This window comes from Gemmatimonadota bacterium (assembly GCA_026705765.1).
Taxonomy (GTDB): domain Bacteria; phylum Latescibacterota; class UBA2968; order UBA2968; family UBA2968; genus VXRD01.
Genome location: JAPPAB010000091.1, coordinates 1 through 57,671, shown reverse-complemented (window position 1 = coordinate 57,671; position 57,671 = coordinate 1). Strand labels below are relative to the sequence as shown.

Annotated in this window: 54 protein-coding genes (1 of these 54 running past the window's edge); 30 read left to right on the top strand and 24 right to left on the bottom strand. The window is 51.8% G+C overall.

Going from position 1 to position 57,671, the window contains the following annotated elements; all coding sequences use genetic code 11:
• The 3 genes in view from bioD to OXH16_12225 are tightly spaced (at most 23 nt apart) and all read left to right on the top strand, a layout consistent with a single transcriptional unit that may run on beyond the window.
• Positions 1–554: the 3' portion of a dethiobiotin synthase gene (gene bioD, locus OXH16_12235; GenBank protein ID MCY3682161.1), read on the top strand. The gene continues 136 nt to the left of window position 1, outside the view; 554 of the gene's 690 nt are visible here — the last part of the coding sequence; its start codon lies off the left edge, out of view; its stop codon occupies positions 552–554.
• Positions 551–1,633, top strand: coding sequence for a methyltransferase domain-containing protein (locus tag OXH16_12230; protein ID MCY3682160.1), 1,083 nt, complete (start codon positions 551–553; stop codon positions 1,631–1,633). Before bioD ends, OXH16_12230 begins: the two co-directional genes overlap by 4 nt.
• 23 nt (positions 1,634–1,656) lie before the next feature.
• Complete coding sequence (locus OXH16_12225) at positions 1,657–1,959, top strand: hypothetical protein (GenBank protein ID MCY3682159.1); 303 nt, start codon at positions 1,657–1,659, stop codon at positions 1,957–1,959.
• A gap of 32 nt (positions 1,960–1,991) precedes the next feature.
• On the opposite strand, the gene acs is transcribed toward OXH16_12225, so the two are convergent.
• Positions 1,992–3,986, bottom strand: a complete 1,995-nt coding sequence (gene acs, locus OXH16_12220) for an acetate--CoA ligase (GenBank protein MCY3682158.1) — start codon at positions 3,984–3,986, stop codon at positions 1,992–1,994.
• A gap of 213 nt (positions 3,987–4,199) precedes the next feature.
• On the opposite strand from acs, the gene OXH16_12215 reads away from it, so the two are divergent.
• From OXH16_12215 to OXH16_12205, 3 genes are read left to right on the top strand one after another with little or no spacing between them, the layout of a single operon-like run.
• Positions 4,200–4,805 (top strand): sigma-70 family RNA polymerase sigma factor, encoded by a 606-nt coding sequence (locus tag OXH16_12215; GenBank protein ID MCY3682157.1) that lies wholly within the window; start codon positions 4,200–4,202, stop codon positions 4,803–4,805.
• A 38-nt stretch (positions 4,806–4,843) separates the two neighbouring features.
• Positions 4,844–5,440, top strand: a complete 597-nt coding sequence (locus OXH16_12210) for a zf-HC2 domain-containing protein (GenBank protein MCY3682156.1) — start codon at positions 4,844–4,846, stop codon at positions 5,438–5,440.
• 32 nt (positions 5,441–5,472) lie between these two features.
• On the top strand, positions 5,473–6,591 hold the full coding sequence (locus tag OXH16_12205; GenBank protein ID MCY3682155.1) for a PDZ domain-containing protein: 1,119 nt from the start codon (positions 5,473–5,475) through the stop codon (positions 6,589–6,591).
• A 54-nt stretch (positions 6,592–6,645) separates the two neighbouring features.
• On the opposite strand, the gene OXH16_12200 is transcribed toward OXH16_12205, so the two are convergent.
• The 17 genes from OXH16_12200 to OXH16_12120 form a co-directional block, all read right to left on the bottom strand.
• The gene (locus tag OXH16_12200; protein MCY3682154.1) at positions 6,646–7,770 is read right to left on the bottom strand and encodes a mandelate racemase/muconate lactonizing enzyme family protein; all 1,125 of its coding nucleotides are present in this window, start codon (positions 7,768–7,770) and stop codon (positions 6,646–6,648) included.
• A 28-nt stretch (positions 7,771–7,798) separates the two neighbouring features.
• Positions 7,799–8,764 (bottom strand): hypothetical protein, encoded by a 966-nt coding sequence (locus tag OXH16_12195; protein MCY3682153.1) that lies wholly within the window; start codon positions 8,762–8,764, stop codon positions 7,799–7,801.
• 11 nt (positions 8,765–8,775) lie between these two features.
• On the bottom strand, positions 8,776–10,704 hold the full coding sequence (locus tag OXH16_12190; protein MCY3682152.1) for a S9 family peptidase: 1,929 nt from the start codon (positions 10,702–10,704) through the stop codon (positions 8,776–8,778).
• Between the two features lie 24 nt (positions 10,705–10,728).
• Entirely contained in the window at positions 10,729–11,958 is a 1,230-nt protein-coding gene (locus OXH16_12185) for a hypothetical protein (protein MCY3682151.1), read from the bottom strand.
• 230 nt (positions 11,959–12,188) lie between these two features.
• A complete protein-coding gene (locus OXH16_12180) occupies positions 12,189–12,923 on the bottom strand; it encodes a hypothetical protein (protein ID MCY3682150.1) in 735 nt (244 codons plus the stop codon).
• 10 nt (positions 12,924–12,933) lie between these two features.
• Positions 12,934–14,070: a hypothetical protein gene (locus OXH16_12175; protein MCY3682149.1), complete on the bottom strand. Its 1,137-nt coding sequence runs from the start codon at positions 14,068–14,070 to the stop codon at positions 12,934–12,936.
• A gap of 8 nt (positions 14,071–14,078) precedes the next feature.
• Complete coding sequence (locus OXH16_12170; GenBank protein ID MCY3682148.1) at positions 14,079–16,397, bottom strand: sensor histidine kinase; 2,319 nt, start codon at positions 16,395–16,397, stop codon at positions 14,079–14,081.
• Complete coding sequence (locus OXH16_12165; protein MCY3682147.1) at positions 16,390–18,099, bottom strand: N-6 DNA methylase; 1,710 nt, start codon at positions 18,097–18,099, stop codon at positions 16,390–16,392. Before OXH16_12165 ends, OXH16_12170 begins: the two co-directional genes overlap by 8 nt.
• 125 nt (positions 18,100–18,224) lie before the next feature.
• Complete coding sequence (locus OXH16_12160) at positions 18,225–19,142, bottom strand: hypothetical protein (protein MCY3682146.1); 918 nt, start codon at positions 19,140–19,142, stop codon at positions 18,225–18,227.
• Between the two features lie 85 nt (positions 19,143–19,227).
• Positions 19,228–20,589, bottom strand: coding sequence for an AAA family ATPase (locus OXH16_12155; protein MCY3682145.1), 1,362 nt, complete (start codon positions 20,587–20,589; stop codon positions 19,228–19,230).
• Positions 20,590–20,611: 22 nt separating this feature from the next.
• Positions 20,612–21,340 carry an NAD(P)-dependent oxidoreductase gene (locus OXH16_12150; protein MCY3682144.1) on the bottom strand — a complete coding sequence of 243 codons (729 nt, stop codon included), beginning with the start codon at positions 21,338–21,340 and terminating at the stop codon, positions 20,612–20,614.
• Between the two features lie 13 nt (positions 21,341–21,353).
• Positions 21,354–21,998 carry an NAD(P)-dependent oxidoreductase gene (locus OXH16_12145; protein MCY3682143.1) on the bottom strand — a complete coding sequence of 215 codons (645 nt, stop codon included), beginning with the start codon at positions 21,996–21,998 and terminating at the stop codon, positions 21,354–21,356.
• Positions 21,999–22,016: 18 nt separating this feature from the next.
• A complete protein-coding gene (locus tag OXH16_12140) occupies positions 22,017–22,865 on the bottom strand; it encodes a hypothetical protein (protein ID MCY3682142.1) in 849 nt (282 codons plus the stop codon).
• Positions 22,866–22,932: 67 nt separating this feature from the next.
• On the bottom strand, positions 22,933–23,922 hold the full coding sequence (gene yiaK, locus OXH16_12135) for a 3-dehydro-L-gulonate 2-dehydrogenase (GenBank protein ID MCY3682141.1): 990 nt from the start codon (positions 23,920–23,922) through the stop codon (positions 22,933–22,935).
• Positions 23,922–24,866, bottom strand: coding sequence for an aldo/keto reductase (locus OXH16_12130; GenBank protein ID MCY3682140.1), 945 nt, complete (start codon positions 24,864–24,866; stop codon positions 23,922–23,924). The genes yiaK and OXH16_12130 overlap by 1 nt, the downstream gene beginning before the upstream one ends.
• Positions 24,856–26,001 carry a pectate lyase gene (gene pelA, locus OXH16_12125; protein MCY3682139.1) on the bottom strand — a complete coding sequence of 382 codons (1,146 nt, stop codon included), beginning with the start codon at positions 25,999–26,001 and terminating at the stop codon, positions 24,856–24,858. Before pelA ends, OXH16_12130 begins: the two co-directional genes overlap by 11 nt.
• 5 nt (positions 26,002–26,006) lie before the next feature.
• Positions 26,007–26,414: a CoA-binding protein gene (locus tag OXH16_12120; GenBank protein MCY3682138.1), complete on the bottom strand. Its 408-nt coding sequence runs from the start codon at positions 26,412–26,414 to the stop codon at positions 26,007–26,009.
• Between the two features lie 428 nt (positions 26,415–26,842).
• Here OXH16_12120 and OXH16_12115 point away from each other — a divergent pair, with 428 nt between their 5' ends.
• From OXH16_12115 to OXH16_12000, 24 genes are all read left to right on the top strand, one after another.
• A complete protein-coding gene (locus OXH16_12115; GenBank protein MCY3682137.1) occupies positions 26,843–29,620 on the top strand; it encodes a fibronectin type III domain-containing protein in 2,778 nt (925 codons plus the stop codon).
• Between the two features lie 62 nt (positions 29,621–29,682).
• Positions 29,683–30,276, top strand: a complete 594-nt coding sequence (locus tag OXH16_12110) for a hypothetical protein (protein ID MCY3682136.1) — start codon at positions 29,683–29,685, stop codon at positions 30,274–30,276.
• A 321-nt stretch (positions 30,277–30,597) separates the two neighbouring features.
• The gene (gene urtA / locus OXH16_12105) at positions 30,598–31,863 is read left to right on the top strand and encodes an urea ABC transporter substrate-binding protein (protein ID MCY3682135.1); all 1,266 of its coding nucleotides are present in this window, start codon (positions 30,598–30,600) and stop codon (positions 31,861–31,863) included.
• A 49-nt stretch (positions 31,864–31,912) separates the two neighbouring features.
• Positions 31,913–32,812 carry an outer membrane beta-barrel protein gene (locus OXH16_12100; protein MCY3682134.1) on the top strand — a complete coding sequence of 300 codons (900 nt, stop codon included), beginning with the start codon at positions 31,913–31,915 and terminating at the stop codon, positions 32,810–32,812.
• 92 nt (positions 32,813–32,904) lie between these two features.
• The gene (gene urtB, locus OXH16_12095) at positions 32,905–34,578 is read left to right on the top strand and encodes an urea ABC transporter permease subunit UrtB (protein MCY3682133.1); all 1,674 of its coding nucleotides are present in this window, start codon (positions 32,905–32,907) and stop codon (positions 34,576–34,578) included.
• Between the two features lie 12 nt (positions 34,579–34,590).
• The gene (gene urtC, locus OXH16_12090; GenBank protein MCY3682132.1) at positions 34,591–35,685 is read left to right on the top strand and encodes an urea ABC transporter permease subunit UrtC; all 1,095 of its coding nucleotides are present in this window, start codon (positions 34,591–34,593) and stop codon (positions 35,683–35,685) included.
• A 1-nt stretch (position 35,686) separates the two neighbouring features.
• Positions 35,687–36,460 carry an urea ABC transporter ATP-binding protein UrtD gene (gene urtD / locus OXH16_12085; protein ID MCY3682131.1) on the top strand — a complete coding sequence of 258 codons (774 nt, stop codon included), beginning with the start codon at positions 35,687–35,689 and terminating at the stop codon, positions 36,458–36,460.
• 20 nt (positions 36,461–36,480) lie between these two features.
• Complete coding sequence (gene urtE, locus OXH16_12080; protein MCY3682130.1) at positions 36,481–37,200, top strand: urea ABC transporter ATP-binding subunit UrtE; 720 nt, start codon at positions 36,481–36,483, stop codon at positions 37,198–37,200.
• Between the two features lie 13 nt (positions 37,201–37,213).
• Entirely contained in the window at positions 37,214–37,978 is a 765-nt protein-coding gene (locus OXH16_12075; GenBank protein MCY3682129.1) for an urease subunit beta, read from the top strand.
• Positions 37,965–39,668, top strand: a complete 1,704-nt coding sequence (ureC, locus tag OXH16_12070; GenBank protein MCY3682128.1) for an urease subunit alpha — start codon at positions 37,965–37,967, stop codon at positions 39,666–39,668. The genes OXH16_12075 and ureC overlap by 14 nt, the downstream gene beginning before the upstream one ends.
• A gap of 2 nt (positions 39,669–39,670) precedes the next feature.
• Positions 39,671–40,339 (top strand): hypothetical protein, encoded by a 669-nt coding sequence (locus tag OXH16_12065; GenBank protein ID MCY3682127.1) that lies wholly within the window; start codon positions 39,671–39,673, stop codon positions 40,337–40,339.
• 10 nt (positions 40,340–40,349) lie between these two features.
• Positions 40,350–41,072 (top strand): urease accessory protein UreG, encoded by a 723-nt coding sequence (ureG, locus tag OXH16_12060; protein MCY3682126.1) that lies wholly within the window; start codon positions 40,350–40,352, stop codon positions 41,070–41,072.
• Positions 41,072–41,902, top strand: coding sequence for an urease accessory protein UreD (locus OXH16_12055; protein ID MCY3682125.1), 831 nt, complete (start codon positions 41,072–41,074; stop codon positions 41,900–41,902). Before ureG ends, OXH16_12055 begins: the two co-directional genes overlap by 1 nt.
• Positions 41,903–42,035: 133 nt before the next feature.
• Positions 42,036–43,130 carry a muconate cycloisomerase gene (locus OXH16_12050; GenBank protein MCY3682124.1) on the top strand — a complete coding sequence of 365 codons (1,095 nt, stop codon included), beginning with the start codon at positions 42,036–42,038 and terminating at the stop codon, positions 43,128–43,130.
• 13 nt (positions 43,131–43,143) lie between these two features.
• Positions 43,144–43,923 (top strand): phytanoyl-CoA dioxygenase family protein, encoded by a 780-nt coding sequence (locus OXH16_12045; protein ID MCY3682123.1) that lies wholly within the window; start codon positions 43,144–43,146, stop codon positions 43,921–43,923.
• Positions 43,924–43,934: 11 nt separating this feature from the next.
• Positions 43,935–44,768, top strand: coding sequence for a hypothetical protein (locus OXH16_12040; GenBank protein MCY3682122.1), 834 nt, complete (start codon positions 43,935–43,937; stop codon positions 44,766–44,768).
• 36 nt (positions 44,769–44,804) lie between these two features.
• A complete protein-coding gene (locus OXH16_12035) occupies positions 44,805–45,806 on the top strand; it encodes an Ldh family oxidoreductase (GenBank protein MCY3682121.1) in 1,002 nt (333 codons plus the stop codon).
• Positions 45,807–45,989: 183 nt separating this feature from the next.
• On the top strand, positions 45,990–46,250 hold the full coding sequence (locus tag OXH16_12030) for a DUF4258 domain-containing protein (protein MCY3682120.1): 261 nt from the start codon (positions 45,990–45,992) through the stop codon (positions 46,248–46,250).
• The gene (locus OXH16_12025; GenBank protein MCY3682119.1) at positions 46,247–46,516 is read left to right on the top strand and encodes a DUF2283 domain-containing protein; all 270 of its coding nucleotides are present in this window, start codon (positions 46,247–46,249) and stop codon (positions 46,514–46,516) included. The genes OXH16_12030 and OXH16_12025 overlap by 4 nt, the downstream gene beginning before the upstream one ends.
• 185 nt (positions 46,517–46,701) lie before the next feature.
• The gene (locus OXH16_12020) at positions 46,702–47,685 is read left to right on the top strand and encodes a mannonate dehydratase (GenBank protein MCY3682118.1); all 984 of its coding nucleotides are present in this window, start codon (positions 46,702–46,704) and stop codon (positions 47,683–47,685) included.
• Positions 47,686–47,703: 18 nt separating this feature from the next.
• Entirely contained in the window at positions 47,704–49,761 is a 2,058-nt protein-coding gene (locus tag OXH16_12015; GenBank protein ID MCY3682117.1) for a hypothetical protein, read from the top strand.
• Positions 49,762–49,776: 15 nt separating this feature from the next.
• Positions 49,777–50,895 carry a mandelate racemase/muconate lactonizing enzyme family protein gene (locus OXH16_12010; protein MCY3682116.1) on the top strand — a complete coding sequence of 373 codons (1,119 nt, stop codon included), beginning with the start codon at positions 49,777–49,779 and terminating at the stop codon, positions 50,893–50,895.
• 144 nt (positions 50,896–51,039) lie between these two features.
• Positions 51,040–51,291: a hypothetical protein gene (locus OXH16_12005; protein MCY3682115.1), complete on the top strand. Its 252-nt coding sequence runs from the start codon at positions 51,040–51,042 to the stop codon at positions 51,289–51,291.
• Positions 51,288–51,545, top strand: coding sequence for a Txe/YoeB family addiction module toxin (locus OXH16_12000; GenBank protein MCY3682114.1), 258 nt, complete (start codon positions 51,288–51,290; stop codon positions 51,543–51,545). Before OXH16_12005 ends, OXH16_12000 begins: the two co-directional genes overlap by 4 nt.
• 42 nt (positions 51,546–51,587) lie before the next feature.
• On the opposite strand, the gene OXH16_11995 is transcribed toward OXH16_12000, so the two are convergent.
• From OXH16_11995 to OXH16_11970, 6 genes are all read right to left on the bottom strand, one after another.
• Complete coding sequence (locus OXH16_11995; protein ID MCY3682113.1) at positions 51,588–52,757, bottom strand: hypothetical protein; 1,170 nt, start codon at positions 52,755–52,757, stop codon at positions 51,588–51,590.
• A 12-nt stretch (positions 52,758–52,769) separates the two neighbouring features.
• Positions 52,770–53,510, bottom strand: a complete 741-nt coding sequence (locus OXH16_11990; GenBank protein ID MCY3682112.1) for a SagB/ThcOx family dehydrogenase — start codon at positions 53,508–53,510, stop codon at positions 52,770–52,772.
• A complete protein-coding gene (locus OXH16_11985) occupies positions 53,511–55,100 on the bottom strand; it encodes a hypothetical protein (protein ID MCY3682111.1) in 1,590 nt (529 codons plus the stop codon).
• Positions 55,101–55,112: 12 nt separating this feature from the next.
• Complete coding sequence (locus OXH16_11980; protein ID MCY3682110.1) at positions 55,113–55,568, bottom strand: type I restriction enzyme HsdR N-terminal domain-containing protein; 456 nt, start codon at positions 55,566–55,568, stop codon at positions 55,113–55,115.
• 2 nt (positions 55,569–55,570) lie between these two features.
• Positions 55,571–56,842, bottom strand: a complete 1,272-nt coding sequence (locus OXH16_11975; GenBank protein ID MCY3682109.1) for an ABC transporter permease — start codon at positions 56,840–56,842, stop codon at positions 55,571–55,573.
• The coding region (locus tag OXH16_11970; protein ID MCY3682108.1) for an ABC transporter permease at positions 56,835–57,671 on the bottom strand (837 nt) is incomplete at its 5' end. The genes OXH16_11975 and OXH16_11970, both read right to left, overlap by 8 nt.

The window sequence follows — 57,671 nt, the reverse complement described above, 5'->3', positions numbered from 1 at the left end:
CGGATGCAAAATTATTGAGACGGGCTGCGCGGTCGAACGAGTCTCTGGATACGATTAATCCGATTTATCTGCGCGATCCGCTTTCGCCCAATATTGCGGCTGCGCGGGAAGAGCGGGTGCTCGATCTGGCACCTGTTTTTGGCGCTTTTGATCGTCTTTCAAAAATTCACGATTGTGTTCTGGTCGAGGGCGTGGGCGGTCTTCTGGTGCCGATTGTGGATGATTTTCTGGTGGCAGATCTCGCTGCGCGTTTCGATTTGTCTCTTCTTATTGTGGCTCGCGCAGCTCTGGGTACGATTAATCATACGTTGCTTACCATTGAGGCGGCACAGGCACGCGGTCTTCAGGTTAATAGTGTGATATACAATACGCTGTCGCCGGGGGGACCAGATGTGTCGGCGCAGATGAGTCCAGGGGTTGTGACGCGCATTTCCGGGGTTCTGTCGGCGGGTATTGTCCCTTATGATCCGGATGTGGATGTGGATGCTGTTTGCCTGGGCGGGATGGAGGCGTTGGTTGAGGGGCATGTTGATCTGGGTTTGATTTTGGGGTGAATAAAGATATTGTGACGACTTTATATACTACGTCATTCAAGGGTATTGGGCAGGTTACTGTGCGGGAGTTGCGGTTTTGTTTTGGAAGTCGCCTTTCCAATGTGCGGACAGACCGCGTGCGAGATTACGATCTGGTGCAGTTTAATTATCAGGGCGATCCGCTCGCGTTGCGCCGACTGGGGACTGTGGAGGATATTTTTTTTCATCTTGCGGATGTGCCGTTGAGCGGTGAACGGGGGGATCTCAATATCATAGGTGAGATACCCGATCTGATTCCGGCGCTCAATGTACACAGGCAGTTCAATGGGTTGCCCAGAGGGCGCACAAGATATCGCGTTATTGTTCAGGCGTCCATGCAGGGCTGGCAATCTTACCGTCGCAATCAGATGCAGGGGGCTGTTGAACGGGCTATACATCGCCGTTTTCCCAGATGGCGTCTTGTGCCCGATGATGCCCATGTGGAATTGTGGTTGCAACAGACCGGCAGGCAGGTGCGCCTGGGTTTGCGGCTTACGGATCGCACGATGCGCCATCGCACGTATAAGACTGCGAATCGCCCCGCGTCGCTGCGTCCCACGATTGCGCGGGCACTCGTTCAGCTCACCCGTCCAGAAGATGGCGATGTTTTTCTGGATCCGATGTGCGGTGCGGGTACGGTTATGATTGAGCGCGCGCTTGCGGGTCGCTATGCGCTGGTTCAGGGTGGGGATATCGACGAGCAAGCTGTTGCAGATACGCTGGAGAATTTTGGCAATCGCCACAAGCCGCGCGATGTTTTTCACTGGGATGCGCGTCGATTGCCTCTGCCCAATCAATCGGTTGACAAGGTTGCGACCAATCCGCCCTGGGGCCGTCAGGTGGGGTCTGTTTTTGAACTTCGCGCGCTTTATGCGTCTGCTTTTGCGGAGGTTGACCGGGTTTTGCGCCCCAATGGCGTTGTTGCGATTCTTTCGAGTGAGTGGAATGCGATTAAAGACGCGCTGGCGCAGACCAATTTGACGCTGATTGAACAGATCAAAGATATCGCGGTGCTGGGCCGGCGCGCCGATATTTTTGTCGCGCAGAAATTTAGTGCGTAATTTATTTACAGGAGATTGAAGCCATGAGTATATCTGAAGATATTGGGACCAAATTGCTTTTTGAGAATGATCGCGTGCGCGTTTGGGATCTCGCGCTTGCCCCGGGCGAGAGTACGGGTATGCATCGGCACGAGAATGACTATTTGTACGTGGTTATCGGCGGGGGAACACTCCAGGGTGTCTCGTCAGATGGCGTCAAACGCGAGGCCCGCGATATGGCGGATGGGCAGGTGCAATGGCGAGATGTCGATGGCGAAGATGTTCACGAGGCTATCAATGTGGGGGATGGTCCTTGGCGGAATATTATTGTTGAGTTGAAGGGATAAAAAAGCGGGCACGATTATGTGCCCGCTTTTTTTTATCGATTGGCGAGGAGGTCGTCAACGACGGTTGGGTCGGCGAGGGTGGAGGTGTCACCGAGGTCCGAGGTGTCGTTTTCGGCGATTTTGCGCAGGATTCGGCGCATGATTTTGCCCGAGCGCGTTTTGGGCAAGCCCGGTGCCCAGTGGATTACGTCTGGGGTGGCGATGGGGCCGATTTCGGTGCGGACTTGTTGGACGAGTTCGGCTTTGAGGTCATCGGTATAGGCTTCGCCCACGTTGAGGGTGACGTAGGCATAGATGCCCTGTCCTTTGATTTCGTGTGGGAAGCCGACTACTGCGGCTTCGGCCACTTTTCCGTGTGAGACCAGGGCGCTTTCGACTTCGGCAGTGCCCATGCGGTGGCCCGAGATGTTGATGACGTCATCTACGCGGCCGGTGATCCAGTAGTAGCCGTCTTCGTCGCGGCGGCAACCGTCACCGGTGAAGTAGAAGCCTTTGTATTGCTGAAAGTAGGTTTCTTCAAAGCGTTTGTGATCGCCATAGACGGTGCGCATTTGTCCCGGCCAGGGTTCTGAGATGGCGAGTACGCCATCGACGCCATTGCCTTCGACGATTTTGCCCGATTCGGGTTCGAGGACCACGGGTTTGATGCCGTATAGGGGAAAGGTCGCGGATCCGGGTTTGGTGGGGGTTGCGCCGGGCAGGGGACTGATGAGGATGCCTCCGGTTTCGGTTTGCCACCAGGTATCTACGATGGGACACCGCTCGCGCCCGACATTGCGGTGATACCATTGCCAGGCTTCGGGGTTGATGGGTTCGCCCACTGTGCCGAGTATTTTGAGAGATGATAGGTCGTATTTGGCGGGCCATTCGTCGCCTTCTCGGGTGAGGGCGCGTATGGCTGTGGGCGCGGTGTAGAATTGGTTGACTTTGTATTTGTCGATGACCTGCCAGTAACGGCCCGGGTCGGGATAGACGGGCGTGCTTTCGAACATGATGGTGGTGGCGGCATTTGACAGGGGTCCATAGATGATGTAGGAGTGGCCTGTGATCCAGCCGATGTCGGCGGCGCAAAAGTAGATGTCGTCGTCCTGATAGTCAAAGACGTTTTTGTGCGTGTAGCCCGTGTACACCATGTACCCACCTACATTGTGCTGTACGCCTTTGGGTTTGCCGGTGGAGCCAGATGTGTAGAGGATGAAGAGGGGGTCTTCGGCGTCCATTTCTTCGCATGGGCAGTCGGCGCTGGCTTCTGACATGGCTTCGTGCCACCATAAGTCGCGTCCTTCACGCATGGGACATGCGATGCCGCTGTCTTCGCCCACGCGCTGTACGACGATGCAGGTGTGAACGCTGGTGTTCCCCATGCGCGAGTTGGCCAATGCGATGGCTTCGTCGGCGGGTTGCTTGCGTTCCATGGGGCGGTCGCCCCGGAACATGCCATCTGTGGTGAGTACGATCTGACAGGCGGAATCGACGATGCGGTCTGCCAGTGCTTCGGCGGAGAAGCCGCCAAAGACGATTGAGTGGACAGCACCGATGCGCGCACAGGCCAGCATAGCGATGGCGAGTTCGGGAATCATGGGCATGTAGATGGAGACGCAGTCGCCTTTTTTTACGCCTCGGGATTTGAGTACGTTGGCGAATTTGCAGACTTGTTCGTGCAGTTCATTGTAGGTGAGTTTGGCGTCTTCACCAGGCTCATTGCCTTCCCAGATGATGGCGATTTGATCTCCTCGGGACGCGAGGTGACGGTCAATGCAGTTGTACGTGATGTTGGTTTTGGCGCCTTCAAACCACTTGATAGAGATCGGCCCGTTGTCTATATTGTAATTGTAGGATCGCACGGTGTCCCATTTTTTGTACCAGTGGAATGAATTGGCAATTTCTGCCCAGAATGCTTCGGGATCGGCAACTGATTTTTCGTATTGTTGCCCGTAAGCATCTATGCTGGGGACATGTGCATTGGTGCTGAGATTTTCCGGTGGGATGTATTGTCCGTTTTGTTCGACGACCTGATTTGCTGCCATCGGGGTTCCTCGCTTTCTGAACATGAGTCGGATTTATCGGATTTGGGGATGTTGAATATAAGACGGGATTGATAAAGGCGCAATGCGGAAAAATAGGCGGCGCGTATTTTTGGGAACCCTGAGGGCGTGTGAAGGGTTTAATAGCAGGAGTGAGGATGTAAAGCTTTGGGAAGGGAGGGGGATACATGCCCGAAGGGGAGGGATTCCATGCTTATGGCAAATTCAAAATATGGACTGAGCGAACAACCAGATACAGAGATTTTAGCTGAGGTCTCTGCCGGAGATATTGATGCTTATGGAAAAATTGTGCGGCGCTATCAAGGGCGGTTGTACAATTTTGTTTTTCGCTTTGTGAGCGATCGAGAAACAGCAGAAGATATCGTGCAAGAGGCGTTTTTGCGCGCGTTTGGAAAGCGCGAGGAATACCGCGCAATTGCCAATTTCTCTACATGGCTGTTTACGATTGCTGGAAATTTGGCCAAAAGTGAGTTGAGAAGGCGCAAGCGATGGCGGTTGTTTTCACTGGATCGAGACGAGGAGTCAGATACGGGCATGGATTTGCCCGATGAATCTATGCGTCCCGATCGCATGGCGGAATCTTCGCTGGCCGATGTGGAGATTCAGAGTGCTATTGCTTCATTGCCCGATAATTATCGCCAGGTGATTTTGTTGCGCGATGTAGAAGGTATGTCGTATTATGAGATTTCTGAAATTGTGAAGTGTCCGGTTGGGACGGTGAAGTCGCGGGTCAATCGCGGGCGCTTAAAATTACAACAAAAATTGAAAAATGAAGGCCGAGATGTGGGCCTGAATGTCTAAGATATCGTGAAAACACTGTCCGGAGGTAAAATATAGACATGACCGTTACTGATTTTGAAGCGCGAGTTTCGGATTATGTAGATGGCGAAATGAGTCCGATTGAGATGGCGGAAATGGAACGCAAAGCTGCCGAGTGCGAGCATTGTCGCACTTTGCTGGCCGATGTGCAAACTTTGAAGGAGCGCATGGCGCAATTGCCACAGGTGCGCCCATCGGCTGAGTTTGATTTTACCCTGCGCAGCCATTTGGCTATGGCTATGGCAAAAGAAAAACAGCCTTTGCACAGGGCGCGGCGCACTATGTTTTCTTCTGTTTCGCGGACGATTACAACGCTGGCTGCGGCTGTGGTGATCGGCCTGGGGTTGACGCAGGTGGTTTTCTATAGCGATACAACGCCTACCCCACAAATGGCAGTGGAGCGCCAGGAAATTCCGCTGGTGCCGGGCGAGAGATTGCCGAGTGTTGATGTCGGTGCTCTGGAATTGGAGCGTTTGTCCAAGGAGTCTTATAGTCTGGATTCTCGTCATTATCGGGATTCGGCGCGTGTGGATTCCGCATCGCGGTTGAAGCAACTGCCATCGGATATGCGCGATTTGCGCCGCGTGAAACAGGTTCCCGTTTCGTATTCATTTTGACGTTGACTCGACAAGTGGAGAGAGGCGGGATCATGAGATCTTTGTGTTGCGCAATGGCGTTGTGTCTGCTCGTCGTGGGCAGGGGATGGACGGAAGAACGCAGCCTGTTGTGCGCGCTTGAAGAGGAAATTGCTGCAATTTTGGAAGATAATCGGCAGAGTGTGGTGCGGATTCACACGCTCTATCCTCCCCGTGCGCGGGCAGATAGCGGGCCGTTTGGTTCGGTGTTTACCCATGGCACGGGGTTTATTTTTGATCCCCAGGGTTATATTTTAACGATTGAAGCCGCTATTGCAGATGCCGATGAGATTCGGGTGACGCTGGCTTCTGGTCTGCAGGTGCGGGCTACACTGGTGGGGGCAGATCCGATTTCGGGGATTGCTGTTATTCGCGTTGAGGCAGAAAATTTGCCCACGGTTTTGGTGGGAAATTCTCAGCATATTAAAATTGGGCATTACGCCCTTTTATTGGGCAATGATTTTGGCAATCTGGTGCCTTCTGTTGGGATGGTGTACGGAATCTATCGGGATAGGGATTTGTTTCAGGTGTCGGCCCGCGTGCAGAGCAGTTATGGCGGGGCTCCCGTGTTTTGTGGTAATGGACGGGTTGGGGGCATGGTGTGGCGCTATGAAGACCCGATTCGCACCGTTACTCAAGACGATGGTTCTCTATTTGGATGGACCTCCCTGCCGTCGTCGGTTTTTGTCATTCCGATCAATCGCGCGATGCGGGTGGCGCGCGCGCTGGTTGCACATGGGCAGATGGCGTATGGCAAACTGGGTGTGGAGGTTGCACCACGGGGCAACGAGGTGGTGGTGGTCAATGTGCAGCCCAATAGTCCTGCAACTGAGGGCGGGATTCAGCCGGGCGATGTGGTGCTTTCATATCGCGGGCGCGCCATTGGTGGTCCAGTGCATTTGAAGCGGATGGTGCTGGAAAGTACGCCGGGCGAGACCGCAACGATAGGTATTCGACGCGAGGGACAGGTGGTGGCGATACAAGTCGAGCTGGATCAGATGGATAGCACTGATCTGGTCGCTTTGCGTCCAGCACCTCTGGTAAAGCCAGAAGATGCAGCGGTTTATCAGCATATCAATTATCTGCAACGCGAAGTCGGGCGTTTGCGACAGATTTTGCATCGCGACAAGTAAGTGTTCGCGATAAACGCAAAAAAGCGGTGGTCTTCGGATCACCGCTTTTTTATTTTACGCACGGTGTTTGGCAACTACTGATTCGTCGAGTTCGATTCCCAGACCAGGTCCTGTTGGCGGGGTGATATAGCCGCTTTCAAATTGGATTGGCTCTACGAATATTTCGCTGTGGAGGTCGTTGGCGTTGAATTCCTGGATCAGAAAGTTCGGTGAGCATGTGTCGAGTTGTACTGCGGCGGCTGCGGCGATGGGACCGCAATACATGTGGGGCGCGATGAGGGCGTAGTGGGCTTCAGCCATGCTGGCGATTTTTTTGGATTCCAATATTCCACCACATTGTCCCACGTCTAATTGGAGGATCTGCGCGGCCTGTTTTTTCAGGAGTTCGGCAAATTCGTATTTGGTGACGAGCCGTTCGCCTGTGGCTATTGGGATGCTGGTGTGGGCGGCGACGCGGGCCATTTCGTCGATGTTTTCCGGGGGGACGGGTTCTTCGAACCAGAAGGGGCTGAATTCTTCCAGTTCTTTTGCCACGCGGATTGCGCCGGATGTGCTGAATTGTCCGTGAGTGCCGATGCCGATTTCCAATTCGTCGCCGACTGCGTCCCGGATGCTTTTGAATATTTTGGCGACGTGGCGGATGGTTTTGAGTGGGAAATCGCGCGGATGGGGAAAGAGGGGTTGGAAGGGGTCGAATTTGCAGGCGGTATTTCCATTCTCGACCAGACGGGTTGCGATTTCGCCAGCGCGTTCTGGATTTTCCCAGATGCCGTCGGTTGGCATATAGGCATAAGCCCTGAGTTTGTCGTGGACCCTGCCGCCGAGCAGGTTGTAGATGGGCTGGTTCAGGGCTTTGCCGACGATGTCCCAACACGCCATTTCAATGGCGCTCAAGGCGGGTGTTGCGTCGAGGCCAGGGTGGCGATAGTCGTGCCGGGACGCAAAGATGCGCTGCCACAGGCTTTCGATGTCAAAGGGGCTTGTGCCAATGGCGAATTGCTGGCACAGGTTTTTGATGAGGCTGATTTGGGCGTCCAGATTGGTGGCATTTCCCGAGGGTCGCTCGCCCAGTCCGACGATGCCTTCGTCGGTGATGAGCCGGACAAAGAGCCAGTATCGCCCCCCGCGATAGGGCTGGATGTTTTTGATTACTATGGTTTCTACATCGGTGATTTTCATGGGTGATGTGCTCCTGTTCTGGTGTGTGTCAGTAATGGGCGGTCAGTTTCTCTTTGATTACGCGGCATTGCCAGAATGCGCGATTGCGCCATCCGAATCGCCACGGGTGCGATGTTGAGAATCTCTGGGGCAAGGCTTCGTATAGCAGGGCGAATGTTTGTACGGTGGCTGCGAATTGATGGGTGTCCTGCTTGTCGCGTTCTGCATGCGCTTTGTAATAGGGGATGAGCGCATCTGCTGTGCGGTGTAGCGCGGCGTTTGCTTCTGTCTCGCGCCACCCGGTGGCTTTTGGCAGTCGCGATAGCAGATAGACCGCGTCCATGGTTGAAAAGTTGGGGCGTCCGTGCCAGAAGCCGTTTTTCTCCTGGAGATTTAGCATGGCATCTATGATTTTTTCAGGCTGTGGCGGGAGTTTGTCCATTCCGGTGTAGATCAGACTGTAGGCAAATGTGCGGCTGATGTTGGTGGGGCCTTCAGCGGGCCAGGTTCCGAGCGCAGGGTGCTGTTGTGCGGCGAGTTCGTCGAAGAACGCGTTGACCCAGGCGGGGTCTGGATGGCTGACGAGCATGGGGACGCGCGCGAGTACTTCGTGATGGGTGTTGCCGGATGCTTTCCACGTTTTGAACCATTGGCGGAGTCCGGCGACGGTTGTTGCGTTGCGCTGGTCGTCGGGGAATAGGAGGATCTGGGCGCCCAGCATGTTGAGTGCGCGAACTGCGTTCCAAAATGCGATCCCCCGTCTGCCCGAGGGTGGGAAGGCAAAGGATCCGTCCTGTTCGCTCTGTTGTGATTGGATCCAGGCGACCCATTTCGCGCGGTCAATCGCGACTGCGTCGAGCGCGTTTATGCTGTATAAAATATAGGTGATGAAGAGGGTGCTCGGGAGACTGGGCACGGATGTGTCGCCATTGCGGAAGGCTCCCGTGTGTGGGAGGTAGAGGGATTCTGTCCAGGTGATCAGATCGTCGCGGATAGGGTTGAGGGAGATTGGCATGTGGTTCTCATTTACGCCAGGGCCGTCTGGAGTCCGGGGACCTGGTCCGCGCCTTCTGGCACCTGAATTTTCGACCCTTGAAAGTCCTCTCCGACTGGTTCAAACCGTCCGTTCAGGTGCTCGGACAAGAACGCCTCAGCGACGGCGTAAAATGACAAGCGGTTTTCCGGCCGTGCGAATCCGTGTCCTTCGTCTGGATAAAGCACGTAGGTTACGGGGATGTTTTTTTCCTTCATTGCCTCGACGATTTGATCGGATTCGACTTGCTTGACGCGCGGGTCGTTGGCTCCCTGGCCGATCAGCAGAGGCCGCTGGATCTGATCTACGCGCGCAAGCGGCGATTTGGCCAGCAAGGATTGCTGGCCCTCCTCTGTGGTCCAGTCACCTACGCGGTCTTTCATCATCGGCAGGATCGGAACCCAATAAGGCGGCACGTTTTGTAGCAATGTGACGAGGTTGCTCGGGCCGACGATATCGACGCCGCAGACGAATGTCTCGGGCGTGAAGGTCAATCCGACGAGGGTCGCGTATCCGCCGTAGCTGCCGCCCATTATCGCCACCTGATCGCGCTGCGTGATCTTTTCGCTGATCGCCCAGTTGACAGCGTCAATCAGGTCGTCGTGCATTTTGCCAGCCCACTCGCCATTGCCGGCGTTGGTGAACTCTTTGCCGAAGCCGGTCGAGCCGCGGAAGTTGACGCTCAGTACGGCGTAACCGCGGTTCGACAGCCATTGATGCTGCGGATCGTAGCCCCAGATGTCGCGTCCCCAGGGACCCCCGTGAACCAGTAAAACCAGCGGGACCGGATTGCTCGGTCGCGCGTCGCCGTCGGGAGTGCTGTCGGGGGGGAGCGTCAGATAGCTGACCAGGTTCCACCCGTCGCGGGATTTGATGGTCAGCGAATGCATCCTGGCCAGTTGGTACTCGTCCAGGTCTGTGCGGTTGCTGAACAGGTAATTCGCCTGTTTTCTGGCGCGGTCGTACAGGTAGTATTTGACCGGCCCGTTGTCCAGGACGTAGGCCGCTGTCCACAAGCGGTCGTCGAGCGTGCGGCTGGTGATGGACAATTCGCCGTCTTCCACCGAGTGCAAGTAATCCATGTCCTCTTGTATCGCCGGGTCCAGCACGTGCCAGCGGTTGCGGTCGTAAATGAACGATACGGCTTGTACGTGTTTCTCTGTCGGATGAACCAATATCCCGCCCACATCCGCGTGGTCGTCCTCGGCTACCCGTTCTTGTTTGCCAGACGCCAGATCGAGGGTGAACAAGGCGGCGGTGTTTCGCTTGCGGCTGTCGATCATATAGAGGATCTGGTTTGATTTGTCGAAGCCGGTCAGATAGGTCGTCAGGGCGTCGGTGTTGGGGACCTCTATGAAGGGTTGCCACTGGTTGTTCTCGTCCCGTTGGAGGATCTCCTGTCCCCCGGTCGGTAAAAATGTCATGGCAAAACGCGTGCGGTCGTCGTTGTCGAACAGATAGGAGACAAAGCCCGGGTTCTCTTCGATCAGGGTCCGCTCGCCGGTGGAAAGCGCGATTCGATAGACGTCGTGTAGCTGCGGATTGCGGTTGTTGATGCCGATCAGGATTTCGTTGGGTATCTTTTCATTGATCGAGAGAATCTGCGCGTTGACTTTTTCAAAGGGCGTCAGGTCTCGGGTTTCGCCCGTGGCGATATTCGTCGCGTACACATGCCAGTCTTCGTCGCCTTTGGCATCTTGGTAGTACAGGATGTGCTGGCCGTCATAGGTCCAGTCGTAATAGCGGATGCCGCGTTCTTCGTCTTTGGTGATTGGTTTAGCTGAGTCAGGGTCTTCTACTGCGGCGACCCAGACGTTCAAGACGCCCGCCACTGGCGCGAGGTAGCTCAGGTACTCGCCGTCGGGACTGATCCGAGCCATGGATTTTTCTGGGTTGCCGAATAGCACTTGTCGGGGAATCAATTTGGTATCTCCTTTTAGTTTTGCTTAAGACCAACCGCGTACCATATACGCCTGTAGTATGCCGCTTTCATCGGAGTTGAAGAAGCCCGATTGTCCATCTGGGGAGAGGAAGGGATGGATGTGCGTGTGTTTTTGCCAGGACGATCCGGGGTCTGCGACTTTGCGCGCGTTTGCAAGGGCGCCTTCCTCTTCTTCGGGGAGGTCGAATAGCCAGACGGCTCCGCCCGCGTCTATGGGACCTGCGTCTGTGATCAATCGCTTTCCGTCGATGTCTGTTGCGAAGTGGCAGAAGTCGGGTACGTCGAAGGATCGGGAGAGGTCGTTTCGCCAGCCACCCGGGGTGTTGATGCCTTCGTCGCCGACGTGAGGCGCGGCGCGTCCGGAGATGAGTTGTCTTTCAGCGGGTTCGCGGGTGCTGGTGCTCGTGATGGCGATGTCGCTTTGTCCCTGCCAGCATTGATGCCCCTGGCAGAACTCGTTTCCGTCCCGTCCCCAGGGGAAGTCGCGCAGTGCGGTGCCGTCGTCCCGGATCAGGTGGATGTCTGCACCCTGTCCACTGACGAGTGTTTCTACACTGCCGTCGGGTGTTGCGGTGTTGCCGTGGTTTTCCTGGATCATGATGTCGTGGGAGGCGATAGGGTCTGTCTGGCGCGTGTATTGTGGGTGAATGTTGCACCAGGAGGGTCCGTGAAAGATCAGGCGTACGGATGGTTTTTCAATGTCGAAGACGAGGAGGCCCCAGGGCGCGCCTGCGGTTTTGCCGTCGCCGAGGAATCCCGAGATGGCAATGCGCTTGCCGTCGGATGAGATGGTCGAGAGAGGATACGGTCGGCTCAATCTGAAGTCGGTGTCGGGTATGGCGTGGTCCAGGACATAGATGGTGTCGCGTTCTGTTCCGTCCAGTTTGACGCGTTTGAGCGTCAGGCGTCCGCCCCCAGGTTCTGTTTCGTTGACGAAGTAGTAGAGCCATTCGCCATCGGGGGAGATGGATGGTCCCGTGGTTCCGAGTTCGGTGGTGATGGGCGTTAAGCTGCAATGGTCTTCGAGGTCGCAGATGAGGAACTGGTGCTCGGGGTCTTTCGGGTCAGAGCCGTGGGGATGTGCAGACCGGTGAATGATTAGCCGCTGGGAGTCGGGCGTGAAGATCTGCGCTTCCATGTAGATGTGGGATGAGGGGACCGCTTCATCCGTGAGCTGGATAACTTCGAGGTTGTTCCGCTCGGTCTCCGGAACGAGGTCGGGTCGGATTTTCATTTTGTGTCTCCTTATGGCAGGAGTTGTGGCTATATCATAACGGTACAAATATCTGCCAATTTAAGCGCGAAAACAGGGGTTTGCAATGGCATTTTTGAGTATAAAGTCAGTATGATAAAAAAATAGACCAATCAGCTAACGATATTGATTGGTCTACGCGCGACAGATTGCCCTATATATACGATTTTCACCGATAAGGTATCTAAGACTATGTTTATCGTTCGTCTCGATCACGATCCCCGTCTTCCGGATTTTGGGAGAAACATGCCTCCTTCTGGCTTCGCCTTCTTTAATGCCATCCACGAAGAGGAATCTGTTTTCTCCATTTCGTGTCTGTACCATGAAAACAGACTTTGAAGCCACTTTTTTTGGAGCGCACGCCAATTTTTCACTTCGGGATCACCGCTAGCGGTCACCTCAGGCCACTTGTCCTGAAAGAGTTCACCAAGTACGAACTCAACAGCACTCATCGGAGTGACGAAGAGACTGGGTAATCTGGGAATGGGAACGAATTCTGGGAATGGCGGCTTGTCGGAGTCCCCGAGAATCTGAGCGTGGACATAACAACCAGGACTTTTCTCATCACCCAGTTCCAGGCGCCACATTGCCAAACGTGTCTTAGGATTATCTGAATCGTACAGCTTAATCTTCGTCGAAGCGATTCCGCAGAATTCTATCTCGCGCTTCTCTAATGGTCGTAACTGCCACTTTCCTGAAATAACCGCGTGTATCTTTCGACTGCCTCGGCGGCTACCAGCCTCGTACTGATCGCTTGGTATGGTGTGAAGGCATTGAAGCACCAAAAAGCGATCTTTTCCTTTTTGCGCTCCACCAATACTGTTTAGGTCTCTCCGTAAATGTTTCAAAGTCCACAACGTTCGTGGCTCAAAGAACTCTTCACCCATAGTCTCCATTGCCCTGATTTCCCGTTCCAATTCAGCGATCTTAAAACGGAGCCCAGCCATTCTCGTCGTCCTATTCTTCGTCATTCTCAATGCGATGCTGATCAAGTGGATCCACCATTGATCTCAGGATAGGATTATCCCGAACGATTTCGATGTCCATATAGGCTGAATCGGCAAATGGGGGCCAATGGTCGGGATGGAGATTTATGGCAGTCATTGGCGATAGGAACTCATCGGCGGGCTGCCAATCCGTATCCACGCAAACCAATGCAGGATTGGCGTCAATTGATTTCAGTTTCATTCCGGCACGCTCGGCTAAAGCGTCTCGCAACTGCTGTACATCAGCCGTGTGTCCTTCTACTAAATTCCAGGCGTAGTCCTCGATAGCACCACGCCACCACCTGTCTCCCAAAAATCCCGCGAGAATTCCTGAATAGCGCATAGCTTTCAAATCTTTCGCCAGATCGCTATCTCCCTCCAGTACCTCATGCAGGGACTCAATGGAAATTCCCAAGCGTGCCGCCACCCAGTGCTTCGCCCACAGAAAGCAAGGATAAGGCAGTATTTGATGGAGCAACCATCGAATAAACAGGATGCTGCGTCCTCTCATGAACAACTCCTCAACTGGCACCCGGCAATCTTTAACATCGCGCCAGCAGCGTTCAAACGAGTTATTGTCCTCATCCATATCGAGAAATTGTTGCACCATTGAAGTCGAGCCATCCGAATCCTCCGGCCATTGGGCAGGAAGTTGTCGGACAGCTTTCGCAAGAAGGAGCATCTGGTCGTAGAGATGGGGATCTTCCTTCCTAAATACCCATTCCAGATTGTTCAGTTGTGCACGAACATGCTGTGCAGTCGCTAATGGAAGCCGTCCCTGAATATCTTCGATATGGCCCGTATGTAACGCAAATGCCGTTAATTTGTCTTTTTTATTTTGGTCCACTTGCTCCCTCAGGACGACTGCAAGAGACATGCCGTTTGCTGGCTGGAGTGAAATGGTTGAGAGAACATCCCGTTCCGACCAATCTTCCAGCCGATAGTCCACGAGAACCAGATCAGCATTATTCAGGTTCGGTTCTTCTACCTCCTGAGGATGAATTACACGGTTTGTTGCGCGGTCATTCAGTTCCAGAGCGACTTGGGGTTCCAGCTCGCCAGGTTCATCGTCGATGACAAGAATGTATGGCTTCTCGATATTTTTCATAAGCAAGACTAACTCCCACTTGGCAAAGCTATTTCGACTGCAGTTGCAAACGGGCTATCTGGTCGGACGAATTTCACAACTGCTCCATAGTTCTCCAACAGGTTCCGTGTAATGGTCAGTCCCAGTCCCATCCCTTGACCCAGCACGGGGTTTACTTCAAATGTCGTTGATTGGAAAGGTTTGAACCAATGCTCGGCTTCATCAAGTTGGACAGCGGTACCGGTGTTCTGGATGCGAATCTGAACCTGTTCATTTTCACTGGATGCTGAAGCGAGGATATGTCCATCCTCTCCAGCGGCTTTAACTGCATTTGTCAGGAGATTAGCGAATACTGCCGTAAGCTCGGCGGAAAACATCGGGGCAGATCTCAATTCGGGCGGAATCTGATTGTCAATTTTGATGCCTCGGCGTTCTGCTTGATGCTGTATGAGACGAACCGCGGCATCGAAACGTTCATATAAATACTGGCGCGAACGGCGTCGTCTCGCATCTGGAGTTTCAATGTCTAACAGATAAGCAGCTTGACGTTCCAATCCCCGCTTCAAATCCACGGTGACCGTTAATAATTGCCTAAGGATTCGCCGCTGTTTGCGAGACAATCCTCCCTCTTTGAGCAGGCGCTCCAGAGTACGCTCAATAGTTTGTGCCTTTCCCAGCAAGGCATTGATCTCATGCACAAAAGCCGCCATCTGAGTCCCCACGGACGCCAGGACATGTAAGAGCGAACGTTCGGCCCACAGGTCCGCGGTAAGCTCCGGCGTTCCTCCGTGCTTTTGCATGGCTGCGCTGACTGCGACCTTGGCTTTCTTAGTATCTCCTTCGTTGAGGCGCTCGCGAGCTTCTTTCAGGAGTTGAGTCACATCTTGAAGTCGATTGGGCAATTCATGCGTCTCAGGGGAATCGTCCGTAGTATCATCAGCCTCAATCCCATCTGTCTGATCCATTACAGCCCTTGATTCTTGACGACGGTCTTCCCTCCTTTTTTGGCGGCGTTCATAGGCTTCTGCCGCTCTCGCTCGCGTACAGAGATCGATTCCTGTCCGCACAAGCTGCACTAATGTGTCGAATCCGGCCTCTGGAATGAATCCCTCACGGTTCACGAGAACGCGCAGACTGGGACAGTGTTCTTGGGTAAGAAAAATCGCTCCAAAGTAGTTGTTGTTCGACAAGCGAGTGAGGCCCTCATCGGGATCAGTCGCCTCCACACTGAGACGGAGTTTTTCAAGCATCTCGAGCTGTCGTGGGCGTCTCGCATAATCAGCATTGAGCGCGAGCCAGTCGTCTTCTTGCTCACCATAGGGTAGAACGCGGAATCCTTCCATATAAACTCGAATTCCACTGACGCGCGTCGCCCATATCCGCTGGTCCTGGCGACCCCTATACCCTTCTCGGACCAGAATGCGAGCCTCAAAATATGGCCCTTTCCCAGGGATGGGATGAGGGAGCGACTGCTTGAACCCTCTCGCTTCCGGGTTATCTTCTCGAGTTTTTCTTGTTGGTGCGACAGCAAAAACCACTTCATCGCTACCGGGAACCGCCTGTATCTCCAGTACCCAGGTCGCGACTTCGGCAACAAGTGCCCAGTAGTCCTCGCCGGCAGCAAAGTCCCCTTCAAGGTTCACCTGGAATGGAGAGACAACAGCATCGGAACCCTGGTCTCGTACAACTGGTGTGTCGAACAGCAGTGGCTTTTCGATAATTGATCGCGGGAGCGGCTCACGCAGAAATAGGGGAGGACCGAACGATTGAACCTCGGCAAAAAACCTCGTACGCTCAGTCTCGGTCCAGGCTTTTCGCAGTTGCGATAGAAGAAGTGTCGTTCCTGAAAGAGTGTTCTCGCGCATTGGCTTCGTTTCCAGACGAATCGCGTCAGCGTCAAGGTCATCCAGAGTTTCGTACTGTTCGATTTTGTTCCAATCTATTGTGGCGTTCAGAGCTTCTCGAATCCCATCCGATCCAGGGAATTGGGGCACGCTATCGATTTCGAGTTTTCTCGCAAGCTTATGAGCGGCGAGTCGGCCGATTCCCTTGGCACCAGTGTAACGGCGTTGAAACAAGGGGGATCGTCGCTCTCCTTGCTCCTTCAGACGAGAAGCAACCCGCAGAAATCCCTTCTCGAACGCTTCCGAATTCATTCCCACGCCGTCGTCTATTACCAGGATGTGTCCCTCATCTGGATTGTCGAGTCGCTCACCATATACAGTGACCTCGGTCGCATCTGCGTCGTAGGCGTTCTTGATCAGTTCAATCAAGGCTGTGGAGTCGCGCCCGACCAGTAGTTCTCCGAGTTCTCGGAACAAGTGGGTGTCAACAGTGAACTTAGCCATGTCCGGTTCCATTCCTGGTGGGGCGGCGTTGGGTCATCAACAGGCCGTGTGCCTGCTGTAGCCGCTTAATGTCTTTCTTTGGCAAGCCCAATTGATCTCCAAGAACGAGATCGTCCGCCCGTTTTCTTGCTTCGGCTTCTTGCCCATCTCGAATGAGTTTATTCAATTCATCAAAGGCGTCTTCTGCGTCCTGAACTATCGGTACCGGCGTTCTATTCAGGGTGCCGGGTTCCATCTTCAAGACGCCTCCTCCGTACCGACGTCCGTGGAGTTCTGCCCAGACACTCACAGCACTCGTGAGGAACCCTACAGCGATGGCTGGCAGAGATGCATCGCTTCCGCAATGCAAATACATCGCATGGAGTGCATTGGTGCATCGGCAAATAGTCCGGTTGAGAACGATCAGGGGAGCACCCATACGGGCGCATGTAGCGAAGGCATCTGGTACAGGCTTTAGATCGACACGAAACCAGGGATCGCGTATGGTGCATTTATATCGTTCGTGAATACCAGCCTCAATTCCCTCGTCAATCCACTGCTGGATGCCGGGAGTATTTTCGCACGCTGGCGTGGGCTGAACCAGGATGGCCTGTTGGTTAGCATCGACGAGTTCCTGGAGATCTTCTTTGGTGAAATCCAGCCCTGATAGCCATCGCGTACGAGAAATTAGTCGTACACAAGACTCGTGAGGAATACCAAGTTGTTTCAAGTTTTCGGCATTACGGATGAAATGTTTGTTAGCGCCTGTGACCAAACCAATCCTTACGGTTGCGACATCGGAGACTTTCTGAACCGCAGAATGTTGCTCCAATTCACCGAGCAATTGGACAATCTGTGGGTCAATGCGGCGTCCTTTTTGGGTTATCAAATGGGGAGTATAACTTCCGCCTTTTGGGGTGTTCAGAACTGCTACCAGATCCTCAGATCGCTCGACAGCTTCAACTCGCAAGGTGCCTTTTTTCCCACCATATTGCGAAGCAGCGACTGCGACCACAGCCTCGTCTGTACCCTCAAACAGACGGTCGCGAATATGAACCAGGCAGACATGATCGAAACGGGATGTAAGCAAGTCCCTGACGACAGTGGCATAGTCAGCCTGAAGGATTGCTTCCGGAACGAGCATTGCAAGCCGGCCATTCTTTGCGATAAAGCTCAGTGTGTGGATTAGAAAATATGCCCAGGCACTCGCAGTTTCGGGAAGTGCTACTCCTGCGGCAGCCATGGCTACCCTGCCTGCCTTTCGAGTCGCTCCATTGAACCAGTGATGACGCACGTAGGGGGGATTGCCGATTATGGCGTGAAACGGTGCTCCGGATATATTCTTCGGAGACAAGCTGAGAAAGTCTCGAATAATGCAGTTCTTCTCGACGAGATTTTGATCCTTGCGTACGTACTCCATACAAATCGGATCCACATCAACACCGAATACTCGCTCGCCGGGTTTTGAAACACCCCTGGAGGCCAGGATTGTCGTTGCGGCATTAAGGAACGCACACCCGCCAAAGCTCGGATCTAAGACGTTTCCTTTTCCTGGCGCAAGTGCCCATGTTGCCAAAATGTTTGCGAGTGCATCGGGGGTGTAGTACGCCCCCAGGAGACGGCGAGGATTGATCCTCAAAATTTTGCGGTAAGTGGGATCTGCTACTTGAGTACTCAACCACTGTTTGTTCGCGACATTTTGCTCAGCACTATGAAGTGCCATGTATGTCTCCGATATAGATTAAATAACAAGATTATCAGATTTTCAATCTTGAACTGAGCCAAATCGCGCCGTTATCAATCAACACGAGTTCCATAACTATAGGCATTTGTGGTCTCTTTAACAAATTACGGCATCGGGGTATAATCGGCAAGAACCTGCATTGGGGACGGGGTACAACTGGTCACATTATACATTTGACGCCATCTTTGGCGTTGAAGATCTATTTCTTCCTCTGTTAAATCAGGCATGTTGTGAATCGCTTCAGATATTTCTTGTACGTACGAGTCATTGTTGCTGATTTCTTTAAGAAGGCGTACATCAGAAGATGGTAGCACACGGAGAACATCATCAGGTGATTGTAAAAAACCTCCGACCGGTATATCGAACCCGAATTTTTCCCATAGTGGGAGTTCCTGAACACCAATCGGATACTTGAGCAATACCAGTTTTATGCAACAATGTACGATTTGCTTCAGTAAACGAATGTTTCTCAAAAAAGCCTGTTCACCAAACGTATTGAAGTTTGATTTACTTTGGCCTGTGGAGCTATATTTATAGCCTTTTATATGCACAAAGTCACTAAGTTCTTCATAAAGTTGCCTCGCTTCTTTACGAATAGGCCGCTTAGTACTAAAGATAGTAAAATTGGGTAGTTGAAGCAGTTTGTCGAGTGTTTGTTTAAAATGTGGGGTGGAATTATTAGATATAAACCAGGATCGAATTTCTTTGCGAGCTTGATCCTCGCGATCAAAATAGAGACCTATCACTACTAACTCTAATGTGTTTCTTAAAGAAAAAAGAGCATGGCGATAGAAGCCTTGTTTGCTCAATTCAGTTGAGTTTTCAAGTTCTGCATAAGCCTCGGAAAAAGGGAAAAAGTTGCCAGATTCGTGACTGTCGTTGTAATGAGGAATCAGGTCAATGAGTTCGTAAAAAGAGAATACATGGATTCCAAGTTCCCCTAAAAGATTCGGATTATCTTGAAGATATAAAGATGTTTCCTCATATACTTTAATTATTTTTTTATGGTCATTAATTAACATCGTTGCAGTTACTTCGCTTTAGTGGATAGTGCAGAAGTTGCGACACATGCATCCTTTGTAATGGGCGACAAATGGCACTGGTATCTCAAGATTTGGCGTTGACTTCAGCAACAGCTTTCAAGGTCTGCGTCTCGACGTAATCGGGATTATTGTCCCTCATTTTGTCCCGGAGCTTGTCAACTGCAACGAAGTCCTTTTCGTCGTAGTCTTCAGTGAAATAAAGCGCGGTTTCCATCCATCCAGATTCATGTAACCGTCCCAGCCCTTGATCCTGCCGCAGTTCCCGCACATTGGGAAGATCGACAACCGGGCGGATAATAGCATCAGAAGAATCTTCCAGGCGGCACACTATAGATGTGTTCTCAAACGTCTGATCGTTCATGACAGTCAACAGGGTTGGCGCATGGGTCGTGGTGATTACCTGAATACCTTGCTTCGCGGTTTGCCGTTCAATCAAATCCATCAACAAATGCAGCCGTGCTGGGTGAATGTCGGTGTCGATTTCTTCAAAGAAATACAGGCTCTTGGGATTTTCGCCGAGCAACACGGCCAGCATGGCGAGAAAACGCAATGTACCATCCGATGCACTATAGGCGGATACTTTTCTGCCGTTTGCCTCGCAGAGCCTGAGATGGACTCGACCACTCGGATCTCGCGGAAACTCGAAATCTTTGACATCCATGGGCGTGAGTTCGTGTACCCAACTTGTCAGAATTTTCTTTCTCCTGGAATCGGTGCAGATTTCCTCCAGTACAGTCGGCAAATTCTCACCGAAATTACCCAGCATTTCCGCGCCAGGGAGAGAGGGTTCTCGCATTCGGTCCGGCGACAGTTCAGGGAAGTGTATGTCAGATAGGATGTAATTGATCCATCCCATCATTGATATAAGCTCGACAGGTACTTTATTGCGGACTGCTTCAACTCGGAAATACTCCATAAGCTGCCTCAAAGCTGCTTGATTTGATTCAAGCAAAATCTCTTTCTGTTCCCTATCCCACACGCCGCGAACCCTGAGATTCTCCCCGGCACTTTGAGCTGTGAAAGACGTCTCTGATTCGACTATGAGTTTTTCTTTTTTTATTTCAAATTCATCGGATTTTCTTTTAGCGAGACCGACCTCAATCATATACTGCGCCTTCTCAGAATGTGGACCTCCATCGCCCCATAATATCTCAACCTCAATAGAAAACGTTTCTTGTCCAAAGCGGATGATTTCATTGGCTGCGCCACGGATCGGTTCCCATTCGCGTTGACCACCAGGGCCGTATTTCCCGCCGATGATCTCCGCCAGGGTATAGTCGCGGCCTATGCCGTGTAGGAAGCGGAAGGCGTCGCGGATATTGCTTTTGCCGCTGGCATTTGCACCCACGATTACGGTGAATGGGCCTACGCGCAGGGTTTCGTCAGCGAAGTTTTTGAAATTTACGAGTCGAATCGATGTAATCATCGGAGTTGCTCCGGTTGACTATTTACACGTTGGATTTGAGATACGTATGCTCTAAGTCATCCTTAGGCTGCCATCCCAGAATGCGTTTGGCTTTTTCGTTTGAGAATTTCTGGTGCGGTCGGTTTGCAAAGATGTTGAAGACTTCGCATTGCGATGGGAGGGTTTTGAGGTCGATGGTCAGGCCCGGTAAGAATGCGGCTGATGCATCGCGCCAGGTTACGAGGAATGGGCGGTTTAGACCGGGTCTTGACAGGTCGTCGTGGTAGCAGAAGATGTAGAATAAGTAACACAGTACATAGACGTCGCTCTGCTCGGCAAAGATTCGGCAGATTTCTTGTCCCAGGCCCTTTGATAGGGCGTATAGATTTGTGCTGGGTTTGGGGGGGACATCGGGACCGATGTTGTAATCCAATGCCTCGTAGGGTGCGCCCTGTACGGTGAAGTGCGGTCCTGTGTTGATGACCCGCGGGATTCCGTGTGCGACTGCTGCGCGCATGATGTTGTAGCATCCCAGGGTGTTGACATCAAAGGCGATCTGGCGGTGGGGGCGCAAGACGGATAGGTTGATGATTGCGTCCATGCCCTCTGCGGCGCGCGCGACTGTATCGGGATCTGATACATCGACGATCATCATGTCGTGCGGGGTGTCAAATGGTTCCAGGTCCGTTAAGCGCAGATCTACATGTCCTTCCAGAGCTTTGACTACGTGCGGTCCCAGCTGGCCATTGCTTCCGTAGATTACGACTTTCATTTTTACCTCATTGTTAAAGGCCCAATGTTTGCTTTGCCTGGTTTGTGGGGAATCGGGCATTTCCAACGTCTGATTGTACGTGCAATACCTGCCACATGGGTCCGTTGGTTACGAGTGCTTTGCCAATGGCTTTTACTGCGTCTTCTGTTGTCAATGCTGTGTCGCCATCGCCGTCTATGTCTCCGAATCGCAAGCAGGTTACGCGGACGGAGTGCTCTCGCGCAAATTCTCGACAGGTGAATTCACCCAGGTAGCGCGCCATGGGTGCCGATTCTGTTGTGGGGCGCGGTGCCCAGACTTCTGTGACGTTCCAGTTGGGATCACATGACGCGAATAGGCTGAGGGAACTGATATAGATGACGTGGGGGACGTTTTTCTCTCGTGCTGCGTGCATGATGTTATAGGTACATCGGGTTTGGAAGTCTATTTCCCGTTCGTCATTTTTCAGTTCTTCGGGCAGTTCCGCGAGATGCACTATGGCGTCCATGCCGTGTACGAGGGATTCTGTTTCTCCTTCGTGCCCGAGTTCGCATTTAACAAAGTCGCAATCTGTTTCTACTTCTACGAGATCTGTCAGGACGACCTTGTGTTCTTTTGCCAGATCCGCTGATAGTGCCCGGGATAGTGCTGTTTTGCCCGAGGTGATCAATACGTTCATGGGTTACTCCTGTTTTTATTAGACGTAGCGTCCGATGTTTGCTTCGTCGTAGTACTTATTCACATTTGGTATTTCGCGCATGCCGTGCCAGACGCCGCGGAACAAGGTTTGGCGCTTTGGGGGCATGGCGGCAATGACTTCAGGCGGTGGGCATTTTTTGCCCCATTTTGCATTTACGGTGTTGTAACAGGTGAATAGGCTCAATCGGTCCCATTCTTCGTTGCCCCATGTTGTGCCCGTATGGCACAGGGCTTCGGTGAAGATTACTGCGGATCCCGCAGGGCATGAATACGTGTCCCACAGGTCGCTTTCGCGTCCACTGAGGGTTTCAGGGCGCGGGAATGCGGCTTTGTGACTGCCCGATAAGAACATGGTGCCGTCGCCTTTTCGCACTTCATTTAATTCCCAGACGACGCGGATCAATCCCGCGTGAATTTTTCCGGGTTGCATCTGATAGATGTGCGAGTTGCCGCAGAAGTTGAAGTATCCACCCCCGCCATGGGGGCGAAAGTTGTCGTGACCGGCTCGTCGATGGCTGGTGTATGTATGGTCGAACCGAAATCCGTAGCAGTCTTCGGTTGCCAGTGCCTGATGTGAGATGATTTCGTTTAATACGCCGACTACGACCGGGTGGTCGAGTAGGATTTGCGATGCGCCGCCGTGGTTGTCGCGTTCGTCAGGGGGCAGTGTTTCGCTTTCGTTCAGAAATTTCATCTGGTGTTCGCGTATGGGTATGAGTTCTTCTTCGGTGAGCAGGCCGGGCAAACAGATCCATCCCTTCAGGTCAAATGTGTATTTCTGCTCTTCACTCATGGGCACGACGGGCAAGCCGTCGGCATTGGTCGTGGGTAATAATGGGTTAGACATAAAAATGCTCCTAAAAAATGGTTATCAAAAAGCCCGTAAAACCCAACAGCTTTAGCGTTGGGAGTAGTCACGTCCTCAATAATTCCTTCCACTGATCCTCCTCTACCAGCACTCCTTTTTCCAGACTCTCGCGTCGCGTTCGCAACATGCCTTCGCCGGGATAGCGCGCGGATTCGTGAACGCCGTGCAGGTCGTCAATGATGCCGTTTACAATGCGTTCACACAGCTCTTGTCCGTTTAATGATGTGACGTCAATTGCAATATAGGTTTGCGATACGGCGTGTTCATCGCCCTGTGCGCCGATGTCGTGCGTTGTTTGACCGGCTGATAATAGCGCGGCGAGGGTGTCGAGTACGATCGCGAGTGCCGATCCTTTCCAGTAGCCGATTGGGAGTGCGCGTTTTGAATCGAGGATGGCGCCGGGGTCGCAGGTCAGATTGCCATCTGTATCAAATCCGCCAGCGATGGGCAGGGTCTCTCCTCGCGCTTGCAAGACTTCCAGTTTGCCATTGGAATACTGGCTCATCGCCATGTCCAGGAGGATGTGTCCCTCTTTTCTGGGGATGGCCATTGTCATGGGATTGTTTCCAATGCGTTTTTCCGTTGCGCCCCAGGGCGGCATGAGTGGGGTGGTGTTGGTCCAGCACATGCCGATGCATCCCGCATCGGCGGCTTGCAGTCCGTAGGCTCCGGCGCGCATCCAGTGATTGGTGTTACGCAAGCCGATGCATCCCATGCCGTTTGCTTTTGCGATTTCTATTGCGCGTCCCATTGCGAGATGGGCATTGACCAGCCCTATTCCCATTTTGCCATCCCATTGTTCTAAGACGCCGAGCGCTTTTACGCATTCGGGTTCGGCTGTGCCGTCTAATCGCCCTTCGCGCAGTTTTGCCAGTAGTCCGGGAAATCGGTTCAGGCCATGGGAATAGACACCGTCGCGCTGATTTTCTGCGAATAATCGCCCGCATAATTCCGCGCGGTCCTGCGACAATCCCGCTTTCAGGAGTGCGGCGACAAATGCGTCTTTTAATTTTTCAAAAGGAACCCGTGTTTGCATTAGATGTTTCCTCCAATATCTCCCAATTTTCGATACAGGTCCTTTTCCAGCAAGGCGGCGCCTGCTCGCGCATTGTCTATTACTTGCTCGACTTTTGTTGCGCCGGGGATGACGACGGGATTGGATTTGTGCGAGATGACATACCGGAGAGCGGTTTCCACGAGTTTTGAGTCATCTCCAATGGTTTGTCTGATAGTCTCCAGGCTGTCCAGCATGTCTTCGTATTCTTCGCGGTCGGATTGTCCCGGGTTCCAGTCGTCGCGCACGGTGTCGCCAAATACGCTTTCGCGGTTGTATTTGCCGGATAAGACGCCTTTGGCCAATGGGCCTCGCACGAGGATGCCCAGGTTTTTTTCTGTGCAATAATCGAGAAATTCCGCTTCTGGTTCGCGGTTGAGGAGAGAGTAATCCACTTCTACTACGGCGCAGATGCCGTTTGATAGTTCATAGAAGTTTTTCAGCACATCCAGGCTGTTGGTCGAGATGCCATAGGTGCGGACAAAGCCCTCTTCGCACAGGGTATCAAAGCCTTCGATGTAAACGGTTGGGTCTTCAATGCTACCTTCATGGCACAACATGACGTCGATCCGGTCGGTTTGCAGGCGGCCCAGGCAGGCGTGTCCGCACAGGCGAATGGCATCAACGCCTGTCTTTGGCACAGGTGCCCCGGTGCGACTCCCCCAGTTGCCGATTTTGCTTACGATGATCAGTTTGTCGCGCATGGATGGTGTCAGGGTTTTGCCAATGCGCAATTCGCTCATGCCGTTGGGGATGCCATAAGATTCGGCAGCGTCCAGCAGGTTCATGCCATTGTCAATGGCGGCTAATATAATATCGGTTGCCTCCTGATCGCTCAACTCGCCCCACTGATTGCCCAGGTTCCATGTTCCCAATCCTACGACGGAAACGCGCCATCCCGTTTTGCCAAATGTTCTATAGATCATTTTGTCTCCTGTTTTTATTTTTCCAAATAGGATAATCTTTTTCCAAAATTCGCGCGGGCCAGTACCCATACCACGCATATCCGGTTCGCCTTTCCAGGGCGACCTGTGATAGAGAATAGACTTTGTTGCCGTCCCGGTTGGCCATGAAGGGGCGGTTTGTACCTATTTCGTGAAAGCGCGCCCACAAAGGCGGTGCGTCCGGGTCTTTGACAACGACGAGGTCTGTGATTGCCGTGTGATTTCTAAAGCGCGTGGGGGCTATTTCGATGCGCTTGAGTCGAATGCCTTCTATTTTTGCGTCGTGAAACCATTGTACTGCACTTTCGATTGCGTCTATTATTTCGGGGCTCGGATTTTCAATACGCATTAAAAAATGCACGATCTTCGCCGTTTGTCCCGCTGTAATGGACGGCAGTTCATAGGTGCGCGCTTTTACGGGTTCATAAGTTGTATGATCGTGTTGCTGACTCCATCCCGTTTTTTTGCCTTTGACGACGATCTGACATTTCAGGGTTATATCAATTGCCCGGTGCAGTGCGGCTCTGGCTTTGGTGTGCAGTTCATCACTTATCCATGTAAATTGAGGCTTGCGGTCTGCGATATCTTTCAATAGGGTCATTATGCCAATCATTACGCCATCATTATATGTAATGGCATCTACATCCCAACCACGCCATCCACCTGTGGGGTGTTGCTTGCGGAATATATAGTCCAGACCCCGTTCGACTGCATTGCGATATCGATCCAGGTCAGTCGCAATGTACACCTTTGCCAGATAATCGGTCTGTGAGTACGTGTTGTGATTGTCAAATGTGCTGACCATCCGCCGTTCGCCTTTGATTGCTCTGACTGTATCGGGGTCAATCTGCGCCTGCCAATCTACATTGTTGGGCCAGCCACCATCTGCGTTCTGGTAAGCGAGCATGTTTTCGGCAATATGGACAATTTGCGAGGGATCGTACATCGGGTCGTTGCGATCGCGTCCGTATCGCTTGCGCCAATGACTCATCCCGTCTCTCAATGGGTGAAGGTCAATGGCTTCATAGGTTTGCGCTTTGGCTGTTTCAATCCTGTCATTGGCTTGACAAAGCCCAATAGCGAGAAAATAGAAGATTAAAAATACGCAAATTTTCATCTTTTTTATCCATCTTCTCGATAGCCCAATACGACGAGCAGACACGAACCGTCGCCGATTACCGAAAGTCCCAGTTCTTCTCCCATTGAAATTGCGGTTGTGCTCTCAGCACCGGGTTGCATCCATACGTGTTGAATGCCCGCTTCGCGAGCTTGAGGGATTATGGTTTCTGTCACGGGCGGTGGTGTGATGATTGAGATGCCGTGAACGGGTTCGGGAAGTGAATTCAGGTCGGGAAAACAGGGTTGTCCCTCGATTTCTGTTTCTTTGGGGTTGATGGGATAAGCCGTCAATCCGTGTTGTAGATAACATCGCAAGATCTTGTTGCCGTATTTTGCCCGGTCTCGCGATGCGCCGACTACACCGAATGTTTTTCCCTTGAGAAATTCGTCAATTCGTTCTGGGATTGTCATTGGAGGCCTCATTGATTTAATGGTATTGAGGAGGTCAACGGCCATGTTTAAGATATTCGAAATATAGCAGAAAATCCACGTTGAAAAAGGGTGCTGTCTTAAAATTTTATCTGTATAACAAAATAAAAAATTAGGGATCAAACGTCCCTAAATAGTGTATCGATCATTCCTGATGATAGCGATATATCGTTTTTTTACGATATATCGCTATTTTTATATAACCTGTTGTAATAAAAAAAGTTATGCATCATTTCGGTTGATTTTTATGATATATCGTGAAAATTATGAAATTTAGAGAAATTAAAAATGTTCAATAAAATCAATATGTTATATAAATAATTAGAGTTGGCACGGATATTGCTCCTTTCAAATAGTCTGTAGTAGCTATGCCAGTTAATCCATCTACACTATCTCGGGAGGGAGATAATATGTATAAAAAGCCTTTTATCTGTGTACTCTTCACTTTTCTCGCGTTGTCCGCCTCTCCAACTCTTGCCCAGCACTCGGTGGCGCGGCAGTGGAACGATGCCTTGTTGACGGCGATTAGCCATGATAAAGCCTTTCCCACAATCCAGGCACGCAATCTTTTTCACACCAGTATAGCACTGTACGATGCATGGGCGGTGTACGGCGATGGACCCGAGCAGACTTATTTGCTGGGTAAAACCGTCAATGGTTTTGCTGTTCCTTTTGCCGGTGTGCCCCGTCCCGATGATGTAGAGGAGGCCCGCCACGAGGCTATGAGCTATGCGGCTTATCGCCTCATAGAACATCGCTTTGCCAATTCGCCCGGCGCGAGAACGACGTTCAATCGCATTGGCACGCTTATGGTACAACTGGGATACGATCCAAATTTCACCTCCACAGACTATGCCAGCGGCAACCCTGCGGCTCTGGGCAACTATATCGCCCGGCAATTGATTCAGTTCGGCTTGCAGGACGGGGCCAATGAGCAAGGCGATTACCGTAGTCGCTATTATACACCCCTCAATCCGTCTTTAAATCCCTCCCGCACGGGACATAACGGTCTTATCGATCCCAATTTCTGGCAGCCTCTCATCGTTGGAGAATACGACGATTTTCTCACGCCAGAATGGGGTTCCATGATGCCCTTTGCCCTCGGCGAAGAGGACATGACGATGTACCAGCGGGACGGCATTAACTATCCAGTTTTCCACGATCCGGGGCCGCCGCCCTGTATAGACTTCCAGCAACAAAACAATGGGCGCGCTGGACAGAGAATGGCGTCTGAAGAATATCAATGGGGTTTTGCTCTCGTCGCGCTGTGGTCGTCCCATCTCGATCCGGCTGATGGCGTCCTGTGGAATATCTCGCCCGGTGCTATCGGCAATGCCCCAACATTGCCGCAGACGTTGAGCGAGTATAAGGCGTTCTATAACTTTTTCGATGGCGGTGATGCCAGCCAGGGCCATCCGGTTAATCCCCACACTGGGCAGCCCTATGAAGACCAGTGGGTGCCGCGGGCTGACTACGCCCGGGTGCTGGCTGAATTTTGGGCCGATGGTCCAGATACCGAGACGCCGCCGGGCCATTGGTTCAGCATTCTCAACTATGTCAGTGACCATTCGCTTTTTGAGAAGCGTTTTAAGGGACAGGGACCGATTCTCGACGATCTGGAATGGGATGTGAAGGCATACCTGGCTATCGGGGGAGCTATGCACGATGCCGCGGTGAGTGCGTGGAGCATAAAGTCATGGTACGATTATGTCCGTCCTATTTCGGCCGTTCGCTGGCTGGCTGATCGTGGTCAGAGCAGCGATCCCGACCTGCCGCGCTATGACCCGGCTGGTCTGCCGCTCGTCGATGGCTATATCGAGTTGGTCAAAGCCAGCGATCCCCTCGCTGGCACATACGGCGAGCATATTGGCAAAATCAAATTGAAGGCCTGGCGCGGTCCGGATTATGTCAGGGATACGGCGACTGATATCGCCGGCGTGGGCTGGGTATTGGCCGAGAACTGGTGGCCGTATCAGCGGTCCAATTTTGTGACGCCGCCTTTTGCTGGCTATGTCTCGGGGCATTCGGTTTTCTCGAATGCCGGTGCCAGAGTTTTGACTTTGCTCACCGGCGATCCGTTTTTCCCTGGGGGAATGGGCGAGTTTCGCATCCAGCGCAATCGCTTTCTCGTTTTTGAAGAAGGTCCCAGTGTGGATGTGGTGCTGCAATGGGCCACGTATCAGGACGCCTCAGATCAGAGTTCTCTCTCGCGTCTGTGGGGCGGCATCCATCCACCTGTGGATGATATTCCTGCCCGTATCATCGGTGTCCAGGTTGGCGAGGATGCTTTTGCACTGTCTGAAGAGTATTTTGGTCAGCCACTACCCTGGGCGCCTGATGCGCCTGTGGTGACGGGGTCATCGGCGATTAGTGTGACGGTGAATTGGGAGGCGCTTCCCACGGCGATTATGGGCTATGATTTGCGCTACCACCAGGGCGATATTCTGGTCTTTACGGACGGTCCGCAGGATGTGACCGGGACGAGTGCGACTATTACAGGGCTTAGGCCCAATACCGCATACGTGGTGCAGGTGCGGGGGAGCAATGCGACAGGCGATGGCGACTGGTCACCCGTGGGTGTTGGTAAGACGGCCACGCCGTCTGTTTCTCTGGATGTGGATGATGCTGAAGCAGATCAGTCTCTGTCTGTTCTCGATGTTTTTCCCGGTCGGGTTTTCTCTATCCAGATTTTTGGTACGTATTTTCAAGCGATAGATAATTTTTCACTGCGTTTTGAATACGATGCGACGCAGGTGGTTTATGAGGGATTTAGCAGGGGTAGTGTATCTGGCACCTCGGCTCTTTCCGGAAGGGGTTTTGTGAGTATAGGAATGACGTTGTCGAAAGAAAATCCAGTGGTTGATGGCAGTTTGATGGGCACCATTCGCTTTCGCACCACAGAGGCGTTTTCGGGTACAGACATACGTCTGATACGGGCGAAAGTTTTGGGAGAGGAATACGCCGAGGTACTACCCGTAGATCTGAATATTGCCCTGGGCAAGGCTGTCCCGCCTTCTCCGGACTTTGACGGCAATGGGATTGTGGATAGCTTCGACTATGCGCTTTTTTATAATGCTTTTGGGTCAAGGGTAGGCCAAGAGGGATATGAGTCAAAATACGACCTGGATGGCGATGGCGAGATTGGAATTTCCGATTTTCTGATCTTTGTGGAGAGCTTTGGCAAATGATGCACAAGTGCCGGTGGTTTTTAGGTGATTAGTTCCGAAATTGTTTTTTGTGGGAGAATATTATGAGCAAAGAAAATGTAGAGGTAGTACCAGATATAGAAGTCTATATTAAAATTATGGAGGAAATTAAACAGAGGGTAGATGTTGTATTACGACTGCATAAGGGGGAATTGTTTGTGGCGTATCGGGCTACGCAGGTTGAATCAATGATACTTCAAGTTCGTAAGATTTTAGAGTTAATAGTACTGGCGTCGTTGTCTGCAAATAAATCAATTTTTGAGCAAAACAGGAAGAAATTTGAAGATCATTGGCGTCCTAAAGACATAATTAAGGATATAGAAAGCATAAATCCGGGCTTTTATCCTATACCAGTTGAGGAAAAACCGTCGGAAGATGAAGGAGTTGTGGATCTGGTTGATGCAAAAACAAAGTTTATGGATCGGGTGCAACTTCTTTTCGTTTATAGCGAGTGCAATAGATGTTTACATGCATCAAATCTGTACGGGGAAGGTATAGATTATGAGTATTATATAAAAAAAGTGTCTATATGGATAGATTGGATTGTTGGGTTGCTCAAGACTCACAAGATAGTACTTTTGAATGACGATAACATATATCTTGTGCGTATGGATGTAAAGGGTGAAGTACGCATATAGTTTTGTGTTGGAACGAAATTTTTAGGGTATTTTTTTCGGCACTATTGAATATAATTCCCAAAAATTAAGAAACACCGAGTTTATATCTGTTTAATCTTTCGGAAATAATCAGACTGTAATTTTTACCCCGTCGCGATCATCGGGTATTGCGATGGGGTAAAGTTTTTATAGAGTCAAGAAAAGGATTTCTCGACTACGACCTGCTTAATCGGGTATCAACTTGTTGAAAGGAGGCTTTTTGTAGTCTAACCTATTCATTAAGAAGATTTTGTTTTTTCGATGTATCACAAACCATACACACTGGATGGAGGTATCATACGTATGAAAAAGTTTTTGAATATTTTGTTTGCCGTTGCCCTGCTGTGCACTACAGGTCTTTCTGTTCATGCAGAGGAGACGGTTAAGCTCGGCGTGTTGCACTCTCTGAGCGGGACCATGGCTATCTCTGAGGTTTCACTGCGCGATGTCGTGCTTATGGCTGTTGGAGAGATCAACGCCAGTGGCGGCGTGCTGGGGAAGAAGATTGAACCCGTGGTTGTCGATCCGGCGTCGGACTGGGATCTGTTTGCCGAGAAGGCCAAAATGCTGCTTCGGGAAGAGAAGGTCGCTGTGACTTTTGGTTGCTGGACTTCGGTTTCGCGCAAGTCTGTTTTGCCGGTTTTTGAAGAGAGCAATGGTTTGCTCTTTTATCCGGTTCAATACGAAGGGGAGGAGTGTTCTCGGAATATTATTTATACGGGTGCTACACCGAACCAGCAGTTGATTCCCGCTGCCGAATATCTGATGAGTGAAGAAGGGGGTAGTTATAAGAAGTTTTATCTGCTGGGTACAGACTATGTTTTCCCGCGTACTGCGAATAAGATTCTTCGCGCTTTCTTGCTGCACAAGGGTGTGCCCGAAGAAAATATTATTGAAGAATATACGCCTTTTCACCATCAGGACTATCAGACCATAGTTCAGAAGATCAAACGCTTTGCAGCAAATGGCGATGCGGCTGTTTTATCTACTATTAATGGCGATTCCAATGTTCCGTTCTACAAGGAATTTGCCAATCAGGGTCTCACGTCGGCGATGTGCCCGATTATGGCGTTTTCTGTTGCTGAAGATGAATTGCGCTCGATGGATACGGAGTTTCTCGTCGGTCATCTGGCTGCCTGGAATTACTTCCAGTCTATTTCCTCTGCGGACAATCGCGCATTTGTGAAGAAGTTTAAGGATTATTGCGCGGCAAATGGGTTGCCCGGTGGTGCCAAGCGGGTTACAGATGATCCCATCGTGTGGTCTTATGTGGGGGTTTATCTGTGGAAGGCCGCAGTGGAGAAAGCCGGTTCTTTTGATGTTGATGCCGTGCGTCCCGCGCTTTACAGTCTCAAGTTTGACGGTCCGGGCGGTACGGTGATGATGGATCCGGTGAATCACCATTTGCACAAGCCTGTGCTGATTGGCGAGATCCGCAAGAACGGTCAATTCAAGATTGTATATGAGACCGATGGTCTCGTCGCTCCCGATCCCTGGGACGATATCACGAGTGCGGACAAAGATTGCGATCATGTCAAGTACATGGGCACCTATATGCTCGGTCAGTAAAAATTTGGGCGGGCAACGAGTTGCGCCGCCCACAAAACAGGAGAAAAAAATGAAAAAACTGTTGCTGCTTCTCGCGCTGCTGGCTTTTTCCGCCACTTCGTCATTTGCTCAGATCAAAATTACAGATAACCTCACGGTTACGGGATTTTTCGATATGTCGTCAACGTATGATACGGCAACCAAATCCAATAGTCTGTCTTTTGATCAGTTTGAAGTTGACTTTATTTACAATTATGGACACGGGCTGTCAGCCCAGGCTGATATCAATAGCCTCAGTGGTGGCTCTGTTGATCTCGAGCAGGCTTTTGTGACTTACAAAGCGCCGAATGGCGTTAGCATTACGGGCGGTAAGTTTTTGAGTTGTTCGGGTTGGGAGACCGCGGAACCCACGGGTCTGTATCAATATTCTTATTCTGCGACGCTTGTCTATGGTGGTTATCAAAATGGCGCCGCTGTGGGTTTTGGCAATGGCATGGTCGGGTTCTTTGGTTCTGTTGTTTCCAGTGTGTGGGATGGGACCGATACCAGCTTTGACGATCTGGGTTTTGAAGCACAGGTTGCTTTTACACCTGTTGAAGCATTTACGGCGAAGGTCGCGTATCTCTGGGAAGATATGGGTGGTTTTGAGCAGTCGCTTCTCAATGCCTGGGGAATGTATGCCACGGGTCCTGTGACACTGGCTGCGGAATACAATTATCTGGCGAACTGGGGGGAAAGTGGCAATGGTGGCTATGGCTGGATTTTGATGGGCAATATGGCTTTGTCCGACAAGGTTGGTGCCACGGTGCGCTATAGCGGTCTGGATACAGATGCCGATGGAAAGTTTACGGAGATTACTTTTAGTCCCAGCTACGCGATTACCGATAACTGGGGTGTGTTGGCCGAATTGCGTCGCGATATTGATTCCGAAGTGACCAGGTTTGCTTTTGAATCTATTTTTACGTTTTAATTTTATACCTCCCACAAAAGAGGGATGCCGCTTTCCTCTGGTCTCTCCCAGGCGGGCGGTGTCTCTCGCTGTGGTGGTGCTGACTTAAACACATGAAAATACAACGCCACAATTTTTTGCGCTCTATCTGTGCGCTGGTTTTCATTCTGAGCGCATCTTCCGTCCATGCACAGATGGATCACCAGTTGCAACTCGGGCGCATTGTTAGCAATAACCGCGATAGTATTACAACGGCTGTCAAGGCTATTTCGGATGCACAAGATGTCGCTTATTACGCCTTGATGGTCGCGCTTTTTAACGGTGAACTCTATCTGAAGAATAACGAACTCGTCATTATCGGCGAAATGCAAGAAGACGATTATGGCGATACCTTCGCCCCGCTCTATACCGCCTATCCCAAACGCCATCCCATTTTAGACGATGAGGGCAAGCCCCTTATTGCGCCGCTGATCGATCTGGAAGAGATTGATAGCAACCGCCGCATCCGCGCGCTTATTCAACCCTTTCTCACGCAGATGGAGATTTTTCATCCGGATCCCGGCAAGCGCCGCGTTGCTGTAGAGACGCTGGGCAATCGCGGTGGTCTGGGCGCGATTGCCATGTTGCGCGATGCTCTGGAGAAAGAAACGGATAGTAGTATTCAAAATTTGATGCGCGTTGCTCTGGGCAAGCTCGAACTCGCACATCCCAGTCCCGAAGTTCGTCTCAATGCGGCTAAAGCGCTGGGTGGACTCAATAATACATTTGTTCTTTCTTTTTTGCGCGCGCGTGTTGAACCCGATGCCAGTGGCAATATTGCCGAGTTGGATCCCGCGGTTCGGAACGAGATACGAAATGCGATTCAGGGGTTGGAAACTTTTAACCAGATTATGATGGTGATCCAGACTGCTTTTGTCGGTCTCAGTCTGGGGTCTATTTTGATTCTGATTGCGCTTGGTCTGGCGGTTATTTATGGGCAGATGGGTATTATCAATATGGCGCACGGCGAGTTTATGATGGTTGGGGCTTATTTTACGTTTATTGTTCAGAATATTTGTATGATTGTCCTGCCCGCTGCGTATATCGATCTGTTTTTTTTGCTGTCTTTGCCGGTTGCATTTCTCGCGGCTGGCAGTATGGGTTTGCTTGTGGAGTCTCTGGTTATTCGCCGTCTTTACAATCGTCCGCTCGAGAGTTTGCTGGCTACGTGGGGGATTGGTCTTATTCTGGTGCAACTCGCGCGTACGATTTTTGGCGATCTCACGGCTGTCAAGCTGCCCCAGATTCTCAGTGGTGGTTTCGAATTGGCGCCGCAGGTTATGCTGCCGTATAACCGGATTTTTATTATTGGTCTCACGGCTGTTATTCTGATTGGTTTGGCCGCGTTTTTCTTTAAGACCCGGTTTGGCCTTCGGTTGCGCGCTGTTACACAAAATCGCGAGATGAGTGCTTGTATGGGTGTTCCCACCCGTCGCGTTGATGCGATTGCGTTTTTTATCGGTACGGGTATCGCAGGGATCGCGGGATGGGCTATGACGCTTATTGGCAATGTCGTGCCGAATATGGGGCAGACCTATATTGTCGATGCTTTTCTCGTGGTTGTCGTTGGCGGTGTTGGAAAAATTTTGGGGACTATTGTGGCGGGTCTCGGTATTGGTGTTTCCAATAAGGTTATTGAACCCTTTGCCGAAGCCGTGTATGCCAAGGTTCTCATTTTGGGTCTTATTATCCTCTTTTTACAGTTGCGTCCCACAGGTATCTTTCCCGCGAAGGGGAGGGATGAATAGACGAGATATTTTATGACTTATTACCGTCCCATTATCGTATTCCTTCTCTTTGGCATTGCCGCGCCCGTGCTCAATGCTATGGGGTTGCTTTCTGATACGACGTTAAATCTCTGGGGTCGTTATTTTTGTTTTGCGATTGCCGCTCTGGGGATTGATCTGATCTGGGGATATACGGGTATTCTTTCGCTTTGTCAGGCTTTCTTTTTTTGTTTGGGTGGGTACGCGATTGGGATGCATATGCTGCTCAAGACGGGGACGCAAGGGGTTTATGGGAGTGCGTTGCCCGATTTTATGGTGTGGAATCGCGTGGAGCAATTGCCCATCTTTTGGGAGCCTTTTCACACTTTTACATTTGCGTTTATTCTGGCGCTTATGGTTCCGGCGATTATTGCGCTTATTTTTGGGTTTCTGGCTTTTCGCAGCCGGCTCCAGGGAGTTTATTTTGCCATTATTACGCAGGCGCTTGCCCTGGGGGTCTGGCTTATTTTTTTGCGAAATGAGACCATGCTCGGCGGTACCAATGGGTTGACGGATTTTAAGACGTTGCTCGGTTTTGAGTTGGCCGATCCGGCGAGCAAACGCGGTCTTTATATCATTGCTTTTGTCACGCTTTTTGTTTCCTACTTTTTCTGCCGGTTTATAGTGAAATCCAAGCTCGGTCGCGTGCTTATTGCGGTTCGCGATAGTGAGCATCGGTTGCGTTTTATCGGCTATCGCGTTATGAGCTACAAGGTATTTGTTTTTGTGATGGCCAGTATGCTCGGTGCTCTGGGTGGGTTGCTCTATGTGCCTCAGACCGGGATTATTACACCGGGTCGGATGGATGTGCAGGCTTCTATTGAGATGGTGATATGGGTTGCTGTTGGCGGGCGGGGGACTTTGATTGGTCCGATTATTGGCGCGGTGCTTGTGAATCTTCTCTACAGTTTTTTGACGGGTGCGTTTCCCGGTACATGGCTCTACTTTTTGGGATTCCTTTTTATCGGTGTTGTGCTCTTTTTTCCCGATGGTCTTATTGGTCTGAGGTCTAAGATAGAGATAAGTAGTTTGAAGCGATTTTTTCCCATACGCATCTCAGCACCTGTGCCTGCTGAAAGCCAGGATTGATATGATTTTTGATCCAGTTCTGTTGACTGTTGAAAATTTGCGCGTGTCCTTTGATGGATTTGTCGCGCTCGATATAGATGGGTTTGTCCTGCACGACCGGGAATTGCGCGTTGTTATTGGTCCAAATGGTGCGGGTAAGACGACGTTTCTCGATGTTTTGTGTGGGAAGACCAAACCCGATCGCGGCAGTGCGCGTTTTGAGAAGTTCGGTCTGACGCCTGAGGAGTTCGATTTGACGCAAATGAGCGAAGATGCGATTGTCAAGGCGGGTGTTGGACGCAAGTTTCAAACGCCGTCTGTTTTTACTTCTCTCACGGTGTACGAGAATTTGATGCTGGCGCTCAAGACCGACCGCACGGTTCTCTTTTCACTTGTTTCGCGTCTGTCGGATAAGAATCGCGATCGCATCCAGGCTGTTGCAGAGCAGACGGGTCTGGCTGACCATCTGCATACGGTTGCCGATGCGCTTTCGCACGGGCAAAAACAGTGGCTGGAGATTGCGATGGTTATTTTGCAAGATCCCGAGCTTTTTTTGATTGATGAACCCGCCGCTGGTATGACGGATGAAGAGACGGTTAAGACGGGGGAGCTTCTCGAACGCCTGACTATGAATCACGCGATTATTGTTATTGAGCACGATATGGAGTTTGTGAGACAGATCGCCCGCACTGTTACGGTTCTCCACGAGGGCAAGGTGCTCGTTGAAGGATCGATGGATCAGGTGCAAAATGATCCCCGGGTTATTGAATGTTATTTGGGTAGTGCGCAGCATTGAATGGATGGGATAGGATTTTAATGACGACGATCACAGATACCGCGCTTACCGTTCGAGGTCTGGATGTTTATTACGGCGAGAGTCTGATCTTACGCGATATTGATATGGATATTCCCAGAGGGGCTATTGTGGCGGTTATGGGGCGCAATGGCGTTGGGAAGACGACGCTTATCAAGACGATTATGGGTTTGTTGCAACCTCGGGGAGGGAATATTCTGTTGAATGGGGTGAATATAACGGGGCAGGCACCAGATTTGCGGGCGCGTGCGGGTTTGAGTTATGTGCCGCAGGGGCGCGAGATTTTTCCCAGGCTGACGGTGAATGAGAATTTGCAGATTGGTTTGGAGGCGCGTGCAGATGGTCTTACAACTTTGCCGGAGGATCTGGTTTACGATCTTTTTCCCGTGTTGGCCGATATGCAAGATCGTATGGGTGGGAATCTCAGTGGCGGACAGCAACAGCAACTCGCCATTGCCCGTGCGCTTGTTGGCGATCCGGATATTCTCATTCTGGACGAGCCTACAGAAGGTATTCAGCCTTCGATTATTCTCGATATCGAGAATGTGTTGATCCATCTGAAGGATCAAGGGAATCTCACCATTATTCTGGTGGAGCAGTACTTTGATTTTGCCCGGCAGATTGCCGATTATTTTTATTTGATGGATCGCGGGACGATTGCGTTGTGCGGTTCTGCGGATGAGCTGTCGGATGAGAGTATTAAGCAGTACCTTACGTTTTGAGCAGGGATTTTCCATGTATTTATCGCCCAAAGAAATTGACAAGTTGATGCTTCACAACGCGGGTTTTCTCGCGCAGAAGCGGTATGCCCGGGGCTTGCGTCTCAATTATCCGGAAGCCGTGTCGCTTATCGCGGCACAGCTTCTCGAGTTTATCCGCGATGGCGAGTCCGTTGCCGCGCTTATGGACAAGGGTAAGCAGTTGCTGGGTACGGAAGATGTTTTGCCCGGTGTTCCGGATATGGTTCACGAGGTGCAGGTGGAGGGTACGTTTCCCGATGGGACGAAGCTGGTGACGGTTCACCATCCTATTTGTCGCGTAGAAGGCGATTCTGATCTCGCGTTGTACGGTTCGGGTCTCGCGCGCGTTCGCTCGCCCTGGTCGCCGGATAATACGGTTTCAAAAATGCCGGGTGCCGAGACTACGGCGGTTGAGCCAATTACGCTTAATGCGGATCGGGAGACGATTTCTCTTTCTGTGACCAATACCGGTGATCGTCCGATACAGGTGGGTTCGCATTATACATTTTTTGAAGTTAATCCCGCGCTTTTGTTTGATCGCGAAAAGGCCTATGGCTTCCGTCTCGATATTCCGTCCGGTACTGCCGTGCGTTTTGAACCGGGCGAGAGCAGGACGGTTGATCTCGTGGCTATTGCCGGCAACCGCACGGTTTATGGGGGGAATGGCCTTATTTCGGGGCAGATCGATGAGAATAAGGCAGTGGCTTTGCAAAGGGCGGGGGATGGTGGATTTAAGGGGATTCCAAATGTCTCAGATTGATCGAACCGCTTATGTCAGTATGTACGGTCCCACGACGGGAGACCGCGTTCAATTGGGCGATACCCATCTCGTCGTTGAGGTGGAGAACGATTATACGATTTACGGCGATGAGTGCAAGTTTGGCGGGGGTAAGGTGCTGCGCGATGGTATGGGCCAGGCTACGGGTGTGTCGCAGGATAGGGCGCTGGATCTCGTTATTACGAATGCGCTTGTCGTTGATTATACGGGGATATACAAAGCGGATATTGGGATTAAAGACGGGCGTGTCGCCGGTATTGGCAAGGCGGGTAATCCCGATATTATGTCGGGTGTTGATCCGGATCTCATCGTGGGGGTTACGACCGAGGTTATTGCGGGTGAAGGTCATGTGCTCACTGCCGGCGCGCTCGATGTGCATGTTCACTTTATATGTCCTCAGCAAGTTGAGGAGGCGATTGCTTCGGGTATTACGACTATGCTGGGTGGTGGTACGGGTCCGGCGACGGGGACCAATGCTACGACGTGTACACCGGGGGCGCACCATATTCGCATGATGCTGGAGTCGAGTGATGCTTTTCCCCTCAATTTTGGGTTTTTGGGCAAGGGCAATTCTTCGCTTCCGCAGGGGCTTATTGAACAGATTGAAGGGGGTGCATGCGGGCTTAAACTCCACGAGGACTGGGGTACGACGCCTGCTGCTATTGATTCCTGTCTCTCGGTTGCCGATGAATACGATGTTCAGGTGGCGATTCATACCGATACGCTCAATGAGTCGGGTTTTGTGGAGCAGAGTTGTGCGGCTTTTAAGGGGCGCACGATTCACACGTATCACACCGAGGGTGCGGGTGGGGGACACGCGCCGGATATTATGCGTCTTTGTGGCGAGGCGAATGTTTTGCCTTCTTCTACCAATCCCACGCGGCCTTTTACGGCGAATACGATTGACGAGCATCTGGATATGCTTATGGTGTGTCATCATCTGGATAAGAATATACCCGAGGATGTGGCGTTTGCCGAGAGCCGTATCCGGCAGGAGACGATTGCGGCAGAAGATATTTTGCACGATATGGGAGCGCTGTCGATTATTGCATCGGATAGTCAGGCTATGGGGCGCGTGGGAGAGGTTATTTGTCGCACGTGGCAGACCGCCCATAAGATGCGCGAGCAGCGCGGTGCACTGCGCGGTGATCGGGGGCATGATAATGGGCGTGTGAAGCGGTATATCGCCAAGTACACGATTAATCCCGCGATGGCTCATGGTTTGAGCGATTATATCGGTTCGGTTGAGGTGGGCAAGCTCGCGGATCTGGTGCTCTGGAAGCCATCTTTTTTTGGTGCAAAACCCGAGATGGTGATTAAGGGAGGCATAATCGCATATTCGCAGATGGGCGATCCAAATGCTTCGATTCCCACGCCGCAACCCGTGTATCCGCGTCCGATGTTCGGCGCTTATGGCAATGCTGTGGGTTCTGCGTCTCTCGCTTTTGTCTCCAGGATTTCGCTGGATACGGTTGGGTCTTATGATCTGTCCAAGAGCGTTGTTGCGGTGTCCAATTGTCGGGATATTGGGAAGAAGGATATGAAGCTCAACGATTTTATTCCCGATATTCATATTGATCCGGAGACTTATAGCGTTACGGTCGATGGCGAGTTGCTCACCTGTGAGGCGGCGGAGAAATTGCCGCTGGCGCAGCTTTATAATTTGTTTTGATTATGCTATTCGATCTTCTCACACTTGCCGATAGCAATTTCCCTACGGGTGGATATGCTTTTTCCAATGGGTTGGAGGCCACCAAACAGATGGGGTTGTTGCGGTCTTCTGATGATCTGGATGCGTATCTTCAAACGGTGATTCACGCGACAGCAAGGGGTGAAATTCCGTTTGTTAATGCGTGTTTTAAGGGTGATTTGATTCCCGAAAATTTGACGGATATGCTGCTCGCGTACGACGCGATGCTCACGGCACCGGCGATTGTCCGCGGCAGTGGAGTGCAGGGTCGCAATTTGTTGCGGCTGATGCGCGATTTGTATTTTTCGGATGCAATGGCGCGGTTGCACGAGACGTTGCTTGCACAACCTGTGCCGGCTCATTATACGATTGTTTTTGGTGCGACGTTCCGGATTGCAGGGCTTAAACGCGGGCAGACGTGTCGGATTTTTATGTATCAGTTTTTGCGCGATCAGATCAGTGCGGCTGTTCGCCTGGGGCAGATTGGTCCTCTCGAAGCCGCGCGGTTGCAAAAACGCCATCACAAGACGGCGATTAGTGCTATGACTTCTGTCGCGCAGGTAGATTATAAGTGTGCGACGCGCTGTGCTCCCCAATGGGATATTGCACAGGGTATGCACGAGTATCTGTATTCGCGGTTGTTTCAGAGTTAGAGGATTTGTTATGCACGATCATCACCATCACGATCATTCTCACGAGCCTTTTGATTCTGCCGGTGACTTTGCCCTGCGCGAGTCGGTTCTCTGCGATCGCGATTTTTCTCAGCGCGCGTTTACCGTGGGGGTTGGCGGTCCGGTGGGTACGGGGAAGACGGCGCTTGTTCGCGTGCTGTGCGAAGCTCTGCGCGACCGGTTTAGTCTTGGCGTGGTTACGAATGATATTTTTACGCGTGAGGATGCCGAGTTTCTTTTGCGTCACGAGGCGCTTGAGGCCGATCGCATTATTGGGGTTGAGACGGGCGGATGCCCGCATGCAGCTATTCGGGAAGATATTTCGCTGAATTTGAATGCGCTTGAGGATTTGATGATTCGCTTTGGGTGCGATATCGATTTGCTTTTTGTGGAGAGTGGCGGCGATAATCTGGCGGCGCATTTTAGCAAGGAGTTGGTTGATTACGCGATTTATGTGATTGATGTTTCTGCTGGGGATAAGATTCCCCGAAAAGGGGGGCCGGGGATTACGCAATCGGATTTGCTTGTTATTAATAAGACCGATCTCGCTGATCTGGTTGGTGCAGATCTGGGGGTTATGGCGCGGGATGCAAAGAAGATGCGCGGCGATGGTCCCACGCTTTTTGCCTGTCTCAAACACGGGTCGGGGCTTGACGAGATTATCGAGCATGTTCTCGATGCACGCAGGTCTGTTCTGTCACCTCAGGCGCGATGATGTCTTCCCTCCCTTCCCAAATTGAGGTGACTCGCAATGGCTCCCATTCTGTCCTTACTGCCTGTCGCTCAGTTGCGCCTTTGAAGTTGCTCAATCCCGCCGCACAGGGCGATTATTGCGCTGTTGTGCTTTCCAGTTATGGGGGCGGTATGGTGGAGGGGGATGCGACGACGCTGTGTGTGCGCTGTGGCGAAGGGGCAGCTCTTTATCTGGGTACTCAGGCGTTTACCAAAGTTTATAAGAGTCCCAATGGTATTCCGTGTAAGCAAATAATTGGCGGTGAGGTTGAGGCCGGGGGCCTTGCCGTTGTTTTGCCCGATCCCGTTGTTCCATACTCGCGAAGTGTTTTTGAGCAGGAGCAGACGTGGCATCTGGCGTCTGATTCGTGTCTGGTGCTTGCCGATGGTCATACGGCTGGACGCGTGGCTTTTGGCGAGTGTTTTGGGTACACGAGTTACCGGTCTGATATTACTGTGCATACGGCGGAACGCCCGGTTCTGATCGAGCGCTATTATTCCGAGCCGGGGACGTTGTCGCCGGTACATACGGGTGCGTTTGGGGCTTATGGTGTTGTTTTTAATATTTTTGTTGCGGGTAATTCCGCGCGTTTTAGCTGTTTGGTTGAAAGTCTTTCCCAAGCGCTCGCTCCTTTGTTGAAATTCTCGCAGGATTCTCTATTGCTTTCTTTCGCTTCCCCAAGGCCCGATTTTTTTGTGATACGATCCCTCGCGCAAAATGTCGAGTGCCTTCTTCCTCTCTATACAGCCCTCCGCGATGCAATTGCCCATCCCAATGTTCTCGGTGCAGATCCGCTGGCGCGAAAGTATTGAAGTGGTTAGCAGTCAGTCACCCGGCTCCTAATTTCCAGTATTACTTGATATTGCCAAAAAAATGCGTTAGTTTGAGGTTAATACGCCCATTTATGCGTCATTTGTCTTGTTTTTCTGGCAAAGGAGTTTGGTTATGAAGATCACGAGCGTTGATTTGACTCCCGTTGCGTCGAGGCGTGAGACTGGACATTTGTCTCGTCACGTTATTGTTCGCATTCACACTGATGAGGGATTGATCGGTCTGGGGGAGATGTCCGATGTGAACGACTGGAGTGTTATGTACGATCTCAATGATGTCAAGGGTGCCTACGAGTCGTTGCTCGTGGGGAAGGATCCGTTGGCGTGGCGCACGATTACCATTGAAGCGAGGTCCCGGTTCCGAATGGGTGGGGCGATTCGAGCGGGGTTTGAGATCGGTCTTTTCGATTTGGTCGGCAAGATTCAGGGGCAGTCGGTTGCGGGTGTGTTTGGCGGGGCGCTGAGGGATAAGTGGCGCGTGTGTTATCCGATTTTCAGGAATTATTCCAGGGAAGATGCGGAGGCGAATATTGCGCGCGTCAATCGCCGGATGAAGGAGGGGCAGGATCTGTTTCGGCTGTATCACGGCGGCAATGTGGAGGCGGATGAGATTTTTTTGGATGGGGTGAAGTCGTCCTGGGGCGATCAGTTTGTGTTGAAGTCGCTCGATTTTAGCGGCGCGCACAAGTGGAAACGGGTGGTGCAGGCGCTGGATGTTTTGCTGAGGTATTACAGGCCTTTTCATCTGGAATCAGTCTCTGACCGGAGAGATCTGGAGGGTCAATACGAGGTGCGAAAGCGGATTGATTTGCCCATCAGCGAGCACGTCAGTTCACTGGATCAGGCCTATCAGTTTGCCCGGCACCGGTATGTCGATATTTTTAATATCAGTTTGTCGGGTGCAGGGGGATTTACAAATGCGCTGCATATCGCGCAGGTTGCCGATGCGGCTGGTCTGTCGTGTCTGGTGGGTACGACGCAGGAGCTGTCCATTGGCGTGGCGGCTCAGGCGACGTTTGGTTCTGTGGTGGAAAATCTCGATTATCCGGGCGATCCGACAGGTGGGTTGCTGTATGAGAGCGATGTGGTTAAGGAGCGCATACAATACGAGAAGGGTTATGTGATTTTGCCAGAAGGTCCGGGGTTGGGGATGGAATTGGATGAGGAGAAGGTTGCCGCGATTTCAGAGCCTTTGAGTTCTGTGTCTTAGAATAGGGGGGCTTATGCTGACGGAGCAAGAGGTCCACTATTTTAAGACGTTCGGATTTCTGATTCTTCGGCAGGTGTTTGATCAGGACGAGTTGAAGACGATTAACGAGGAGTTCGAGCATGCTCTGACAGCGGCGTATCGACACGCGCCTTTTGACGGTACGCGTCGGCATTGGGTGCCTATGCTGGGACCGGATACGCCCTTTTTTGCGGGTTTGCTGGAAGATCTCAGGTTTTGCAGGGTGGCAGAGCAGCTCTACGGGGAGGATGTGTTTGGCGTGGCTTGCGATGCCAATCGCTATGTGGGCGATACACAGTGGCATCCGGATACGCGGAGTCCTCACCAGTATGGCGTTAAGTTCGCTTTTTATCTCAAGCCAGTAGATGCACAAAGCGGCGCGTTGCGCGTGTTACCGGGGTCACATATATGTCCTTTTCACGATGAGTTGCGACAGGCGCGAGAAGCGTCTCGCCTGGATCTCGACGAGGTACCGGCTTTTGTGTGTGCGTCAGAGCCGGGAGATGTGGTGGCTTTTGACCTGCGGCTCTGGCATGCGAGTCTTGGTGGTGGTGTCGATCGCCGGATGTGTACGGCTGTCTATTACAATAATCCCAAGACTGCTGAGGAAGAGCGCGTGACGCGGGAGCAGGGGAGGTCGAATGCGGATACTGCGGTCAGATTTGATCGCCCTGCAGAGCCGATCCATCCGCCGCACTGGCTGGCAAATGTCCACGGAGATCCGAGGCGCCAGCGCTGGATTGACCGAATGAGAGTGCTTGAGTTTTTAGATTAGGAGAAATTGCGATGTCTCAAACAGCGATCTGGTCCCCTGTTGAGGGTACGGTTGATGAGATTCTCGCGCAGGTTCCGCGGCCGTTCGATGCGATGATGGCGAGCGATATTCCCGCTGTTATCGTGCGTCGCGCGTTTCCGTCGGATCACTGTGCGGCGCTTATTGAGCGGTTTTACGAGCGCGGTTTGCTCTACGATCCGCGCAAGGTGGGTGATGGTAGTCCTCGGCGGGTCGATATCGGTACGAGTCTGGGTCACCACGGGAATGATCCAGATGCTTTTTACGAACATTCTCGTCAGACGCATGATCTTTTCTCGTATTTGTTTGATGGGTATGAGGATCCCGTGAAGACGCTGTATGACGCGCTTGCCAGGATGTTGCCGGATAAGCGGGTTATGACGGCTCGGAGCGTTGATGGTCGTCTTTACGGTCCCTCTATTTTTAGAACTTATCACGAGGGTGTGGGGCATTACCCGCATTACGATTCCGTGTCCAAGCGTTCCAAGCGCTACAATTTTACGGTTTCCCGGTTCAGACATCAGTTTGCGGGTGTGCTGTGTTTTCAGAATAGTGAGGATCGGGGGGATAGCGGTGAGGGGGTCCTGTACAGGGCGCCTATGTCGCCGGCGTTTCAACGCCCTCTGGAGGAGAGGCGGTTTCGCGAATACGCAGAGGAGGAGGGTATTGCGCGCGTGCAGGTCAATCTGGACCCGGGGGATCTCTACTTTTTTTATTCGGAGACGATTCACGAAGTTCCTTTTGTCGCAGGCTCTCAACCCCGCGTTGTGCTGGCGTCGTTTATTGGTATGTCTGAGGATGACCCCGAGGTTTATTTGTGGTCTTAGAGGTCGTTTTTTCACTTTTATGTTTGGATTTTTCCTATGAATCAACCTCCTGAATCTTTTGTTCACGTCTATGAAGATCGCCTTCTGGATTTTGCTGCGGCTTGTTTTGAGAAGGCGGGGCTTGAGACCGATCACGCGCGGGTTATCAGCCGCCTGCTGGTCAATAGCGATCTGCGAGGTGTTCGCAGCCACGGTACGCGGACTGTGAATGGCTATTGCAAGAGTTTTGAAAATGGGAGTCTCAATCCGCGTCCCAATGTGCGGGTGATCGGTGAGACGCCGACGTGTGCTGTTATTGATGGGGATGGTACGGTGGGGTATCTCCCAATGGTGCGCGCGGCAGAGCACGCGATTCGCAAAGCTCAAGAGTTGGGTATGGGTATGGGGCTGGCGCGGCATGTGGGGCATATTGGTTCGGCGGGTCATTATGCGCGGATGTGTTCCGAGGCTGGGTGTATTGGTTTTTGCGTGCAGGGCAGGCAGCAGGGCAATGCAAAGAGGGATGGCAGGGGACCGCTTCTCGGCTATTTTGGCAATCCTCCAATATGTTTTGCGATTCCCTCTGGGGATGAGCCTCCGATTGTTCTGGATGCGGCGACCTGTATTTTGGCAGATTACCAGCGGGGTCCGGAGTTTGAGGCTTTGTTCGAGATGATTCCAGCGGCGTTTTTTAAGAGTATTGGGTACACGGCGGTGGCTTCGATTATGGGGGGTGGATTGGCGGGGACCGGTCTTCCGTCTTCTCATGAGATGAAGGAGAAATGGCCCTCGTCAGGTGCGGGTGGTTGTGTTCTTGCGATCCGCGTTGATCAGGCGGTTTCCGAGGAGGATTTCCGGGCTGAGTCAGATCACATGGTGAGAACGGTGCGCGAGACGTACGAGCCGATGCCGGGACATGACCGCGCGTTGTTGCCGGGTGCGATTGAGGAAGAGCGCATGGCGCTCCACCGCGCCGAGGGTATTCGCTATGGCGAGATGGAACAGGAGAACGCGCGCGAGGTTAGCGCACGCCTAAGGGTTCCGCTTCCCTGGGATTGATGGGGAAAAGCTAAAAATATATGAAGCTAAGAAACTGAAGAAATACCATAGCAATGGCTTACGCTGTTCACAGGTGTTCATCAGCAGAACGAGAACAGAAAGTTAAAAAAACAGTTCCGCACTACATTCCCATCGCCAATGAAATGGATATTTTCTTTAAAAGCAATTAGATGAGGGGTATGCATGAATTGGCCAAGTTGGTGGGAATGGGACTTGGGTTTTACAGCGCATGTGGAAGTTCGGATGGAGGAGCGAGATTTTTCTGAGATCGAACTGCGGATAATGCTTGATAGTGCTTCAAAATTGGTCCCTGCACGTCGTCTTGGTCGTTGGCTTATTCATACACGCCATGCTGGACATCCCTGGGTTGTAGTCGTTGAGCCAGATTTGGACGACAAAATTCTTATGATTGTAACCGCATATCCTGAAGAGGTACATCCATGAAAACTGTTTCTCTACAAATCACATATCGCAAGGGCAAACCATTTGCTGCCTATATTTATCTTTCTCATCGGTGCGGACAGAAAAGTGTACGCACCGAAGCGATAACAGAAGACCTGCTCATAGACTATGCTCAAGATGGTACGCCTCTTGGAATTGAGATTGTCTCGCCCGGAATTGTGAGTATAGATGAGATACAGGGGATATTTGATCGTCTGGGGCTTGGCAGAGTGGAACCCGTAGAGTTGGAGCCGCTCAATGCAGCATAACTGTGCGGCAGTGATGCTGTTCCAATTATAAAATAATAAAAGCCCTATAGCTTATTGCTCTGGGGCTTTTTTTATCGGGCTTTCAATAAAAAGCCGAATCATACACATTGACATAGAGAGGATCGGAACGTATTTTGGCATTCAAAGCACTATCGCAGTTCTAACTTCACAAATTGGAGGTTACCATGTATATCGGAACACAGGTGGCTTGTCGGAATGACACGGATATCGAGGTTCTCGCGCAACTCGGGGTTTTTAATGTCGATCAAACACCGGAGGGACCCTGGGCGGAGTGGAGTGCCGATGCGATTAAGTCCATGCGCGATCGGTATGATAAATACGGCATCAATCTCGAGATGATTCACATTCCGCTGGGTTCAAGCAATGCTTTTCAAAACGAGGCTGGCGCAATTTTCCTGGGTCCAAGCGATGAGCGTGATCGCGCTATTGAGCGGATGTGCGAGACGGTTAAAATGGCGGCGGAAGCGGGGTTGCGCGGGCTGAATTACAATATCACGATTTTGGGGCATATGCGGACAGAGCCGCGATACGGACGCGGGGGCGCGAGGTTGTCGTCGTTTGAGTACGACAAGTTGGACCAGTCTCTGGGCGAGTTTGAAGGCGGTGCTGCGGATGAAGACGAGATGTGGGCGCGCATCGATCACTGGTTGCAGAATATTATGCCCGTGGCGGAGGAGTACAAAATTCAGATGGCGTGTCATCCCTCGGATCCGGGTATTGGATATGGGACGACGTATCGAGGGGTCGCGCGCGTGCTCGGTATGGTGGATGGTTTTAAGAAGTTTATCGATTTGTACGATAGTCCGTATAATGGATTGAATTTTTGCCTGGGCTGTATGTCCGAGAGTCTGGAAGATCCCAGTGCGGACGCCTATGATGTGATCCGTTATTTTGGAGAGCGCAAGAAGATTTTCAATGTGCATTTCCGCAATATCAAGGGCGGGCTTGGCAATTTTGTCGAGGTGTTTCCCGATGAGGGCGATGTGGATATGCTGAAGGCTTTGCGGACGTTCAAAGAAGTCGGCTATGAATATATGATTATGCCCGATCACGTTCCGGGTATTTCCGGTCCCGAATCGAGGCAGGTCGGTTTTGCGTACACGTATGGATATATCCACGCGCTGATGCAAGCGGTTAATGAAGAGTAATCGTAGGGGACGGTCTCTGTGCCGTTCCCAGCAATCCCCTTATTCAGTCCACCATCAATCCCAAATTCTATGTCCGCATCTCCAGAACCGCGCCTTCCCAAATCAGAAACCGCTGAAGGCTCTTCCGTTATTACCAAACGATCCCTCCTGATTGGGCTGGGTATGGCCATGCTTATGCCCCTGTGGCCGACCTATACCAGTTTTGTGGTGAATTCAACGCGGGCTGACCATTCGCATCTTTCGATGGCGATGCTCATTCCTTTTGTGGGGCTTCTGATTCTGAACGCTTTTCTCGAGCGGCGCGGTATCGGTTTTTCTCCGACGGAATTGCTCACGGTTTGCTGTATCGGTTTTGTCGCATCTACTATGCAGGGCGAGTGGCTCACGGTGTGGTTTTTACAGATGCTGACGATGCCGGCGTATTACGCGTCGCCAGAGAATCGGTTCGATGAGTTGCTTTTGCCGTACATGCCGAGTTGGACGACGATTACCGACCGCGATGCGGTGCGCGGATTTTACGAGGGGCAAGTGCCCGGTACAGCGTTTCCGTGGGGCGAGTGGTTTTCGGTGCTTTTCTGGTGGGGTGCGCTGATTGCGAGTATTTTGGCGATTCACCTGTGTCTGAGCGTTTTGTTGCGGAAACAGTGGATGGAATACGAGCGGCTGTCTTTTCCGGTCGCTACGGCGTTGCTGGAACTCACCGGTGTTTCGGGTACGACGGGTACGCTGAGGACGCTTGTGCGCAATCGCCTGTTTCAATGGGGGTTTGGCCTTACGTTTGCCATTATTGCGTGGAATGTGTTTACGTGGTTCACGGTCAATTTGCCGATGTTTCCGTTTTTGGCAGGGCGATATGGGCGGAATGTGATTTCGGTTGCGCCGGGCTTTCCGAGTATTGTTACCACGTTTGTGTTGCTCACGTTTTGTCTGGGGTATTTTACCAAGCTGGAGGTGCTCTTCAGCCTGTGGTTTTTCCATGTGGTTCAGATCTGTGTGGTGGGGCTGTTCAACCGCTTTGGCCTGGATTTGGGTCCGAACGATCCGTGGAGTTCGAGCCATCCGGCGATTGGCTGGATGACATTTGGGGGGATGGCCGTTTTTGTCGGCTGGGGGTTCTGGATTGCGCGGTCTCATTTTCGAGATATTTTTCGCAAGGCGTTTTTGCGCGATGAAAGTGTAGATGATTCCGAAGAGATTATGTCCTATCGCACGGCTGTCTGGCTTTTGCTGGCGTGTTGCGGTTTTGTTTTTCTCTGGCTTTGGCGCGCGGGTATGGGAGCGGAGACGATTCTCGCATGGTCATTTGCGATGCTCGTTTTGTTTGTGGGGATGTCCCGCATTGTGGTGGAGAGCGGTCTGGTCTATCTTCGGGTGCCTCTCACGGCGCCGGGGTTTACATGGCATGCCGTCGGTGTTGGGAATATGGGGCCTGCTGGCGCTTCTATTTTGACGCTTACGATGAGTCTCGTGGCGGATGGGAAGACGTTTGCGACGACGCAGATGGCGCATGTTCCGCGGTTGAGCATGGCGATGGCAAAGCGCAGCCGCAAAGCCGTGGCGCCGACTGTGCTCATCGGCTGTTTGCTCGGTGCGGCGGTGGTTATCATATTCGTCATATACCAGGGGTATTACGGTATTGGCAGTGCCAATTTTGGCCGGACGACTTTTAAGGGGATTGGATCTCTCAATGGGGCGGGTTTTAGCCGTCTGGCTGTGTCCCGAATTCAGGGCGATGTGCTGTTTACGGACTGGAATCGCTTTTTGTTTATGGGTATTGGCGGCATTTTTACAGGTACGCTCTACTTTCTGCGGTATCGCTTCCCGGGTTTTCCAATCCATCCCATTGGTTTTACGATCTGTGGCATGGTCGAGATGCAGGATAATTCTTTTAGTATTTTCCTGATGTGGGGTGTGAAGACGATTATTATGAAGTTGGGCGGTTTGGAGCGCTATCGGCGCTATGCACCCTTTTTCCTGGGTATGATTATGGGCTATATCGCGGGTGTTTTTCTGGGTGTTTTTGTCGATGTTTTCTGGTTTCCCGGAGAGGGGCACGAGATTCATTGCGATCCATGATCGCGGGGTGAGAGAATGAAGATTACGGATGTTAAGACCTATACTGCTGGGCAGGATGGCAGAAATTTTTTGTTTTGCAGGGTTTTTACGGATGAGGGGATCTATGGCGTGGGAGAGGCGACTGCATGGCCGAGTATTCAGACGGAGATTCACCACAAGGCGAGTTTGATTATTGGCGAGGATCCCTTTAATATCGAGCGGTTGTGGAGCAAGATGTTTTTGCAAACCCACGGGATGTCGGGCGTTGTGGGCGCGGGTGCGATTTCGGCGATTGAGACGGCGCTGTGGGATATTAAGGGGAAGGCGTTTAATATGCCGGTCTGGCAATTGCTGGGCGGTCGGATGCGCGAGCGGTTGCGGGTGTACACGCACGCGAATACGGCCGAGCACGCCAGGGAACTCGTGGATCAAGGCTTTACGGGTCTCAAGATGGGGGGGATAGAGCACTGTATCCGCGATATTACGGCGATTCGCAATGAGGTGGGAGACGATGTCGATATTATGGTCGATTTGCACGGGATGCCGTGGATGACGACGCGCGATGCGATTTCTATGGGGCGCAGATTGGAAGAGTTCGGGGTGTTTTTTTACGAGGAACCGGTCGCGCCCGAGAATGTGGAGGCGCTTGCGCGCGTGTCCGAAGCGATCAATATCCCCCTTGCTGCCGGGGAACGAGTCGCCTATGTCTTCGGTGCGCGCGAGCTTATTGAGCGCGAGATTGTGGATGTTATTCAGCCGGATGCCGGGCGGTTCGGGGGGCTGGCTCAGATGAAGAAGCTCGCGGGTATGGCCGAGGCACACTATATCCAGTTTGCGCCGCACGATGGGTCGCTGGGTCCAGTGGGGGAGGTCGCGTCTATCCATTTGTGTGCGACGCTGCCAAATTTTTTGATCTGGGAGCACCGAACGGGCGATGTTCAGGCGCGGTATGAGGTGATGGCTCCGCAACCGGAAGTGGTCGATAGTTATATCGCAATTCCCGAGGGTCCGGGCCTCGGTGTTGATCTGGTGGATGAAGAGATCGAGAGATATGCCTGCGAATTACTGGGTGGGCGTTCGTCCTATGCGGAGGATAATACGTACGACAGTCAGTACGTCTATGCGCGGTTTCCCCGAAAGCGATGGTTGGGGTAGGGAATCCCAAATCGGGAAAAGGGTTTACAGCTTGCGCCGTTATTTGTTATTATTGTAGGTCACTGCTATCAATATTGCGATGCCGACCCTAAATTTGAATGGTTGATGAGGGATTCAGAAGGATATACGAACAAGGAGATCACTATGGGAGCTTCTTCATTTGAATTTACACCTGCACAGAAGGCCATGCTCGAGGAGATTTCTCAAAGAACCGGGGAAGGTATAGACAGTCTGATTGATCGTGCCTTGGCAAATTTGCAGGATGAGAAAAGTAGCATGGATGAAACGGATTACCTGCTTGCCTCACCAAATAACGCTACTCATCTTCGAGAGGCATTAGAGGATTTTCAAAACGGTCAACGCAATTTTACTTCTCATGACTTAATCGAAGAATGAGAAATATCAGTTTCCATGCTGGTGCTTGGGAAGATTATCTCTACTGGTATCAGACTAACAAAAGTACGTTTAAGAAAATCAACTCGCTTATTCGCGATTCTCAACGCCACCCATTTGAAGGACTTGGCAAACCCGAACCTCTAAAGCATGATTTTCGGGGATGTTGGTCCCGTCGTATTACGCGCGAACATCGTCTCGTCTATCGCGTAGAATCAGACGCCCTCTTTATTTTCTCTTGTCGATATCACTACTAATCAAAAGCCTATAGTTTCGTTCATGCATTTTCCTTTTGTTACTCAAATTTCCATGACGGTCTGCGCCTGGATTCGGTCCCAGTCGATTTTTCGCCCGAGTCCGGGCGTTTGTGGGACGTACATGTAGCCATCTCTGACTTCTGTCGTTTCTTCGATCAAGCCAGCAAAGGCCGACGCGAGGGATCTGTCTGCACCCGTGGGTGGCCAGGCTGAGACTTCCCACCAGTCGTCGTTTCGGACCGCGGCTACGACATGGGGATTTCCCCCGTGGCAGTTTAGTCCAAACATTTCCGCGAGGTTGGCCAATTTCATCTGTCCGGTGATTCCCAGTCCTGTTTGGCGCACGATGTCGATGGCGTCGATTGACAGGTACGGTGCGGCGAGATAGGGGTTGCCCTGGATGGATTCCAATGCCATTACTGGAAGGTCGATTGCGTCTGAGAGTCGCTTCAGGCCGTTGATGTCGAATTCCTGCAGGGGTTCTTCGATCCAGAGATAATTCAGTTCTTCGAGTCCGCGTCCGACTACGATTGCATCTTCGACAGAGTATTGTTGTACCGGGTCGTGCATGAGCACCATGTCGTCGCCGACGAGGTCCCGGAGGTCTTTGGCGAGCGCGAGGTTGGTCTTCACGCCGAGCATGGAGTGGTCTTTGAAGCCTTTGTATCCTTCGTCAACAGCCCGTTGGGCGGATTTCAGGGTGTCTTCGTAGGGTATGCCGGTTTCGGTGAGGTACGCGGGGACGCGATTCCGAAAGCCGCCGAGCAATTTGTGGACGGGTAATTGTGCGTGAAGGCCCGCCAGATCCCAGAGGAGGGAGTCGATGAGGGCGAGCGGGGCGGTGGATGCCATGTGGAAATACCGCCGCGCCATCCACATTTTGTGCCACATATACTCCCGGTCCAGGGCGTCTGTGCCTGTGATTTCCGGTTCCCACTGTACTTTGAATGTGCGCGCCGCCCATTCGAGGTCTTCCTGTGCCCAGCCTGTGGAAAAAATACCGCAGGTTTCCAGGTTTGCATCTGTGCGGATGCGAAGCAGGGTGAGGTAAGCCGGTCTTTTTGTGAGCTGAATCCCCTCGCCTTGAAAGAGCCGATGACCAAATCGCACTTTGTGCGCGCCGGGATATTCCCGCATGGTGCGCAATGGTCGCCATTCCGGGGTTACGGGTTCGCTTTTCAGGATCAGAAAGTCGATTGCTTCAATTTTCATGGCGTTATCCTCCTATTTTCCAACTGAGCCGAAATATACGGCAAAATGTCCGACGCCGTCGAGTTTGAGTGCCCGATTTAATTCGTCGTCGTTGAATGCCGCACTGGTGCAGGCGCGGCAGTTTACAGCCATGGCGCCCAGGTACAGGTTCTGTCCCACATGGCCGGCATCGAGGTGGATGTAGCGATATCCCCGGTCGCCGTAGCGCCAGGTCATTCGCGCGGCTACTGTTGTCCATAAGAATGTGGCGGCACTTGTCTGGATCAGTTCGGGTTGCAAGGTGGTGTTGGCAATTCTTTCGCCAATTTCGTCTGATTGGTCGATTATTCCCAGTTTGTGTCCCATAGATAGGTATCGATATAACCCGCGGTCCAATCCTTCCACGTTGTTCGTTACGATATAGGTTTCAAATGCGTGGCGCGCACCTGCCGATGGTACGGTGCGAAATGTTTCGCCCTGTTCAAATTCTTTTACGCCCTGCGTTGCCCAGAGTAAGTAGGTTAGCTCATTCAGTGTGATGGGTTCATCGAAGAATACCCGCTCGCTTTTGCGCTCGTCTATGGCCTGGCGCAGGTCGATTTGCGTTGTTTCGATCTGCGCGGGTTCGGGTAGGTCTATTGTTTCGCCCTGGTAATGCAATTCGGGCATGGGCGGTGGTTCTCTGCGCGCCTGCCCGGTTGGGCCTAAATTTTTAAACTGTGTGCGCCGCATAAATTCCGGTCCCGCTTGTGGTCGTCGTTTGCGTTTTGCCATTTAATTTTCCTTCCCGTGTGCGCCTATTGCTTTTAGGGCTTCTGTGCCCAGGCGATCTTCGAGTTGTTTTAAGTACAGACTGCGCGGAACTACTTTTTGTCCGTGCGATTCCCAGTATCCATCTTCGCGTCTGTACCGACCGTTTCGTTTCTCGCCGATGCAGCCGATGGCGTAATTTTGCGATGTTGGGGGTTTTTGTAAGATAAAGCTCTCTGCTTCGCAATTCCACAATACTTTTTGCGCGCCTGCCCAGCCGTGGCCGGTGCCCGAACTTTGCCGGTCCTGTACGTTGATGGCGTTGCCGTTTACGATTACGTTGTCAAATAGGGTGCAGACAGACCAGCGGTGATGGGGTCCGGTGTCGGAGTGCGCGATGTCCGCTACGCAATCTACAAATGCATTTGGTCCTGGTACGCGGGCGTGTAGTACATAATCGTGACGACCGCGTCGGGTATAACACCGTTGTACGAGGGATAACTGTCCGTGGATGGGGAAGGAGTAGCGCCGCGATCCGGTGATTTTTGATACGGGGTCGAGGCACTGACTATCCTGTACGGTCATCCATTTTGCCTGGTTGCCAATGGTTACACACGCATAGCCAAAGTGGATCGATGTGATGTCGCGCGCCCAGGCATTTTGCACATAGGAGAATACGACGAAGTTCCAGGCGTGGTCTTCGTCGATATATTCGTTTTCCCGCCGAGGATCCTTTTTTTCTCTATCAAATTCCGATACGCCGCGCAAGTTTTCGATGCCGACCTGTTCAATGCGCCCGGGATATTCGTATTTGTAAATCGATCCGCCGCCGTATTCGCGTTCTATCGCGTTGCCCATGGGCGCGTCGATTGTTATCTGGTTGCCTTTTATGGCGGTTATGGTGCGGTCAAAGTGGAAGTCGTAGGAGCCGGGTTTCCATTGCCTAACGTCGGGGTGTTTCATTTCGATGCGGTCCATGCCTATGGTTGCGATCCACTTTGCGCTGCTGGGTCGATGTACGATGATGTTATCGCCGACTGAAAAATCCGAAGCATCTTTTATAGAAAATATTTTTGCGCCTACTGGGACATAGTTATCTACAATTGCCTGTCGCGTGTTTTCTATTTCTCGCGGTCTGCGTCCCTGACCTTTAAATTCGATCAATGTGCGCTTTCCTTTTCCCGTTGCGATCAATACTGTGCCGTTTTCATCTGCGCCTTCGCCTCGGAGTACGACGCCGCTTGCCCGAATGTGCAGGGTTCCGCCAATTCGATATTTTCCGCGTTTGAGTAATAAGGTTCCGCGAAATCCATTGGCGTCCGGTGCGCGTGCAGATAGGTCGTCAATTGCCGCTTGCAATCGCGCTGTGTCGTCTCCTTCGGCCTGGGGTTGAACGGTTAATACGACGGGTACATCTGGCAGTGCCACACCACCACCCATGTACCCGCAGTGCGAGAAGTCCGGGATTATATTGCCCTTTTCATCCGGTACATAGACCAGTCGGCCATCAGGTCCCGGATATACCAATTTGCTGTGGTTTCCTTCTGCCCACGCGGTTGTGGTGCAGGTGAGAAATACGCACAGTACGACGATAAAGCTCAGTAGATCAATCATGTGGTCTCCTTTTTACGCGATGTCCGCGTATCGCGGCAGTGTGTCTATAAAGCGATATGCGTTGTTTTTTCTATCGATCATATAGCAATAATGTTGCAGGCCATTCGTCACAATGAGGTAGGTGGCCTGTACGACTGTATTGTATCGCCCAATCTGGTCAAAGACCTGTTGGGTGATTTTTATTTCGGGGGCTTTGCATTCTGCCATTAACAGTGCTTTTCCTTTTGCGTTATATACGAGTACATCGGCGCGGCACTGCATGCCCTGAAATACAAATCCGGTTTCGATTGCGGTGCGTCCCTGCGGGTAGCCCAATCCTTCGATTAAGTATCGCACAAAATTCTGACGCACCCATTCTTCGGGGGTTAATACCACGTATTTTTGACGGAGGGGGTCTAAGATCATTTCGCTTCCGTCGCGGGTTATGATGTCATAAGTGGATGAGGTTGGGAAATTTAGTTTTTGCATGGTTATTCCCTCAATGCCACGACGGGCGCGAGTGAGGCGGCTTTGCGGGCGGGCAAGAGGGCGAATGCGAAGCACAGGCCTATAGATGCGAGAGATATGTATGCAAAATCAATGGCGAGCATTTTTACGGGCAGTGCCTGGATGATGTAAATTTGACCGGGGAGTTTGATCCATTCAAAGGTCTGTTGCGACCAGCACAGGAGATAGCCTATCGCGTTGCCAAAGACGACGCCTGTCAGGCCAACGCCCAGGCCCTTGAGTGTGAAGATTTTGCCAATTGCACGCGGTGTTGCGCCCATTGCTTTTAATATGCCGATGTCGCGCTGTCTGTCGCCTACTGTCATGGTTAAGATGCTGACGATATTGAATCCGGCTACCATTACGATGAGACACAGTACCAGGGAGCTAAACCATTTTTCCAGGCGGATGGATGCGTACAGGTTGCGGTGCGTGTCCATCCAGGTTATGACGTCAAAATTTGTTCCTGTGGGAAGGGTGGGTGCGATGTGATGTGCTTCAAATGGCTCGGTGAGTCGAATCTGGATGCCCGAGATCTGATTGCGCCATCCCAGGTCGCGTTGTGCCGCATCGAGTGATACAAATGCGAGTGCGGAGTCGAGTTCTTCCAGTCCGGTGTGAAAGATGGCGGTTACTTTGTAGGGCCATAATTGCGGTTGTTGTCCCATTAAGACTTCTTTGGGTACCAATCCCAGCATGATTTCGGTGCCGATTACTGCGCCGAGCCGGTCTGCGAGTACGCGACCAATGGCCGTGCCATATACTTTGGCGCGTCTGGTAGAGCGCGCGTCCTGATCGGGGTCGGGTGGTTGAATGTTCAGGTCGAGGTCGCCTGCCCATAAGTACGCTTTGAGGTCTGTAATTTTTGCCAATTGTGCGGCGTCTATTCCCCGCACGGCTATGCCAGCCTGGATCATTTCGCCACCAGGGGGTCGCCGGAGCGCAAATCCTTCGGTCGATATAAAAGGTGCTGCTGCGCGCACAGAGGCCAATTTTTCTAATTGTTCGATTTGCTCCCCGTTAGGCGACATGGGCTGTGCATGGGGTTTTTGTACGATGATATGCGGGCTTACGCTCAACAGGCTGTCCCACAATAATGCCGAGAAGCCGTTGAAAACAGATAGGACAATTACGAGGGCGGCAACGCCAATGGTTACGCCTGCAATAGCTATGGCCGCAGTCAGCGATATCTGACGCTGTCTGCGCATGGCGCGCATATATCGCCGCGCAATGAAGTATTCGTAGGTGTTATTCATATCTGATCGCTTCTACGGGGTCCAGTGTTGCCGCTCGTTTTGCGGGCCAGCGGGCAAATACGAGGCATAGCAATAATGCGAGTGCAGAGGTCATCGCGAAGTCCAGTATGTTTATGGTTACGGGGAGGGCGTTGATGAAGTAAATGTCGCCGGAGAGCGATATGGGTGCATAGATCTTTTGTATCCAGCACAGGCTTCCGCCCAATATGTTGCCGAATAACACGCCGCTCGCGCCGATTATCAGTCCTTCTCGGGAAAAAATTCGGGCGATGCTTTTGGGTGCTGCCCCCATTGCTTTTAAGATTCCTATTTCGCGTCTGCGCTCATTTACGGCCATGGTTAGTATGCTGATGATGTTGAATCCCGCGACTATTACGATTAAGCTCAAGACGACAAAGCTCGCCCATTTTTGCAACCAGATCCACGCGTACAGATTGCCCTGGGCATACATCCACGATGTGGGAAACAGATCGGCATGCGTTGCTACCAGTGTCTCTCGCAGTTCAACGCTGACGCGGTCGGCTTCAAATGCATTGACGAGGCGCACTTGAATACCGGTCGCCAGGTCGCCCCATTGCAGGTCCCGTTGTGCGGCTGCGAGGGATACGTAGATTAGTGAGGCGTCAAATTCGTAAAATCCCGTTTCAAAAATGCCGGTTATTACATATTGGCGAAGGGGAGGCATGTGGGCTGTGGTGAGGTCTTTGGGGGCGGTCAGCAGGCGAATTTTTGATCCGATGGAGGCACCCAGTTTTTCGGCGAGTGTTTTGCCAATTGCGATTCCAAAGGTGTTGTTTTCAATGCGCGTCAATTCCATTTTGCCGTCGGT

What these genes read in the sequence shown, in the direction of transcription:
- OXH16_12225 (MCY3682159.1), top strand. Translation starts at nt 1,657, where the DNA reads ATGAGTATATCTGAAGATATTGGGACCAAATTGCTTTTTGAGAATGAT.
- acs (MCY3682158.1), bottom strand. Translation starts at nt 3,986, where the DNA reads ATGGCAGCAAATCAGGTCGTCGAACAAAACGGACAATACATCCCACCG.
- OXH16_12215 (MCY3682157.1), top strand. Translation starts at nt 4,200, where the DNA reads ATGGCAAATTCAAAATATGGACTGAGCGAACAACCAGATACAGAGATT.
- OXH16_12210 (MCY3682156.1), top strand. Translation starts at nt 4,844, where the DNA reads ATGACCGTTACTGATTTTGAAGCGCGAGTTTCGGATTATGTAGATGGC.
- OXH16_12205 (MCY3682155.1), top strand. Translation starts at nt 5,473, where the DNA reads ATGAGATCTTTGTGTTGCGCAATGGCGTTGTGTCTGCTCGTCGTGGGC.
- OXH16_12200 (MCY3682154.1), bottom strand. Translation starts at nt 7,770, where the DNA reads ATGAAAATCACCGATGTAGAAACCATAGTAATCAAAAACATCCAGCCC.
- OXH16_12195 (MCY3682153.1), bottom strand. Translation starts at nt 8,764, where the DNA reads ATGCCAATCTCCCTCAACCCTATCCGCGACGATCTGATCACCTGGACA.
- OXH16_12185 (MCY3682151.1), bottom strand. Translation starts at nt 11,958, where the DNA reads ATGAAAATCCGACCCGACCTCGTTCCGGAGACCGAGCGGAACAACCTC.
- OXH16_12180 (MCY3682150.1), bottom strand. Translation starts at nt 12,923, where the DNA reads ATGGCTGGGCTCCGTTTTAAGATCGCTGAATTGGAACGGGAAATCAGG.
- OXH16_12175 (MCY3682149.1), bottom strand. Translation starts at nt 14,070, where the DNA reads ATGAAAAATATCGAGAAGCCATACATTCTTGTCATCGACGATGAACCT.
- OXH16_12170 (MCY3682148.1), bottom strand. Translation starts at nt 16,397, where the DNA reads ATGGCTAAGTTCACTGTTGACACCCACTTGTTCCGAGAACTCGGAGAA.
- OXH16_12165 (MCY3682147.1), bottom strand. Translation starts at nt 18,099, where the DNA reads ATGGCACTTCATAGTGCTGAGCAAAATGTCGCGAACAAACAGTGGTTG.
- OXH16_12160 (MCY3682146.1), bottom strand. Translation starts at nt 19,142, where the DNA reads ATGTTAATTAATGACCATAAAAAAATAATTAAAGTATATGAGGAAACA.
- OXH16_12155 (MCY3682145.1), bottom strand. Translation starts at nt 20,589, where the DNA reads ATGATTACATCGATTCGACTCGTAAATTTCAAAAACTTCGCTGACGAA.
- OXH16_12150 (MCY3682144.1), bottom strand. Translation starts at nt 21,340, where the DNA reads ATGAAAGTCGTAATCTACGGAAGCAATGGCCAGCTGGGACCGCACGTA.
- OXH16_12145 (MCY3682143.1), bottom strand. Translation starts at nt 21,998, where the DNA reads ATGAACGTATTGATCACCTCGGGCAAAACAGCACTATCCCGGGCACTA.
- OXH16_12140 (MCY3682142.1), bottom strand. Translation starts at nt 22,865, where the DNA reads ATGTCTAACCCATTATTACCCACGACCAATGCCGACGGCTTGCCCGTC.
- yiaK (MCY3682141.1), bottom strand. Translation starts at nt 23,922, where the DNA reads ATGCAAACACGGGTTCCTTTTGAAAAATTAAAAGACGCATTTGTCGCC.
- OXH16_12130 (MCY3682140.1), bottom strand. Translation starts at nt 24,866, where the DNA reads ATGATCTATAGAACATTTGGCAAAACGGGATGGCGCGTTTCCGTCGTA.
- pelA (MCY3682139.1), bottom strand. Translation starts at nt 26,001, where the DNA reads ATGAAAATTTGCGTATTTTTAATCTTCTATTTTCTCGCTATTGGGCTT.
- OXH16_12120 (MCY3682138.1), bottom strand. Translation starts at nt 26,414, where the DNA reads ATGACAATCCCAGAACGAATTGACGAATTTCTCAAGGGAAAAACATTC.
- OXH16_12115 (MCY3682137.1), top strand. Translation starts at nt 26,843, where the DNA reads ATGTATAAAAAGCCTTTTATCTGTGTACTCTTCACTTTTCTCGCGTTG.
- OXH16_12110 (MCY3682136.1), top strand. Translation starts at nt 29,683, where the DNA reads ATGAGCAAAGAAAATGTAGAGGTAGTACCAGATATAGAAGTCTATATT.
- urtA (MCY3682135.1), top strand. Translation starts at nt 30,598, where the DNA reads ATGAAAAAGTTTTTGAATATTTTGTTTGCCGTTGCCCTGCTGTGCACT.
- OXH16_12100 (MCY3682134.1), top strand. Translation starts at nt 31,913, where the DNA reads ATGAAAAAACTGTTGCTGCTTCTCGCGCTGCTGGCTTTTTCCGCCACT.
- urtB (MCY3682133.1), top strand. Translation starts at nt 32,905, where the DNA reads ATGAAAATACAACGCCACAATTTTTTGCGCTCTATCTGTGCGCTGGTT.
- urtC (MCY3682132.1), top strand. Translation starts at nt 34,591, where the DNA reads ATGACTTATTACCGTCCCATTATCGTATTCCTTCTCTTTGGCATTGCC.
- urtD (MCY3682131.1), top strand. Translation starts at nt 35,687, where the DNA reads ATGATTTTTGATCCAGTTCTGTTGACTGTTGAAAATTTGCGCGTGTCC.
- urtE (MCY3682130.1), top strand. Translation starts at nt 36,481, where the DNA reads ATGACGACGATCACAGATACCGCGCTTACCGTTCGAGGTCTGGATGTT.
- OXH16_12075 (MCY3682129.1), top strand. Translation starts at nt 37,214, where the DNA reads ATGTATTTATCGCCCAAAGAAATTGACAAGTTGATGCTTCACAACGCG.
- ureC (MCY3682128.1), top strand. Translation starts at nt 37,965, where the DNA reads ATGTCTCAGATTGATCGAACCGCTTATGTCAGTATGTACGGTCCCACG.
- OXH16_12065 (MCY3682127.1), top strand. Translation starts at nt 39,671, where the DNA reads ATGCTATTCGATCTTCTCACACTTGCCGATAGCAATTTCCCTACGGGT.
- ureG (MCY3682126.1), top strand. Translation starts at nt 40,350, where the DNA reads ATGCACGATCATCACCATCACGATCATTCTCACGAGCCTTTTGATTCT.
- OXH16_12055 (MCY3682125.1), top strand. Translation starts at nt 41,072, where the DNA reads ATGTCTTCCCTCCCTTCCCAAATTGAGGTGACTCGCAATGGCTCCCAT.
- OXH16_12050 (MCY3682124.1), top strand. Translation starts at nt 42,036, where the DNA reads ATGAAGATCACGAGCGTTGATTTGACTCCCGTTGCGTCGAGGCGTGAG.
- OXH16_12045 (MCY3682123.1), top strand. Translation starts at nt 43,144, where the DNA reads ATGCTGACGGAGCAAGAGGTCCACTATTTTAAGACGTTCGGATTTCTG.
- OXH16_12040 (MCY3682122.1), top strand. Translation starts at nt 43,935, where the DNA reads ATGTCTCAAACAGCGATCTGGTCCCCTGTTGAGGGTACGGTTGATGAG.
- OXH16_12035 (MCY3682121.1), top strand. Translation starts at nt 44,805, where the DNA reads ATGAATCAACCTCCTGAATCTTTTGTTCACGTCTATGAAGATCGCCTT.
- OXH16_12030 (MCY3682120.1), top strand. Translation starts at nt 45,990, where the DNA reads ATGAATTGGCCAAGTTGGTGGGAATGGGACTTGGGTTTTACAGCGCAT.
- OXH16_12025 (MCY3682119.1), top strand. Translation starts at nt 46,247, where the DNA reads ATGAAAACTGTTTCTCTACAAATCACATATCGCAAGGGCAAACCATTT.
- OXH16_12020 (MCY3682118.1), top strand. Translation starts at nt 46,702, where the DNA reads ATGTATATCGGAACACAGGTGGCTTGTCGGAATGACACGGATATCGAG.
- OXH16_12010 (MCY3682116.1), top strand. Translation starts at nt 49,777, where the DNA reads ATGAAGATTACGGATGTTAAGACCTATACTGCTGGGCAGGATGGCAGA.
- OXH16_12005 (MCY3682115.1), top strand. Translation starts at nt 51,040, where the DNA reads ATGGGAGCTTCTTCATTTGAATTTACACCTGCACAGAAGGCCATGCTC.
- OXH16_12000 (MCY3682114.1), top strand. Translation starts at nt 51,288, where the DNA reads ATGAGAAATATCAGTTTCCATGCTGGTGCTTGGGAAGATTATCTCTAC.
- OXH16_11995 (MCY3682113.1), bottom strand. Translation starts at nt 52,757, where the DNA reads ATGAAAATTGAAGCAATCGACTTTCTGATCCTGAAAAGCGAACCCGTA.
- OXH16_11990 (MCY3682112.1), bottom strand. Translation starts at nt 53,510, where the DNA reads ATGGCAAAACGCAAACGACGACCACAAGCGGGACCGGAATTTATGCGG.
- OXH16_11985 (MCY3682111.1), bottom strand. Translation starts at nt 55,100, where the DNA reads ATGATTGATCTACTGAGCTTTATCGTCGTACTGTGCGTATTTCTCACC.
- OXH16_11980 (MCY3682110.1), bottom strand. Translation starts at nt 55,568, where the DNA reads ATGCAAAAACTAAATTTCCCAACCTCATCCACTTATGACATCATAACC.
- OXH16_11975 (MCY3682109.1), bottom strand. Translation starts at nt 56,842, where the DNA reads ATGAATAACACCTACGAATACTTCATTGCGCGGCGATATATGCGCGCC.